General features: G+C 30.6%; 48 protein-coding genes. 11 read left to right on the top strand and 37 right to left on the bottom strand.

Annotated elements, in window-relative coordinates:
• On the top strand, positions 1 to 184 hold a 184-nt coding region (locus NZD88_RS20840), incomplete at its 5' end, for a hypothetical protein (RefSeq protein ID WP_259831712.1).
• A 178-nt stretch (positions 185 to 362) separates the two neighbouring features.
• Here NZD88_RS20840 and NZD88_RS20835 read toward each other — a convergent pair.
• The 27 genes from NZD88_RS20835 to NZD88_RS20705 form a co-directional block, all read right to left on the bottom strand.
• Positions 363 to 584, bottom strand: coding sequence for a hypothetical protein (locus tag NZD88_RS20835; RefSeq protein WP_259831711.1), 222 nt, complete (start codon positions 582 to 584; stop codon positions 363 to 365).
• 189 nt (positions 585 to 773) lie between these two features.
• Positions 774 to 1,442: a conjugal transfer protein TraX gene (locus NZD88_RS20830; RefSeq protein WP_259831710.1), complete on the bottom strand. Its 669-nt coding sequence runs from the start codon at positions 1,440 to 1,442 to the stop codon at positions 774 to 776.
• Positions 1,443 to 1,461: 19 nt separating this feature from the next.
• The gene (locus NZD88_RS20825) at positions 1,462 to 1,911 is read right to left on the bottom strand and encodes a hypothetical protein (RefSeq protein WP_259831709.1); all 450 of its coding nucleotides are present in this window, start codon (positions 1,909 to 1,911) and stop codon (positions 1,462 to 1,464) included.
• On the bottom strand, positions 1,884 to 2,363 hold the full coding sequence (locus tag NZD88_RS20820) for a hypothetical protein (RefSeq protein WP_259831708.1): 480 nt from the start codon (positions 2,361 to 2,363) through the stop codon (positions 1,884 to 1,886). The genes NZD88_RS20825 and NZD88_RS20820 overlap by 28 nt, the downstream gene beginning before the upstream one ends.
• 440 nt (positions 2,364 to 2,803) lie before the next feature.
• Positions 2,804 to 3,340: a hypothetical protein gene (locus NZD88_RS20815; protein WP_259831706.1), complete on the bottom strand. Its 537-nt coding sequence runs from the start codon at positions 3,338 to 3,340 to the stop codon at positions 2,804 to 2,806.
• A 6-nt stretch (positions 3,341 to 3,346) separates the two neighbouring features.
• The gene (locus NZD88_RS20810; RefSeq protein ID WP_259831704.1) at positions 3,347 to 4,048 is read right to left on the bottom strand and encodes a hypothetical protein; all 702 of its coding nucleotides are present in this window, start codon (positions 4,046 to 4,048) and stop codon (positions 3,347 to 3,349) included.
• Positions 4,045 to 5,421, bottom strand: a complete 1,377-nt coding sequence (locus NZD88_RS20805) for a hypothetical protein (protein WP_259831702.1) — start codon at positions 5,419 to 5,421, stop codon at positions 4,045 to 4,047. The genes NZD88_RS20810 and NZD88_RS20805 overlap by 4 nt, the downstream gene beginning before the upstream one ends.
• Before the next feature lie 18 nt (positions 5,422 to 5,439).
• A complete protein-coding gene (locus NZD88_RS20800; RefSeq protein ID WP_259831700.1) occupies positions 5,440 to 6,045 on the bottom strand; it encodes a hypothetical protein in 606 nt (201 codons plus the stop codon).
• An 83-nt stretch (positions 6,046 to 6,128) separates the two neighbouring features.
• Positions 6,129 to 7,475 carry a hypothetical protein gene (locus NZD88_RS20795; RefSeq protein WP_259831698.1) on the bottom strand — a complete coding sequence of 449 codons (1,347 nt, stop codon included), beginning with the start codon at positions 7,473 to 7,475 and terminating at the stop codon, positions 6,129 to 6,131.
• Positions 7,444 to 8,325, bottom strand: a complete 882-nt coding sequence (locus NZD88_RS20790; protein WP_259831696.1) for a M23 family metallopeptidase — start codon at positions 8,323 to 8,325, stop codon at positions 7,444 to 7,446. The genes NZD88_RS20795 and NZD88_RS20790 overlap by 32 nt, the downstream gene beginning before the upstream one ends.
• Positions 8,318 to 10,330, bottom strand: coding sequence for a TraM recognition domain-containing protein (locus tag NZD88_RS20785; RefSeq protein ID WP_259831694.1), 2,013 nt, complete (start codon positions 10,328 to 10,330; stop codon positions 8,318 to 8,320). The genes NZD88_RS20790 and NZD88_RS20785 overlap by 8 nt, the downstream gene beginning before the upstream one ends.
• 80 nt (positions 10,331 to 10,410) lie before the next feature.
• Positions 10,411 to 11,343 carry a conjugative transposon protein TraN gene (locus NZD88_RS20780; RefSeq protein ID WP_259831692.1) on the bottom strand — a complete coding sequence of 311 codons (933 nt, stop codon included), beginning with the start codon at positions 11,341 to 11,343 and terminating at the stop codon, positions 10,411 to 10,413.
• Positions 11,344 to 11,350: 7 nt separating this feature from the next.
• Positions 11,351 to 12,634, bottom strand: coding sequence for a conjugative transposon protein TraM (gene traM / locus NZD88_RS20775; RefSeq protein ID WP_259831690.1), 1,284 nt, complete (start codon positions 12,632 to 12,634; stop codon positions 11,351 to 11,353).
• A complete protein-coding gene (locus NZD88_RS20770; protein WP_259831689.1) occupies positions 12,634 to 13,038 on the bottom strand; it encodes a hypothetical protein in 405 nt (134 codons plus the stop codon). The genes traM and NZD88_RS20770 overlap by 1 nt, the downstream gene beginning before the upstream one ends.
• Positions 13,039 to 13,040: 2 nt before the next feature.
• Positions 13,041 to 13,649 carry a conjugative transposon protein TraK gene (gene traK, locus NZD88_RS20765; RefSeq protein ID WP_259831688.1) on the bottom strand — a complete coding sequence of 203 codons (609 nt, stop codon included), beginning with the start codon at positions 13,647 to 13,649 and terminating at the stop codon, positions 13,041 to 13,043.
• Positions 13,650 to 13,659: 10 nt separating this feature from the next.
• Positions 13,660 to 14,865, bottom strand: coding sequence for a TraJ family protein (locus NZD88_RS20760; protein ID WP_259831687.1), 1,206 nt, complete (start codon positions 14,863 to 14,865; stop codon positions 13,660 to 13,662).
• Positions 14,866 to 14,868: 3 nt separating this feature from the next.
• A complete protein-coding gene (locus NZD88_RS20755; protein ID WP_259831686.1) occupies positions 14,869 to 15,675 on the bottom strand; it encodes a hypothetical protein in 807 nt (268 codons plus the stop codon).
• Complete coding sequence (locus tag NZD88_RS20750; protein ID WP_259831685.1) at positions 15,672 to 16,337, bottom strand: hypothetical protein; 666 nt, start codon at positions 16,335 to 16,337, stop codon at positions 15,672 to 15,674. Before NZD88_RS20750 ends, NZD88_RS20755 begins: the two co-directional genes overlap by 4 nt.
• A 2-nt stretch (positions 16,338 to 16,339) precedes the next feature.
• Entirely contained in the window at positions 16,340 to 16,906 is a 567-nt protein-coding gene (locus NZD88_RS20745) for a hypothetical protein (RefSeq protein WP_259831684.1), read from the bottom strand.
• Between the two features lie 101 nt (positions 16,907 to 17,007).
• On the bottom strand, positions 17,008 to 17,661 hold the full coding sequence (locus tag NZD88_RS20740) for a hypothetical protein (RefSeq protein WP_259831683.1): 654 nt from the start codon (positions 17,659 to 17,661) through the stop codon (positions 17,008 to 17,010).
• Between the two features lie 10 nt (positions 17,662 to 17,671).
• Complete coding sequence (locus NZD88_RS20735; RefSeq protein WP_259831682.1) at positions 17,672 to 20,725, bottom strand: TraG/VirB4 family ATPase; 3,054 nt, start codon at positions 20,723 to 20,725, stop codon at positions 17,672 to 17,674.
• Entirely contained in the window at positions 20,722 to 21,033 is a 312-nt protein-coding gene (locus NZD88_RS20730) for a DUF4133 domain-containing protein (protein ID WP_259831681.1), read from the bottom strand. Before NZD88_RS20730 ends, NZD88_RS20735 begins: the two co-directional genes overlap by 4 nt.
• 6 nt (positions 21,034 to 21,039) lie before the next feature.
• The gene (locus NZD88_RS20725) at positions 21,040 to 21,369 is read right to left on the bottom strand and encodes a DUF4134 domain-containing protein (RefSeq protein ID WP_259831680.1); all 330 of its coding nucleotides are present in this window, start codon (positions 21,367 to 21,369) and stop codon (positions 21,040 to 21,042) included.
• Between the two features lie 210 nt (positions 21,370 to 21,579).
• Positions 21,580 to 22,092: a hypothetical protein gene (locus NZD88_RS20720; protein ID WP_259831679.1), complete on the bottom strand. Its 513-nt coding sequence runs from the start codon at positions 22,090 to 22,092 to the stop codon at positions 21,580 to 21,582.
• A 13-nt stretch (positions 22,093 to 22,105) separates the two neighbouring features.
• On the bottom strand, positions 22,106 to 22,723 hold the full coding sequence (locus tag NZD88_RS20715; protein WP_259831678.1) for a hypothetical protein: 618 nt from the start codon (positions 22,721 to 22,723) through the stop codon (positions 22,106 to 22,108).
• Positions 22,720 to 24,189, bottom strand: coding sequence for a relaxase/mobilization nuclease domain-containing protein (locus tag NZD88_RS20710; protein WP_259831676.1), 1,470 nt, complete (start codon positions 24,187 to 24,189; stop codon positions 22,720 to 22,722). Before NZD88_RS20710 ends, NZD88_RS20715 begins: the two co-directional genes overlap by 4 nt.
• Entirely contained in the window at positions 24,186 to 24,536 is a 351-nt protein-coding gene (locus NZD88_RS20705) for a DUF1778 domain-containing protein (RefSeq protein WP_259831673.1), read from the bottom strand. The genes NZD88_RS20710 and NZD88_RS20705 overlap by 4 nt, the downstream gene beginning before the upstream one ends.
• Before the next feature lie 219 nt (positions 24,537 to 24,755).
• On the opposite strand from NZD88_RS20705, the gene NZD88_RS20700 reads away from it, so the two are divergent.
• The gene (locus tag NZD88_RS20700; RefSeq protein ID WP_259831672.1) at positions 24,756 to 25,061 is read left to right on the top strand and encodes a hypothetical protein; all 306 of its coding nucleotides are present in this window, start codon (positions 24,756 to 24,758) and stop codon (positions 25,059 to 25,061) included.
• A 57-nt stretch (positions 25,062 to 25,118) separates the two neighbouring features.
• On the opposite strand, the gene NZD88_RS20695 is transcribed toward NZD88_RS20700, so the two are convergent.
• From NZD88_RS20695 to NZD88_RS20685, 3 genes are all read right to left on the bottom strand, one after another.
• Positions 25,119 to 25,496, bottom strand: a complete 378-nt coding sequence (locus NZD88_RS20695) for a DUF6876 family protein (RefSeq protein ID WP_259831671.1) — start codon at positions 25,494 to 25,496, stop codon at positions 25,119 to 25,121.
• 20 nt (positions 25,497 to 25,516) lie between these two features.
• Positions 25,517 to 27,079 (bottom strand): DUF4942 domain-containing protein, encoded by a 1,563-nt coding sequence (locus NZD88_RS20690; protein ID WP_259831670.1) that lies wholly within the window; start codon positions 27,077 to 27,079, stop codon positions 25,517 to 25,519.
• A gap of 69 nt (positions 27,080 to 27,148) precedes the next feature.
• Entirely contained in the window at positions 27,149 to 27,505 is a 357-nt protein-coding gene (locus NZD88_RS20685; RefSeq protein ID WP_259831669.1) for a hypothetical protein, read from the bottom strand.
• Positions 27,506 to 28,031: 526 nt separating this feature from the next.
• Here NZD88_RS20685 and NZD88_RS20680 point away from each other — a divergent pair.
• Positions 28,032 to 28,214: a hypothetical protein gene (locus tag NZD88_RS20680; protein ID WP_259831667.1), complete on the top strand. Its 183-nt coding sequence runs from the start codon at positions 28,032 to 28,034 to the stop codon at positions 28,212 to 28,214.
• A 164-nt stretch (positions 28,215 to 28,378) separates the two neighbouring features.
• Here NZD88_RS20680 and NZD88_RS20675 read toward each other — a convergent pair whose 3' ends face one another.
• The 4 genes from NZD88_RS20675 to NZD88_RS20660 form a co-directional block, all read right to left on the bottom strand.
• Positions 28,379 to 28,825 carry a DUF6876 family protein gene (locus NZD88_RS20675; RefSeq protein ID WP_259831665.1) on the bottom strand — a complete coding sequence of 149 codons (447 nt, stop codon included), beginning with the start codon at positions 28,823 to 28,825 and terminating at the stop codon, positions 28,379 to 28,381.
• Positions 28,826 to 28,961: 136 nt separating this feature from the next.
• Positions 28,962 to 29,720, bottom strand: a complete 759-nt coding sequence (locus NZD88_RS20670) for a helix-turn-helix transcriptional regulator (protein ID WP_259831663.1) — start codon at positions 29,718 to 29,720, stop codon at positions 28,962 to 28,964.
• Positions 29,721 to 29,853: 133 nt separating this feature from the next.
• Entirely contained in the window at positions 29,854 to 30,363 is a 510-nt protein-coding gene (locus NZD88_RS20665; protein WP_259831662.1) for a GNAT family N-acetyltransferase, read from the bottom strand.
• Positions 30,364 to 30,468: 105 nt separating this feature from the next.
• Entirely contained in the window at positions 30,469 to 30,843 is a 375-nt protein-coding gene (locus NZD88_RS20660; RefSeq protein ID WP_259831661.1) for a DUF6876 family protein, read from the bottom strand.
• Between the two features lie 126 nt (positions 30,844 to 30,969).
• Here NZD88_RS20660 and NZD88_RS20655 point away from each other — a divergent pair, with 126 nt between their 5' ends.
• Complete coding sequence (locus NZD88_RS20655; RefSeq protein ID WP_259831660.1) at positions 30,970 to 31,431, top strand: hypothetical protein; 462 nt, start codon at positions 30,970 to 30,972, stop codon at positions 31,429 to 31,431.
• A gap of 2 nt (positions 31,432 to 31,433) precedes the next feature.
• On the opposite strand, the gene NZD88_RS20650 is transcribed toward NZD88_RS20655, so the two are convergent.
• From NZD88_RS20650 to NZD88_RS20640, 3 genes are read right to left on the bottom strand one after another with little or no spacing between them, the layout of a single operon-like run.
• Positions 31,434 to 31,691, bottom strand: a complete 258-nt coding sequence (locus NZD88_RS20650; protein ID WP_259831659.1) for a hypothetical protein — start codon at positions 31,689 to 31,691, stop codon at positions 31,434 to 31,436.
• Positions 31,684 to 32,214: a hypothetical protein gene (locus NZD88_RS20645; RefSeq protein ID WP_259831658.1), complete on the bottom strand. Its 531-nt coding sequence runs from the start codon at positions 32,212 to 32,214 to the stop codon at positions 31,684 to 31,686. The genes NZD88_RS20650 and NZD88_RS20645 overlap by 8 nt, the downstream gene beginning before the upstream one ends.
• On the bottom strand, positions 32,156 to 32,413 hold the full coding sequence (locus NZD88_RS20640) for a hypothetical protein (protein ID WP_259831657.1): 258 nt from the start codon (positions 32,411 to 32,413) through the stop codon (positions 32,156 to 32,158). The genes NZD88_RS20645 and NZD88_RS20640 overlap by 59 nt, the downstream gene beginning before the upstream one ends.
• Before the next feature lie 771 nt (positions 32,414 to 33,184).
• Here NZD88_RS20640 and NZD88_RS20635 point away from each other — a divergent pair.
• From NZD88_RS20635 to NZD88_RS20605, 7 genes are all read left to right on the top strand, one after another.
• Positions 33,185 to 33,643, top strand: coding sequence for a T9SS type A sorting domain-containing protein (locus tag NZD88_RS20635; RefSeq protein WP_259831655.1), 459 nt, complete (start codon positions 33,185 to 33,187; stop codon positions 33,641 to 33,643).
• A gap of 4 nt (positions 33,644 to 33,647) precedes the next feature.
• Positions 33,648 to 40,184, top strand: coding sequence for an RHS repeat-associated core domain-containing protein (locus NZD88_RS20630; RefSeq protein WP_259831654.1), 6,537 nt, complete (start codon positions 33,648 to 33,650; stop codon positions 40,182 to 40,184).
• A gap of 7 nt (positions 40,185 to 40,191) precedes the next feature.
• The gene (locus NZD88_RS20625) at positions 40,192 to 40,905 is read left to right on the top strand and encodes a hypothetical protein (protein WP_259831652.1); all 714 of its coding nucleotides are present in this window, start codon (positions 40,192 to 40,194) and stop codon (positions 40,903 to 40,905) included.
• Between the two features lie 127 nt (positions 40,906 to 41,032).
• On the top strand, positions 41,033 to 41,683 hold the full coding sequence (locus NZD88_RS20620; protein ID WP_259831650.1) for a hypothetical protein: 651 nt from the start codon (positions 41,033 to 41,035) through the stop codon (positions 41,681 to 41,683).
• 110 nt (positions 41,684 to 41,793) lie between these two features.
• On the top strand, positions 41,794 to 42,393 hold the full coding sequence (locus NZD88_RS20615) for a porin family protein (protein WP_259831648.1): 600 nt from the start codon (positions 41,794 to 41,796) through the stop codon (positions 42,391 to 42,393).
• A 1,138-nt stretch (positions 42,394 to 43,531) separates the two neighbouring features.
• Positions 43,532 to 44,794, top strand: coding sequence for a Y-family DNA polymerase (locus NZD88_RS20610; protein WP_259831647.1), 1,263 nt, complete (start codon positions 43,532 to 43,534; stop codon positions 44,792 to 44,794).
• Positions 44,791 to 44,979, top strand: a complete 189-nt coding sequence (locus NZD88_RS20605) for a hypothetical protein (RefSeq protein ID WP_259831646.1) — start codon at positions 44,791 to 44,793, stop codon at positions 44,977 to 44,979. The genes NZD88_RS20610 and NZD88_RS20605 overlap by 4 nt, the downstream gene beginning before the upstream one ends.
• Positions 44,980 to 45,035: the final 56 nt, after the last annotated feature.

The raw sequence follows: 45,035 nt of genomic DNA, 5'->3' as shown, positions 1-45,035 counted from the left end.
GGGATCAGGAAGGACTATGCCGGGGCATCTGATTCCCGGACAGCTGACCCCAAAAAAATACTTCGTTAAAATGATTCCGGCAGCGCAGGATATCGCCAGGAACCGGAATGATTTAACGAACTATAAACTATTCCGATTTTTAACGAATTATTACAGCTCCAGATCTTTCTCCAGATTTAAATAATAATTCGTTAAAAATTGATCTGAAGAAGATCTGGCCATCGGTTTTGGCGAATTAAAAAAAGCCATCTTTCAGATGGCTGCCGATGGAAAACTTAGGCCCTGAAGCTGTTGGCTCCATCGGCCCGGTAAATCTCCCAGGGATTATTAATAGTCGGAAAAAACATCTTTATTATTCTATGCTACTTCATTGTATTTAAATCTTTATCCAATGATTTTTTAGATTCTTTAAGATCAGTATCCATATTAATGACATCCTGTTCCTGTTTTTTTCTTATTGAATCTTGAATTTCTTTGTTCGATTTCTGATTTACACTTTGAGTAGGTTGTATACTTCTACTTGCTTCTTTTTTACAAGAGAAAAATAAAGAAATAATTGATAATAATAAGAGTGGTTTTTTCATAATAAAAATTTATGCAAATATATCTAATAGTAGTGTTTATACAGATAAAATCCTACATAGCTCAAAGAATAAATAATAACAACGATTGTAAAAATTAAGTAGTATTTATTTTTAAAAACAATTCTTCTGAAAATAAGATTATATATATTTATAACTGCGGCTAATAAGTAAATAAAAAAAATTATCTCATCAAACATTCGTAACATATTTAATTAATGCAAATATGAGCAAATGAATCGCATAAAACGAATAATAAATCTTCCCAATTTTTTTTCCCTGTTTTCCATTATACAAAAAGATTGGAATAAAACCAAGAAATGCAAAAAACTGAACTCCTAATACATTAAAAGTCGCTATAGTACTAATAGTTTCTATAAAAATAAATTTAAAAAAATTAAGCTTCCGGAAAAGATAAAAAGCAAATATCAAACTTGTACCATACCAGGAATAATCAAATTTAAAAAAATAAGAAACAACCAAACAAACCAAGCCAACTATAAAGGACAAAAAAAACGATTTTGACTTTTGAAAGAATTGCAGTCCTAAAATTGAAATTAATAATGTGAAAAATATATTTTGATGTTCAAAATAGAAAGGCTTGCCATAAAAAGCAAGGTCAAATGGAATTTCTGAAATAAGAGCCCAAATAAAAATTTTTTGAATATAGTTTTTAATATTTCTGGTGTTATTTACACCTTCTACAAGCATAAAAGCATATAATATAAATGCAACTCTGCCTATTATTCTTAGAGGTAAAAAATCGGGGAAAAACATAGCACCAACATGATCTAAAATCATTGTAGTTAATGCTAAAATTTTAAGGTGATAAGAATTCAGTATTTGAAATTGAGAAAGCATTGAATTGGATAGATTTTAATTAATTTTCTGACTCACTAAGGTCAATCATCTGCAATGTATTTTCTGTTAAATACTTAACAATCTCTTCAAAAAAAATAGAGGAAGAATAATTTGAATAGTTCTTACTATTGTTGATATAAAAAGTATGCATTAAGCTATAAAACAAATCATAATATTCAGTCTCTAAATTAAAATTAATATTCTCTTTAGATTCTTTTATATATTCCTTATGAATATTAGTGCCTTTTTTCTTGTAAAATAAAATATATTCTTCCGATGGCAGCAATATAGTTTTATACTTCTTTTTATATTCGGTTTCTAGATTTAATAAAGTTACAATCAAGAAATTTTTGAATGAAAATAAATGAATTTTATTATTATCTTGGTAAAATTCAAAACCAATTCTTTTAAATTTGTCTATTAATTCTTTGGTGTTTTTTATTAGCAAATTCTTTTTTGATCTTCCCATTGTCTGATGATTTTTAATATGATACCATTCTGGTTCATTTTCCGCTGAAATAAAAGAGCTTTCTCAAGTCTAAATACAAAATAAGACCTATCCAATTCAGGTGTAAAAATAGGAACAAATTCTTGTTCTTTTACATTATATCTCTGGAAATACTGATTTTCACTTTGAAAGATATAAATTTTTTTCTTAGTGGATGTTTTATACCAATGGTTAAAATTAAATCTGGAATCATCTAAAAGATCGACAAAACTAATATAGAATTTCTTAATGTTATTATTAAAGCCAAAAACAACTCCTGAGTTATCCCTTGAAAAAGAACAATATAAAGCCTCTCCAGTTGAAGAATCTACTATGAGAGGATTGTCTTTTTCTCCCATAAAAACAATGCTAACATTGTGCTGAGTAAAATAAGCTTTTAGAACTGATTTGAAATTATTAATATCTTCTTTCATAATGGTAATTTATAAAATCAAATATATACAAAACAATCAAGACAACAAAAACAACAATTTATTTAATTTTATTTTGTTAGGATTATTTCTTTTTATAATATTGTATTAGAATACAATGTTATGATAGCTTTATTAAAAGGAATTATAAAATTTATTATTTACGGTTTATTGATCTTCAATTTATTTTTGGCGAGTGTTGCCAATGTATTTACCGATAATATACAAGAGAGTAATTCCAGGTTTGGTTTTGCTCTGCTAATACTAATTCTGTTTGCTTCAAGAAAAATAATTATGAGAATCCCTAAAATGCTGTTTAAATCTATTTTAAGACATTAAGAATATACAATTAGACTTAAAACAAAAAAAGCACTTATCTTTTGATAAGTGCTTTTCATTTAAAATTATTATGATGTTGTTTTTTACTAAGCGTAAAAAATTCATTATAAATTAATTTCATTAAGAGCTATTGCATTCTGAAGAAATATTTTATACTTCTTACTTTCAATTTTACCAACTAGGAAGAAAGTATTTTCATCCTGATCAAAATCCCAATCAACAACAACAAAATCCTTTCCTACAATCTTTTTAGCTTTTGAACTTGCATTAAGCTGGCCAATTTGCTCAGCTGTCCAAATGATATTGTTAACATTATGAGCATGATTAACAACCTTTGCCCCGGTAACAATAATTTCTGTACTTTTTGTAATGCCTCCAATACTAGTTCCTAAAGCTCCTCCAACTGAAGCAACATTAGCAATTTGCATTACTTTCTTCAAACTAAACCCTTGTTGCTGTTGGATAGCAATAAAATCATATTGATAAGGCTTATTAATCTTTATTATACCGCCTCTTATTATCTTGGTACTGTCGTTTATTAATAAATATTCACCCTTATTTTGAATATTGATTTGTGCTTTGGAAATAAAAGAAATTAGGAGGAATAATCCTCCTAAAATGATCTTAATTGTACTGTTCATAGATTGTTATTTAGATTTCTGTTTTTCCAGCTTATTAAGCATCTTATTTAATTTTTCATTGAATGAAAACAATTCTCTCCCATCTTCAGATATTTTTTTCCTTGGAATTAGTACAAGGGTTGTGAAAATATCTTTCTCTTTATCATAGCTATCTATTCTTTCCAGCCTCCCCTTATAGTCTTGGTCTGCAATTTTATTTAGTGAATAGGGTAGAATAGTATCGGTTTTTTTGATATAAAAAATAGTAAGAACCTTTCCCTGAACGGTTTTAAACCTGCTAAATTCTTTATTCCCATAAAGTATAGTATCACTCATTTTAACACGTTTATCATATCCGAAAATTGGAAAGTTCACCCATTTGGAGCCAAATTGTTTTTTATAAACGTTTTGAGGCTTGCTTGCCGTCATTTTCATAAATGCAGTAGTTTTCCCTTCAATATAATCTACTGGTTTATAAAAAGAATCTTTCTTAATAAAGGTGATTCTATCCATCATAGAAGGAAATAAAACATTTGGAACAAATTCTAATATTGTATCATTCTTATAATCCATTTTTGATATATAAAACTGACGGTAATTTGTAAGTCCTTTGGATGCATCATAGTAAATGTTTGTAAATAGATCGATTGAACCTTCAGTACTTTTAATCTCTTTTTTGCATCCAACAAGAAATAAAAGTGGAATTAATAAAATTAGCAACCTTTTCATATTTTTCTTTGTGTTGATTGTTGAACATTATTTTCGATATCCTTTTTTTCTGAGGCTATAGTACTGCCCATTGATTGAGAAGTATTTAACCGTTGCATTTTAAAGTCATACAGATTGAGTGTTTTATACTGCGGATTTAATACAGCGTTTAATTTTTCAGTACCTTGACTATTCTTAATTAACACTGGAACTACATTCCCTTTTTCTAAAGATCTAATAAGCTTATTGTGAATTTCATCATTTGCAATGAGAACATTTGATTTTTTAAGGATCTCAGCTGTATTTACACCATAATTTTGAAAAAACTTATTCAAATTAAATTCTCCATTTTCATTAGGATTTTGAAAGTCGATTTTTACAAAAATATCCTCTTTTTGCCCGTTTTTAAGATTTATCTCCGTTCTTACGCTTCGGCCCTCAATTAAATTCACTGCCTCTTTTGCTGAAAAAGGCACTTTCTTCAGATCTACATTGTACGATACATTTTGATCTTTTTCTTTGTTTTCTAAACTGACAAGATAAGAATTCAAAAAAACATTTTCTGTTTCTTTGGATTTATTAAAGCTGAGTAAAAAGGTAATTTCATTGGATTTGAAATGGTTCATTTCAGTCCCTTGCTTAATCACAAAATTATTCTCACCCAGGTTAATTTTGTTTGCTAATTCCAAATGAAGTTTCTCTTCTACACCAAAACCTAAAAATTTCATCTGATCCTTTAAATAATTAAAATTTTTCGTTTGATCCTCGTTGAATGTAGAAATAATAGTTTTCAAAGAATCCTTAGGCTCTGTATCTTTGGTTATTTCATTTTTTACTTTAGGAAAAATTTCTTCTTTTTTGAAAGTTTCCTCTTCTCCATTGTACCAAGTGGCATTTATATTCCCATCTTTATTTATCGATAAGCTTACTTTTAATTCATCTTCGGCTTCTTCTTTTGGAATATTTATTGAGCCATTTTTCAATAATATTTCTTTTTGTTTTTCAGAAATTATTAATTGATTTGCCTGCCTTATTTCATCATGTGAAAGTGAGATCGAATCATTAAACTTCACATCCTTATTCTTAACAATACTGGGTATTTCTATTAAGTCCTCAGACAAAGTAGACCTTACAATATTATCATCCTTATTAATGTGATATTTAACTCCCAAGGAAACTAATTCCAGCCCTTCTGTAGCTAACATAAATTTATCTACTTTATTAAGCAAATTGTTATCAATTACATCAGGAATCTTAGCCATTTGTGTAGCTGTTAAACTTGCATTGTCGCTATTTAAACCATATTCAAAGTAATCAGTAAAGGCTTTTATTTGCGTTTCAGTTATTTTAAGTTCAACCTTCAGGTTATTATTCGGGTTTATAGATGTTTCCATTATTATTATTTGTTTTTATTACCAACTAAGTAAATAATCATAATTACGATAGTTAAGTAGATTATTTTGTACATGAAATTTTATAAAAGGAATCAACAAAACATCTATAGATTGTAAATCTATAGGCATCTGTAATACTGTATCATTGGAAAAAAACAATTTCTTGTTACTGTACTGGTAAGTAATTTTATTAGAAGTAAAGAAATTATTGATATTCATAATATTGATAATCCCAGAATAAGAATTATTGCGGTGATAAATATCAATATTTAAAGAGTCTTTGTTAAAAACTAAAATATAATCGTAGAGATACTGAAGTAAATCATCTACAGTATTTTCATTTGAACAAACGATTATCTCTTCATCAAATCTCTGTTTATTAAGATCATTTATCCATTCGTCGAAAAAAAATATTGCTTCCTGTATATTAGAAAATATTGATATTTTCTTAGGGATTGAAACTCTGTTAGGATTAATAATTTTAAAATAATCACCGTAATCATTCCACACATTTAAATCAGAATTATATTCTATCTTACTGTCGTTATCTCCACTAAAGCATATAATAGACTCATTAATAAAAGATCCTTTGAACTGCTCAATTAATTTCTGATCAATTTCCATTGAATATATTTAAATTCATTGTATGTTTTTTCCGACTAACAATAAAAGCAAAGAACATATCACTAAATATGTTCTTTGTCATTTTATCTGGTAAAGCCAGATCCTCTTTCTCTTGTTTTATTTTCCTCTTCTGAGTTTGATTGCTTCCTGTAATTTATTACACTTTGTATTTCTTTAATATCTTTGTTAAGACGGCTCATTTGGGAATTATTATCTGCCTGGAGAGCCTTAGAATACTCCGCATCTTTTTCCTTTACAATCTTAACCAGGTCATCTGTTGATTGTCCCTGATATTTTTTTTCCGAAAGCCTTTGAATTTCCTGAGAATCTTCAAAAGGTCGTAAATCAATCTTCACTTCAGTATATTCAGCTTTTTTATTTAGAGAAGGATCAATTGAATTGACAGACTGGATCTCCTTATCCACAATATTGACACTGTTAATTATGCTTTTATCTTCAGGGAACTTTTGAGCTTGTTGTTGTAGTTGCCCTTTAAGTTTTTGAAGCTCATTTAAATACTTATTTTCAATCTGCTTCTGCTGGTGTTCAGTAATCATTGTTTTGATTAATTGAATAGTTTTTATGAGGGTAAATGAAATGCCACCATCAATGAGTAAAGATCCGATGAGCAGGTTCCTTGAATTGGCAATAAGATTAAATCTATTTTTTTCTTTAGGGGACAACATAATTTCTAACCCATCATCCAAGCTAATTGATTTTCCTTTTTTCAATCTATCCAGTTCCTTATCGGATAAATAATGACCATTTACACTTTTAATTGAAAGTGAAGTAGTATCAATTTCATTAACAATATTTGAACCTTTATTAAGCTCAAATAATGAATTTTTAACCTGTTTGTTCTTTGGGTTATAATCTCCAACTGTAAAGAGATTATCGTATTTAATACTGCTCTCTTTCTTATTATTTAATTCAAACTCAATATTTTTCTTTTCAATACCGATATTATTGATCTGAACTCTATCACCAATTTTATAATTGGCTAATTTTTTTTCAAGATCATTTCCGCTAAACATGGTCTGGCCACGCTCATTTTCAAGCACAACAAAAAAAGTTTTTTCATTCTTTATATCACCAAATAAATGATCTTTGCCGAAATTGACAATATGCCCATAATCAGCTAGTGCTTTATACATATTGGCGTTTTTGAAAAGATGATAAATCTCGGCAGATGAAACATTTTTATGCTTAATCATATCATTATTAAGGAGTTCAATCTTTAATTTAGAATCATCTAATGAAAGGAGAACGGCTTTCTGATCTCTTTCAATTAATAGTTCGCCTCCGGATATAAGATTTTGAAAATCCTGATTGTCAATTTTGGGATTAAGTTTTTCGTCTTTATCCAGAATCCCATACTTTAATAAGTCACTCTTTAACTTATCGTTGAGTAAATTTTCTTTTTGTTCCATAATTTTCTGCAATTGTATTATTAGCTATGATTAAATCGTTTAAAAATTCAATAGGGTTGATGAACTTATCATTTTCTTTAACGGCAAAATGTAAGTGAGGCGCTGTTGATGTCCCGGTATTTCCACTGATAGCGATAACGGCTCCTGGTTTTACTATATCATTTTTTTCTACAAGAATTTTAGATAAATGCAAATAGTAAGTTTTGAAATATTTGTGATTGATTACCACATAATTTCCATTTCGTGATGAATAACCTGTTTCAGTAACCAATCCATTCATGACTGAAAAAACTCTATCATAGTTTGCTCTCAAATCAACTCCGGCGTGTAATTTCTTAGTCCCATATACTGGATGAACTCTGTAGCCGTATTTTGAAGTTACATGAAGGTTATTAACAGGCATATGTATCTTTTGCTTTATAGGCGTTTTCCTCTCTATGTGATCCTCTTCATAAATAAGAGGGAATTGCTTATAAGCAATATCTTGATCTACTTCTTCGAAGTCGGTATCATCACTCTGTGGAATAGGAATTTCTTTCTTAACAATTTTTTTAGAAGGTAAAATAGTGTCCTCCTTTTTTGAATTGTAAAATTCTAGTGAATCCTTAAAAGAAAACACACTTTCATTTTCTTTCTTTTTTCGCTTACGCTTTTCTTTTATTTTAGATTCTTTCTCAATAGGTTTACTTTCCGGAAGATCCAGGAAAACATTTCCTGTCTTTCTTTCAGGGTTAACCTGATAAGCTACTTTAGCCGGACTTTTATGGTAAATTGTATTGAACTGAGAATAGTAAAAATTCATAAAGAAGACCATAAGTAAAAATTGAAACTTGAATACCTTTTTATTCATAAGGAACTGTTTTTAATTTTTTAATTAAAGTATCTATATCGTTATTTATCTTTAAGAAATTAGAGAATAAAAACTCATTCTTAATGTTTTTATCCCCTTCCTGAAACTTATAAAATATTGGCATATCCGGATAATTATTCTCTTCTCTCTTAATTGCGTTCATATCAAGATTTATCTTTCCGTTGAAAACGGATGTTGAATATTCTTTTAATCCTGTATTAGATGAATCATTTCTTTCATTTTTCGCTAAGATTCCAACCATTTCCCCTGTTTTTAAAGAAGCGATCTTAGAAGCCGGTATAAGGTTATCCATCCGCTCCTGAATACTATAGCTTGTATTATTCTGATTTACAGAAAGTGATTTTGACTGTTGCTTTACTTTTCCAAAGAGTTTTTCAAGCCAATCCAGTGTACCTTTATCTCTTGCTGATCCACTGAATATATTCCCGATAATGGCAACAATCGTATCAGCTACTTCTTTTTTATAATACTGGCGCAATTGAGGCAGCTCCTGCAATCCCAATAGAACAGCAACTTTATTACTTCTTGCGGTAGCTATCAAATTATCAACCTTATGTATGTATATTGTTGGAAACTCGTCCGCAATTACAGCTGAAGGTAAATTCTTTTTGGTGTTGATCTGCTGTATAATTTTATTAAGAATTGCTGAATAGATAGCAGAGTTCTGATCTTGTGTTCTTGGATCAGAAGCTAATACTAAGATTGTGGGATTTTCATTATTTGAAATATTTAAACTTATATCATCACCTGAAAGGACCCATGCAGATTCTTTAGTATGAAGTCTTGACATGAATATTTTCAGAGTTCCGATTTGTCCCTCCAATTGGTCGAAAGCTTTATTATCATATGCGCTTTTAAAAGTTGAAAGCAGCGAGGTAAGCTCTATATTTTGAAATAAAATATCGAAGATATCCTCATAACTTCTATTTAAGAAGGCCAGTATATGTGGAAGATCAGAATACTTACCATCTTCATATTTTGCAAAAAAATATACCGTTGCTGACAAGAAGTTTATTGCTGACTGAGTAAAGAATGCTTCAGACCCCCCACCGCCTGAACCGCCACCCCTTTGCAAGGCATAAACCATTGATTCAGACATTTCCTGAGCGTCGGACTGTGTTTGAATAAATTCTGCCTTGAAAGGATTTACACGAACGGACTTTTCTACATCATTTACATTAACTACAGCAAATTTATGTTTGTAATTTGGATCACTTTTCTTTTTTTGTAGAAAAGAATAGTAGGCAATTTGTGCTAGATCCGGAAATTTAAAATCATAAAGACATATAGTAAATCCTTTTTTTATCATTTGTCTAATACTGGGATTTATAACTCCAAATGATTTACCACTTCCTGGGGTTCCTATAACGATAGTTCCCCTGAATGGATCGTAATTTAGCCACCCAACATGCATTTTTCTGTTGAAATAGAATAGGTAGGGAATGTTTATTATAGTATCATGTTCGACTAGTTCCTTATTCTGATCAAAACTTTCTTGTTCAACATTCCATCTGTCTTTTCCAAGTTTAAATTGAAATAATTTACTGATATTATCAGTGCCTACCATTAAAATAAGCACTCCTAACAATGATAGAAATAAATATCCTACATGATAAAAATTAAAATGGTTTAAAAACATTTTAGGCTCTTTCGGACTAAATGCATATGAGATCAAATACATTGAAGAAAAGATCAATAGTAGCCCGCCTAATATTGGAAGTGTTATTTTATTCGTGATATTAATGTCAGTCTCTTTTTTAGCTTTGGTCCCAATTGACACTAAAATCACCATCAATATCTGAAACAGTTTTATATGTAAAGTTGGAAATAAGAAATTCATTTTAGAGAAATTAAGTGCTAACTGACTTAAAATTTCATTAGGATAATTCCTACAAAACAGCACAAAGAAATCAACACCAACTAAAACATATACTGCTTTCTGAAAAAAATTATAAATTTTAATCTGTTCTTGCCTTTCTTGCATAATTTCATTTGATTTAAGGTTAGAAGAAATGAAGACCATCTAATTAAAGATGGTCTTCATATTAATAAGACAAGTAAAAATTAGAAGGTATCAGCTTCAAGAAGATCATTATACTTTATAGCTGTTGTCAAAGTTCTTCCTGAAATTCCATTTTCATAAATACGAATGTTTAAAATCTTATTATTTGGAAATGTAAATTTCTTCAGAACATAAATATTTCTAAACTGTTTTTTAAACCGGGTATGTTCGAAAAGCTGGTAAATTGGCTTTATGGTTATGCTCTGATTATTAGTTGCTTTATAAATTTTCTTATCATCTATTGAAAATTCAACATTCGCGATTTCATAGGGTAAATTTGTTGTGTTTGTAAAAGTGATATCTAAGAAAATATAATCATCATAGGCATATAAATTATTAACAATAGCTCCCATTTTAAAATCACTACTCTTTCTAACGGCATATTTATCTCCATACTTAATGATCTTCTGAGCGTATTTTTTCATTTCAAAATCTGAAAGAGAATTAGAAGGATATTCTAGTGGCTGCATATCCTGTTCAGTTATTTGAACATTCGTTATTACTTTATTCTCAACAGAACTTCCGTAAGCAAGACTATTTGATGTGTAGACTAATTTGTATTGAGCTATAAAGGATTGTCCTACTACCGAGATAACACCAATATTTTCACCTTCAAAATAATGAATCTCTTCTTTATTAAATATCTGAAGAGAGTCTGTAATATTCTCCGGAGATTTGAATTTTGAAATTTTTAATCTAACTAAATTTTCTGCCGGAAGATCACCAATTAGTTTATCAGAACTTAAATCTACAAACTGTATTTTCTCTGGAGATCTGAATAAGATATTTACGTCTTTGGTAATAAATATTACCGATAGTCGATTTTCAAAAATCTTATTTTGTTGAATAACTCCTAAATTGGGTTCCGTGCCGGACTGTGCAAAAATCGTTGAAATTGTTCCTAGTAAAAGGAAGAATGATAATATATATTTCATGACTTGTTTATTGATTGTTTTTATAGATTTCTTGTCTTCTTTTGTCCATTTCTGAATTATCAATTAAATAGATATGAGTATTATACTTTACTTTTACCTTATTTTCTCTTAGTACCTTAGAAATGGTTTGCGATGATGATTGATAAAGTGAAGTTAACATATTGCCAAAAAAGTCAGAATTACCATTATTTAATTGCTGACCTTGCACAAGGTTAGTCCCCATTTCACGAGTCATTTCTCTAAATTGAGAAGCAGGAACGTACAAACCTTCCATACCATCAATATCATAAATATTTAAGTTAATAGGAAGGATCTGATTCTTATAAAGAACTGAAACAACTGAAAGCTTTACCCGTTGAGAATCAAACCCCGTAATAAGTGCAAAAAGAGGGGTTCCTTTATCTATTTTCAGGTTTCCTATATAGATATCATCTAATAATCTTAATTTTAAACGACTCCCCATATAACCTTTAAGATTTTCATCTACAATTGCCTTAATAAAAGATTCATTATTCTCTCTATAAAAGCTGTTAAAATGGTTTGTCTTGTTATCCTTAGTAACTTTCAAAGATGAATTAAGGTAAAATCTTTTCTTTTTATTGTTTGCAGCATTCATCTTCTGAAGCAGTTGCTGTTTAATAAATTCCGGATCTTTTGATTTCTCCAGGGAATCAGCAAACATCATTTGCTCCCTCATTAATCTTAGTTGTTCTTTTCTCCATTTATCAGGAGATTCGTTATAATCATCAGCTTTGGTTCTTGAAGGTTTTCTTTTTTCTGTATTATCAGAATTAATGGCCTCCAATAGTTTCATATTTCTGTTATAATCCTGATCCTCCCGTGCTTTTGTATCGCCTGCAAAACTTCTACCTGTGCGATTATTTGGATTATAATAATCAGTTTTAATGGCATTTGCAGCGATTCTAGAATTTTCCAGTTCACGTTGCATTTTCTTCATGGCCTTTATTGAATCCATCTGCCTTCTCTGAGCAGGTGTCATATTATCCTTGTAAAATGCCAGGCTATCTGATTCTTCATCAATAGTAGCTAAGGCAGTACCCTGATCTTTCTGCATCTGATAAGCATTATCATAAGCTTTTCCTTTATCAAATATATCTTCAACTTCTTCAGCATTACCTAAATTGGTTGATAACTCTTCTACTTTAACAGCCTCCTCTTTCCCCCCAAATTGATTAAGATTATAACTAATAAATAATGCGAAAGGCATTGTAATTAGTGGAATAATATACTTGGGCTGTTTGAAATTTAATTTATTTATTGCGAAAGCCATTATCTTAAATTATATTTTTTGGTTATCCTCCGAATTTCTAAAGTATCTTGCTTAGTAAGATTTTTCCTATTTTGAAATTCTTTGAGTTTGTCTAGGTCTTTTTTCATTTCTAAATAATCTCCTGCCTGTTGAACAATAGAAACATTCTGCTTCTTTTCAATATTGCGATCTTCAGTATTAAAGAGCTTATCTGACATTTGCTTATACGATACCTTTGCATTTTTTACGGTATAGTTATAGTAAAGTATATTGCTGAAAATCGAAAAAATGGTCAAAGCAACCATTGTATACAAAACATTTTTAGGATGTTCTTTTATATACTTCACCGCCTTTTCCTTTCCAGCTTTTATTTTTTCAACTACGGCATTTTTCTCCGGTTTTGGCTGAACTGTATCTTTTTCCATAGTTATTTTTTAAGGGTTTTAATATCTGTATTATCTACTATTCGCCAATCTTCTAACAAAACACCATGAGTATTATTATCCGTTCTTGGGATATCTCTAAACTTCCCATGTGTTATAAGATTGCGCTCAATCAACTGGGTTTTTCTATTTATATATTCTCTACCGTAAAAAGTAAAAGCTTTATTGGCATAATCCATTTTTATACTGTCTTTAATGACTGTAACAATAGAATTTGAGGAAATAATCTGATTATAAAACCCGGACTCTTTTAGAGCCATATACTCCTTATTACCTGATTCATCAATCAGATATAGAGCTTTTTTCATTTGGGCCTTTATATAATCATCATCAGGTGCTATGGTAAAAAATATTGAGTGAAATAAATCTACCTGAGATTTATATTCAAGCTCCCGGTTCATTGTATAATCTGTCTGTTTAACTAGCACCGGAACTCCATTATCCAATACATAAATTGTTTTTCTTGAATCACTTATTAAGAGATAAGAAAATATAAAACCAGCAATTACAATTACCACAGAAAGAACTAAACACATTATTCCAACTGTCTTACTAAGTTTCATTTTCTTTTCTAAATCTGCTACAATTCCCATTATTATTATTTTATTTTTTTAGTAAACTTGCTCCTTTAGTTGCAACTGCTGCAACTGCTTTTGTCACCATCCCTCCAGCTCTTTTACTTCCACTCATTCCGGAACTAATACCATTAGCAGATATAATGTAATTACATAATGTTGGGGTCATAAATACTCCAACGGCCGTCACTAACATTGTAACTGCAACCAATCCTAGATTAAACTGATTTGATTGCATTACCTGCATGAACATTCCGGTATTGGAAATAGAGCCATCGTCTGCGAGAATCTTGGAATATCTTTCAATTTCTGCGGTGTAACCAAATTTGATTAATATCATTCCAAGCCTAAGTGTTGTAAACGCAACAAAACCATAAAGATTAATATTTATGAATCTGGCCACCCATGTAGAAAAAGAGGTAGCAAATATTGGTATTACTGAAATTCCAATTGAAATTGGTCCTGTAATAATTAAGAAAGTTGCAAATAAAAGTGAAACAAAAATTATTGCATATACAGCGACTCGGAGAACCCATAAACATATGGTTTCTAATAAAGCAGATAAAGCTAAAGATACCTGAACCTGTAACCGAGCTGTTAACTCATATACAGGAGCTAATAGACTGTCTCCAGCTGAAAGTACAGTATCTGCAATATCTTCCAACATGCTTTGATTGGCCTGTTCTTGCTGTTCTTTTTTCGCTAGAGCATCACCCTGTTGTTCATATATCCTGTCTATCATCATATTGACATACTTAAAACGCTTCCATCTTAAAGCACTCACTTGGTCTTGCTCAGATTGAAATGCAGCAACCGCTCCGTCCCGTAGCATATCACATGGCTTTTTAATAATATTTGTAAATGCCAGCCAATTCATTAACACGAATGCCGTGGCAAATGGCTTTAAAATTGGCATAATTTCCCATTGTTTATCTCCTGCCAGCATTTGCCAACCTATGTATGACAGGTATAGTAAAGTACCCGCTCCGGCTATAGCCTGTCCCAAAATAATCATGCTTCCATATTCACTTACCATGAATGTGTTAAAAAGAGGCATAAATGATTGCGAGAACCAGTCCTCAATTACTCCTTTTCCTTGTAAGAAATCAACTGCCTTCTGATAAAATTCATCACTCTTAGGAGGGGTCTGAACTGCAGATGTAGCCCATAAAAGTGTGGGACTAAAAAAAAGCATTATAAAAATGCTTTTTAAATAAAATTCTTTATTTTTCATGATTTAATAGATATTTGCTTGATTTAAAGCTTCCTGAAATATTTCAGCGTCCGACCTGGTATAATTTGGAATTTGTGATTGTTTCCATTTCATAAGATCTGCCTTAGAAATATCCTGTAAATAAAAAGTGCTTTCGAGGTCTTTCAACCTTTGTTTCATCCGTCTCCATTCCAGAAAGACGTCATGATACATTAACAATCTTTTCCCTCTACTGACATCAACTTTTTTGGCGATACTATATTTATCTTTAAGTTCTAAAATCATTTCACGATAATGTGCAATCATACCATATTGTTGTGCTTCCTTAAATGGTTTTTCCTTAGAAAACCCCCAATCAACGTAAAAGGGACTGTTTATATTAAAACCTTCTAGTGAATTCAAATTAGGTTTATAATAAACTAAATAGAGAGGATCACTGATTGTAGTAAGATTTGTATAGTTTAGAAACTCATTATTTTCCTGCTCTTTCCAAGAATTAGTATGATTTAGAAGCTTATTAGTTCTGTCATCCATCATATCCATTTGAACCTGTCTCTGAGCTTGTTTTCCTATCGGAGTTAAAGGCCTGATATCTGGACCATTCTTATAATCTCGATTTCTGGATGGTGCCCACATACCCCATATTTGACCATATGCAAAATTAGTCTGAACTCCTAAAAAGTAAGTTGGTTTAGGCCTCCAGTCATTCCACTCATAAAATACTTGTCTTTTTTCCTGGCCAACTATACTTAAATCTTTCAATCGTTTTACTGACTGGGAGTAAGGAAAGAAAGAGAGAAGAAAAACTGATAAAAAAAATATTTTTTTCATAGCCAACTTGCTTGTTGTAAAATTTGTTTAATTAATTCCTTATCCATTGTATAATACAAATCCATATTAGGGATATGCCTCCAGTATGGAATTGACTTTGCATTTTTAATATAAAGTACAACTGAATAAACCAATAGATTCAAATCTCTTATTTCACCTTGAACTTTAGCCAAAAATAAAGTCCGATTGTGCATGTCAATTAAATATTTAGGATCTTCTTTTAATATAATTGAAGTTATGTATTGTTGGCACTCAATAGCCTTAATATAAGCTTTATTAAAAGTTGGAGTACAGAAAACAACATATTCAGGATATTGACCTGCCAGCTGTGACATTTCACCTAAATGATTAAATAATTGTTGTAGATCAGTATATATTCTTTTAAGTTGCTGGCCATTTGCAATGAGGCTGTGAACATTGGTAAGATAAGAATGAAGCTGTTGTCGAATGACTAAAATTTGTGCAGCCTTCTGATTTATTTCTTCGTATTTATCCTTAATGGATTCATATCTATTTCTCAAAAGGTTTTCACTTGCTATTCTCATCCCATGATTAGATGTAACCTGCGCATGAAACTCAGGATTGTAGTACATGGTAACATAGTTCTGTGAAAATACATTGACAAAAAATAAAAAAAATGATCCTGATATTATTTTTTTCATAATTATAAATTTTGGAGTATTTCTTTGAACATTTGTTTATCCTCTTCTATTCCCGCAAAGAACATTGCTTTTTTCCAGGCAAAAGTTGACTTAGCTGTTCTTATTTTGGAATAAATTCCAATGGCTTGATAATAGAGTGATTGGAATTCATTTTCAGCGAATTTTAATAAGATCCTTCGCTCTTTACTTTCCATCTGATTAATAACACCATATGATGCAATAATCCCATAAAGAAACAGGGTATTTTGCTGTAATTGTTGAGCAAAAGAAACCTGATCAGGTAGTGCAACTAAAATAAAAGCTGGAGCATCCTGAAGTTCTTGAAAAATTTTACTCTGATATTCATAGGTACCCTGTGTATATTTTGTAATATTCCACGCAAATGGAATCCCCTGGATTAGAAGGGAAACACTGCTGAGTCTCGACCTAATCTTTTGGGTTGTCTCATCCATTTTTTTAAACTCTCCTTTATTAACTTCCTCCAAAGCAAAATTTTGTACTGCTCCATTTCTCATGTCATACTGTCTAGGGTCTTCATCTACAGCCTCTTTAATTTCTGTATTCATCATATAAAAACATACATGATCTTGGGAAGAAATTTGAGACGAGGCTTTGTAAAATGCTAGTATTAGAAGTATAGTATAAAGTATTTTACAATTTCTCATGATTTTTAATAAATGGATGCCTGGTTAATAATCTGATCAAAAATAGCCTTATCCGTGTCCATATAATCCTGAAATGGATTAATAGCTCTCCACCAACCTTTAGCCTTAGCTCGCATAATTGAATACTTAATATTTATCAAATAAAAATTTAGCATTCTCGTTTTTTGCTCTAAGCTTTCTAATAGTAACATTCTATCTCCTGATGTCATTAAATTAAATTCACCACTTGATAAAAGCTCTGAAACTTCAGCATAGTATTCTATTGATTTATTGTATACCAACTGTCCTGCCTTTACACCAAAAACCGAATATTCAGGCTGACTAGAAACTTCTTCGTAAACCCCCTGTAGATTTTGTGGCATTTTAGAAAGTTCATCGTAAATTCTTTTAAGCTGTAATCCATTAGATACAACACTATTTACCTGAGAAAGCCCTTTGTAAACTTTATTCTGTACATCATTTACTAAAACCATTTGTGACGTTAGCCATGCTTGTTTTTGTTTTATTGCTGACATTTCATCTATGGTCTTTTCCTGTGAACTTTTTAGGTTCCCTGCATATACCAACATGGCTGGTGCTGTCAATATATCAACATAGGTTGTTTGTGCTTTGAAAAAACTGAAAACACAAAAAAATAAGGTTATCGTAATTTTTTTCATATATAAAATATTAAGTGATTAACTCTTCAATTGTGCAGTCTTGCTCTTCCATCTGCTCATTGATATATTTGCTCAAATCAACCTTTTTCGATTTATTAATTAGCTTTTTATAATATTCTAAGGCTTTTTTGTCCATCGGTTTTTTATAGATATTTATCATAGTAACTAGATCTTTCATGTTTCCCTTAAATAAAGAAATATCCGAAATAAACTCTTCCAGGGCATCCTGATAGTTTCCAAACTTTTTTACATATACTTCAATAGCTTTTTTTTCAGGTTTTTCAGTCGTATAGGTTAAATATTGAGCAATAGAAACTTCATTTCCATATACCTCTCCAGTTGAACCACGCTTTAGATAAAATTCTTTCATTGGGGCTCGGTTTAATTTATTGTTTAGATTATTTACGGTGAAAATTTTAGATTGCTCTACTTCATTAAGAGAAAGTAATGCAGCTATCTCAGTAAAATTGTCTTTAAACTTGGTCTGATCTAAAAGTATGAAGGTATCAGAGTTACTTATTATACTATCCTTTACAACAGCATTACCAATAATATCATTTAGTTCCTGCGTAACTACTATGGCTTCTCCCCAGAACTTACGAACTGTTTTGTATAAATACAAAATGTAGCCACCCATCAGTTTGGATGCAATTGCTTTCCATGCTTCTTCTATGATTAGAGCTTTCCTTCTATTTTCACGTAAACGCATTTTTTGAATAAACGTATCCATAATAATTAATGTGACAATAGGGAAAAGTTTGGGATTATCTTTTACATTATCAATTTCAAAAACAATAAAAGGTTCATAAAATAAGGATTTATCAGCTTCTTTGTTTAGAGTGGTTTCGTATCTTCCTCCCTTATAGAAATCTTTTAATACATGTAAAAATGTTCTGATATTAAACTCCGCTTCATTAATTGCATGTTTTTTATGATTCAGGTACACCGGAAGAAAAATTTCACAATACTCATAAAAGCTATTGAATGACAATTCTTTTACTTTGAATTTTCTATCAATATCCTCAATTTTTGCAATCACGTATTTCCTAAATTCCTCTTTCCATTCATCCGAGTTAATACGTGGTTTCTTCAGTACTTCTGTAGATTGTGTAACAACCAACTGTGTTTCATCATATTCTTTCCTTTTTTCATCATCATTTAGCACTTCATAAGCTTTATATACTTTTTGTAATTCTGTATGATAATGATCCTCATTGAAGTTCTCATTATTTACATTTGAATCAGGATGGTACATAATTGATTTTCTACGGAAAGCTTTTTTAATATCATCCTTTGTTGCATTCATAGGAATTTCAAGTACCGAATAATAACTATCAGCTTTACTTTCAAATGAACTATTAAATTCCGTTACAATTTCTTCTTCGTAATAATTGAAACGTCCTAAAAACAGGATAAGCTCATCTGTAGTTTTTGATTTATACCAATCTCTTCCGGAATTAAAAAACTGACTATAATATGAGAGTAGAGTGTTATCAAGAATACTTTTTTGGGTAGTACTCATACTTTCGTCAGCTCCTTGCCAAATAAGGAAAATGAGATTGACTAAGAATTCTGTTTTTTCAATATTAAATTCCGCTTCAGCAACATTAAAGGGATTCATACTGATTGGATCATCTTCTTTATATTGTATATACTTACCATTATAGTATTTACAAGTTCCTGAATAACTATCTCCAGTATCAACTATAACAACATCATAATTATAAGTCAGATACTGTTCAATTATATTGTTCATTAAAAACGACTTCCCAGAGCCACTCGGACCCAACACAAATTTATTTCTGTTGTTAATTCTTCCGGTTTCTCTGGGTAGGTCGCATAGATCCACTTTCAATGGTACTCCTTGCCTGTCGGTAAATCTTAAGTAGATATTTGATTTTTCGTCAACAGGATAGGACTCCTTAAAAAAAAAACAAAGAGAAGCTTCGCTTGTCGATGTAAAATAATTGTAGCTTTTCAGCTCATTAATGTTTCCTGGAATAGATGCCCTGAATAATTCAAATTGATTATAGCTTTGTTTAGAAGTAATAATTCCTTTTTGAAATAATTTTGATTCAATCATTGATGACGTTTTATCAAGCTGCTCTTTATCTGAACAGGATAATATTATTCCAAAATAGGCATCAGTAATTAATTGATTATCCTTAGCAATGCTTGTCAGTAGCTCTTCAATTTCGTCAGCTAATATAATATTTGCAGGATCAGATTTAAATCCCTCATGGCGATTCTTCTTTAATTGAAGTTCTTTATTTCTGTCGTTCTGGATGGGTATCGCTATAACTTGGTTATAAATGAAGCAATTATATTCCTGAAGATCACTTAAAAAACTAAAATTATCAACTGCCGTATTTTTTGAAGCTGAGGAACTTCCCCCTAAAAAGGAATATGGAGCTACTGTATTGGGCACTTGTATATCTTCCACGTCTATAAAATCTATAACTCTTACTGCCTGATTATTGACTTCTAAATGTGAATCAAGAGACTGCATATTATTTAAATATTTATAGTATGAAGAGAAATCCATATTTAAATAAGAGTAATAATAATTTTCCCAATCTTCTTTCATCATAAATACCGGATCAAAATCATTGTCTTTCAAAACCAGAAATATTTTTTCTGCTCTTTCCCTAAAATCCGCATATTTCTTTTCTGAATGTTTGTAGTCACTTTTCTTCTTTGAGTTATCTATATAATGCGAAAAAATAAGAAGTGTTTCGATAACCTTAAAAAGTCTTCCGTCAAAGTGTTCTGAATACTTTTTTTGCAGATATTCTTTATTATCTTCTGCTTTATAAATTCTTTTATCAAAAATATCTAGCTTCTGAAAAATGTGTCCTTCACCTAAAATATTTACCAACTGATTAAAAACAGAATGGTATTTTTGGTAAAGTTCCGCATCAGCAGAGTATTGAGTTACAACATTTTTAATTTTAATTCCTATTATTGGATTCCCATAACATCCAATTAAAGTATCATAGTCCGTGTTATAGACACTTGAAAGATCAAAGCCGATAAATGATTTTTTAAATACTTTCTGTTTCATTTGTTAATAATTTTTTTTATTCGGTTTTGATGAACCCAAAGAGTTTTACTGTCCTTTGACTTATTAAATAAGCCTCTTGTCTTTTGAAAATGCCCCACAAAATAAATTGTTGCTGCAACACCCAAGATCATCATACCAAGTCCCAGAATGATATTAAAACTTGTTCCTATCGCACCGATAACAAGAGATAAAATCAATCCTCCAGCTGCATAGTATATAAACTTTCCTTTATAGCCTTTAAAAACAAAGGGCTTTTTAAGCCCTTTGTAAACTGGATAATGAGATACATTATTCTTGTTATTTTCCATCTTTAATTAGTTAAAGAATGCACTAACAAATGTTGGTGCAAGAATTAGAAATAAACAAGATCCACCCCAACCTAGTAACTCTTTATTGATATCCTGGTCCCCATTACTCCACTTATTGTAGATACGAATACCTCCAATTACACCTACCACACCACCAATGGCTTTACTTAAAGTGGTAATTGCTGGCCAGTAACCTTTAATAGAGTTAGCTGCTGTTGTTACGGCTGTACTCCCAGTACCTCCTGCAAACATTAAAGAAGTTGTGCCAAATAAGGCAATCAAACACATCACACCTAGAACATTTTTTCTGTTCTTAAAAAAATTTGCTTTTTTCATCTGTAAAAAAGTTTTAAATAATTAGTTAATAAATAAATTTTAAACAACAAAGACAATCAAGACAACTATTTTATTCAAAAAAAAAATCCTTGAATTATTCCTTTTTAAACTACTATAGCTGAATCAAATTTCTATGGCTATTAATTGGTTATATAATAAATTGCAAAAGTAAAAAAAATAAAACACCAAAAACAACCAAGACAACTATTTTTAAAATAATTGAACTTCTGCGTAATTGAATGATGATATCTTTGTTGCATTTTCAATGAAGTCAAGAACATCAATATTATTCTCTATAACTTCATTTGAATAAGTTTGTAAATTCTCTCCCTGAAGAAGTTCCCGAAATTTCATTATGAAAGAATTTGAATTACTTTCAGGAATTTCAATAACTGAATTATCTTCACTTACGTATTCGCTTTCAATGTATGTTTCTTCTTCCATTTTTTTCCTGGCATCAAGTAATATCTGTTCATCAGACCTTTCCTCAATTTCTTCTGCAAAAATCTGATCATTACTATCTAAATTTTCAACAGCATCAAAATTGATTACTTTAGTTTCTTCTGGTTCCGGAACAATGGCATCGTGGTCCTCCAATATGATTGCTTGATCTTCCGATTGATCTCTATTAGCTGATTTTGGTTTTGCTATAAAAGCATCATAAATAATCTGCCCTAAGAAATAAATTCCATAGGCAGATAAAACGATAAATAAAATTTTCATTGTGGTAAATATTTTAATCAAATAAAGAAAAACTGAGTTCTTCAAAAGCTTTACGAAAAACAAGCTCGTCGTTATATACACTCAAAAAAGAACGTTTCAAATTATTTGTAAAAAAAATAGGTGATTCAATAATACTTCCGAAAGAAGACAAAGTATATATTAAATTTTGATCACAAGAAATATTCTTGTCAAAGAAATTGTTAAGAAAGTATACATTCCCATCATAAAAATTTTCTAAAAACTTTCCGAATTCTATTGTCGAACTTAATATATTATCATAGTAGGCAAAAGGCGAAATAATAGCATTTGAATGCTTAATCAAATTTACCATGTCACCTTTAAAGTCAGCTCTCAGATCAACAAGATATAAAGTCTTTTGTTCTTTAAGTTTTGAAAGGATCATAATATTATTTAAAATATTTATCTTCTCATCTGAGACAGAATCCATTAAAATATTAAGATTGATTTTTTCTTTTTCAGAATGAAATAAATTTTCTAAAAGCAAATCACTACCATTGTCTATAATATAAACTTCATCAAAATTTCTATGCTTTAAAAAATACTTAGATAAATAAATAACGAGTGTAGACTTTCCAATATTCTGACAGAAATTGGTCACAGTTAAAATCATCTTTTAAACTTTCTTCTTCTTTTTCTATAATTTGACGCTGAATTCTGATCTTCACCAGATGGCTGTATTCTATTTGCAGCTCTTATTAGCTCAGTGAGTATATCTTTATCAGATTTGTTAATGTTATTCTCTTTGAGATTTTCATTATTATTATTTTCGAATTCTGAGTTTCCAGGTTTAGAAATATTACTTGTATTACTAATCCTATTTTCAAATTGTTTAGCTGTCTTTTCATTAACTAAATCATTAATATTGAAAATATATTTATCTCTTTCATTAAAAACAAAATAATTCTCTCCTACCTTAACAGTTGAAAAATGTGTGTTGAAATCAATAGTTTCTTTTACACTAACCTTACAGAACCCATTAACAATATTTCTGTTAATAATGAAATCAGTATAAGGTACTTTTTTTCCAAAGTCAAGTAAAAAATCAGGTATGCTAAAATTGTTCTTTCTTTCAAAATAGAATTTAGCAGCTAATTTTGTTTCGTCATTTTTAAAAATTGAATTTTCCAGAAAGTCAAAGATCGTTTTGTCTACTTTTATGTCCGTAAAGGTAAAAATATTTTTCATATCTGCAATATCCGATCCTTTAAAAACACATTTATTTTTATTATCAATAAGTGTATAACCGAAAGGAGTTTTATCTTCAGAATAAGAAAACAAAATATCAAAACCAAATTTCGTTTTTAAATCTTTTTGTAATTGACTTTTCCAATCAACTACTTTATTATCATTTACAATACCAAAAACTTTATTGTTAGAAATCTCTTTATATTTATTTAAAATAGCTGTAACTTGTTTTGCCGACTTTCGGTCAGCTCCATTAGTGAGTTTAATATTTTTAATTTCAATATCTCTTAGTTTTGTATCATGATATAAGATTGAAAGCGAATCATCTTCTATATATGAATCGAATCCATTGTGTTTAAGTAATTTTTGAATTTGAGAAATATTATTACAGGAATATGATAAAAGATTTTCTAATTTTAAATTATAATCAATACCTAAAATATTTTTCTCTGCTTTAGCTAGAGCTTCCTGACATTTTAATTTAGTATAACTATGTACCATCTGCTTTCCATTTTCAACATTGACATTAGTTGAAACCAAATGGACATGATTATTTTTTGTGTCACTATGAAATACTGCAATATAAGGTTGATTATCATAACCAAGATTTTTCATGAAATCATCTCCAATATTTTTCAAAGTTTCTTTAGAATACTCACGACCTTTACAAGAAATAGAAACATGAAAATGTACATTTTCAAATTTCTTATTCCTGGGTTCAATAGACTTTAAATATTGTTTAACCTGATCTTTATTTCGGACATCAATAAATGAAGGAAAATTTTTTGCAGAAACTAACTCTCCCTTACCTTTATCAATTTTATCTTCGTTATATCTAACGCTACCAAAATCTTTATCCTTTATACTTTTTTCATGTAATACAACAATCATTTACTTAATAAATTATAGATCTTAAAAATAATATCTGATTTCTCTTTTGATAAGGAATAAAGTTTACTCATTAACTCATTATGTTGTTGTAAAAGATTATTAGAGATTTGCTTTTCAGCATTAACAATTTTAGCAATCTGATTAATATTATTGTCCACTTTGCTATAGAAATAATCATCCTTTCTAATAAAATCAAAGATGCTTTTTTTTGTACTGTAATCAACTTCATCTTTTATTTTTGAAATGACGAATTCAGTATAGTTACACCCTAATTCAGAACATTTTTTGGTTAAAATATCCTTTTCTTCTTTCGATAATCTAATGTCTATTCGTGCAATTTGTTCCATTCTAATTCAAAAAAAATGCGAGTTCCGAGCGATTTTTACTCCTTTTTGAAAAAAAGGCAAGATGTTTTTGGGAGGTTCATCCGTACAAAAGCACATCTTGCATACTAAGCGCCCTTTAACAAAATTTTAAAAGTCAAAATTACAAAATCGAAACAACCTAAACAACTATAACTATCAAAACAACATTATTTTTTTTTATATATTTGAAAAAAAAATCTCATGGAGAATATTGACAATAAAAATCAGGACCAACAAAAAGAAAATACTCCAGTATTTTCAAAAAATGAACAAAAAGAAAAGGCTGTTTTAGAATTTGCTTATATTAAGGATCAAATCGAAAACTCATTTGGAAATGCCACCGAAAAGCAGAAAAAAAATATTTTTAAGCTTTTAAAATCTTTTGAAAAAGATTTAGAAGATCTCTTAGAAATTAAAATAAGTGTTAGAGATAAATCAACATATCTACAATTAAAAAATTCAAATTTTGATTCCAACGCTTTAAAACTTTCAAAATATATACAATAAAAAAAGCCTGCTTTTTGCAGGCTTTAGTTTTATCGTTTTTAGTAGTCAAAAAAAACATCAGGAATTGAAATAAAAATCAAATTCTATCGGAAGGCAAACAGTATTATTTTTAATAACTATATGGAGGGAATCAAAATAAAAATCTATTATAATATTATTCATAATTAGAGTAACTTCTTTAAGAGAATCTTTACATATAATATTAAATAATTCATTGTCCTCTCTCTCAATATACCAATCCTGAACATCACAAAAAATGAAATCTTGTTGATTCAAAATTAACTGAATAATGTCCATACAATTTTCATTTTCAATAATTTCATTAATACCTTCTGTAATAAAAAAAATTTCTTTAATAAGAATCAATTTTTCTTTTTGGTAACAAATATTATAAAGCTCATTAGCATTATTTTTTATTCTTTTTTTATTTTTCATGATAAGTTAATTTAGATTGATTAATTAAATTCGAGTTGCAGAATCTCGCTGTTTTTTTCAGTTCTATCAGATTTTTTCGGAGTGTCTTTTCTTTTTTCATCATCAGGAATCCAATTCTTTCCAAGACAAGCTTGGTAATTAAATTCATCCCAAAGTTCTTTGTCTTTAAATTCTAGATGAATTGTTCCTTTTTTATGAAATTTAATTCTAAAGAATGTAGAATGGCACTCTTTTTCAAAAGTGTCCCCTGTTCTTACTTTACCAATTAAATTAAATTTATCCTCTAATGCCATACTAATTGAAGTAATTTCGTTTAGGCTCTTTCCTGAAATAACACATAAAACTTTATCCAAATCTGAGAGATTAGATCTTCCCCAATCTGAGTAGCCTAATTTAAAAGCATCCCCATATTTTCTAAGATGATCCGCATTACAATAGTCTCCATATTTTACATATGCAGGTGCTATAATCTTTTTATTGATCTTATAAGCTGAGTTAGTCTTCCATTTTGGTACAGGTAAAATATTTGCATGAGCATAAGAAGTAAGATTATCAAAAACATCTATTATCATTTCTTTAATAATATTGTCCTGATTGCCCATAACCATACTGAAAAAAGAAAAAATATTTTCTTTATTAAAAGACATCATAGATTGTTGAGAAATAAATGCATCATAATTTTTGATCATTGATGAAGACATATATCTTTTTACATCCAGATATTTAATAACATAATTCCACATAAATACTTTTGATTTTATAGAAAAATGTGAAAAAATATTTTCTGGGGTTTCATTTTTTAAAATCCAGTCTTCTTCGTTTTGATAACCTTCATCTGCAAATTGTTCCCAATAGTATTTAAATTTTGCATCAGCTTTAATTTTCTCAATTAAAGCTATTTTAGTTTTTTCGCAGCGTATTTTTAAATTATTAATTATATCATTCTTTTGTACTTCAAATTGTGAAAAATTAAAGTCAAATTCATTTGAAATCTCTTCATCCTTTACATAATTGAATTCAAAAAAACTATCATTCTTTTTGATTTCAAACCAGATTAATGCAACTTCTACATTTGTTTTTCTTTCGGCATCTATAAAAGCATTTTCAATAAAATCAATTTTAGCCTCATACTTTTTTAGAAAAAAAGCTAATCTTTTTCTATTTTCTGAATAAGGGTTTTTGATTGTTTCTGCATTTAAAATACATGCAATTTTTGTATTAGAAGAAAGCTCTATTGCTTTTAATAGATGAAGATCTCCGTTATCAAAAGGAGGGTTCATAATAATGAAATCAAAGTACATATCTTTCTCATAACTTAGAAAGTCACTATGAATTACTGGAAAACCATCAGCACGCAAAATTTGTTGAAGCTCAGGTTCTAGTTCGATACAAAATACTTTAGATTTTGTTTTATCCTGAATGAATTTTGCAATATCTCCTTTCCCCGCACTTGGTTCTAAAATATTTCCATTAATTCTAAACATATCTTGCCAATCATATTTTCCTGTAACTCTATAAGGTTCTAAAAGTTTTCTGATTAAATCTTCTGGGGTTGGATAAAAGTTTGAATTAAATATTGCCATTGGTTTTAATTGTAATTGTATTTGTGAGAATTATTAAAGACCTTTTAAAGACTTGCCCAGGTCTTCGACTTACTTCGAGTTAAGTCCTAATTCTTTTAATAAATTTCTTTGCTTGCTACTCATGCAGGTTGTCAATTGCTTATAACCTAAGCCGTGTCTCTTGAAAATTTCAGATCGAATTTTTTTGGTAAAGGATCTGGGTCCCTTCTCCTTGTCATTTATTTTTGCGAGTGCAATTAATTTATCGTAACCCAGATTTATCAATTCCTCCTTAACTTTCGTTGGTTCTTCAGCTAATAATCTTCCATAAATACTTTCATCTAAGTCAGCAAAAGCTTTATCAATTATTGGTTTAATTAGCCTAATTTCGTCCATTGTTAAGACTATTTCCCCTGTAGTAAGGGTCATTGTAATTGTTTTTTTCATAATATTATATTTATTAGTTAGTAGTTATATTGTTTAAAGGTTTAAGATTTTAAAATGTTTGTATGCTTTGGTATTCGAGGACACTTGACTTTTTCTGAAGTGGCAGATGCCGTAGGTAAAAAGCATAAAATAAGTTTCGTTTCTGATAAGTTGCTTTTCCGTTGATTTCAAAGAACACCTGTTCGTTTGCTTCGTACATTCTGAGGTATTCGACTTTTCTATGCAATGTCTCGTGAAAGATTTTAGGGTTAAAAATGGGGCGGAGTATTCCGCTGGGTGCCGGGGTAGCTTTTTTGTGGTGGGTTTATTTTTTGCAAAAAAAATGGATTCCCAAAAAAGTTACAGGAAAGAAGTTTTAAGAAAAAAATATTTCAAATTCGCATTAGAAAATCGGATATAACCTCAGACGGAGCAAATAGCAGGATTGTTCTTTTCAACGGGGAAGTGTCTGGCCAGAATCAACCTCCTTTAGCTTTTTACCAAGGCATGCCACACATATATATGAAATTCCACTCAGCGGACGGGAATGGGATCAGGAAGGACTATGCCGGGGCATCTGATTCCCGGACAGCTGACCCAAAAAAAATACTTCGTTAAAATGATTCCGGCAGCGCAGGATATCGCCAGGAACCGGAATGATTTAACGAACTATAAACTATTCCGATTTTTAACGAAGTATTACAGATCCGGATCTTTCTCCAGACTATAAAAATAATTCGTTAAAAATCGATCTGTAGAAGATCCTGCCATTGTTTTTGGCGAATTAAAAAAGCCATCTGAAAGATGGCTGCCGATGGAAAACCTAGGCCCTGAAGCTGTTGGCTCCATCGGTCCGGTAAATCTCCCAGGGATTATTAATAGTCGGAAAAAACATTAACCTATTCTTTTCGACATCTCAGTATTCATAAGTTGAAATCTTAAATAATATGGATTAGCAGTAATTTTTAGTTGGGATCTAGTTGCAGATAAATATTCACTCGGAAGCATAATTAAGTTGTCTTTCATACACACAACAAGATCATCAAAGAAAAAGTTGCATTGCAGTTTATCTTGTTCAAAAATTAGATTCCCATCACAATCTGTTGCTTCTATTCTAAATTTCTTATAAGCAATTCTCTTTAAAGTCCAAGTCTGTGAATCATAGCAATTCAGATGATCTTGGGCATCAGTCATTATTTTTAAGAACCAAAAACATTCTTCTTCCCCTGCAACTTCAAAGATTCCATCTGTCAATAAAAACCCTTGCTGAAAATTGTGAAAAACTTCTGAAATAACGTAATGACTGTAATATTTATTGGCTGACTCAAGGTGATTTTTCATAACTATCTGCATTAAAATTTCTCTTTAATATTATTAAGAATCAAACTTATTATTTCATTACCTAAATATCTAGAAAAATACCCTGAAATACCCCCTGAAATGTTCTAAGGGTAACCCTTATTGTTGATTTTCAATACTATTGAGAAATAAGTCTAATAAGTATTTTATTATGTTCTTCAATTTTGCTTTTACTCTTCAAACCCGTTTTTTTATAAATAGAACTTAAATGAGTAGACAAAGTCTTTTCAGAAATATTTAGAGCATCACTTAAATCAGGATACTTCATTTCTGGGTTATTCAAAATTAACAGAAGGACCTCTTTTTCTCTTTTTGATAAAGAATCTACAGAAAATAAATTTTGAAGCTCTTTGTTTCTTCTGGAATAAAGAAAATAATCTATAGATGTTATAAAAATAGCGGCAGAATACACTGTATGCTCAATTAGCTGATTATCCCCATATATCAATATAACTATTGGAAAGCCACAAAAAAAAGAAAAAGATAAAATCCCATTAATTGCATGAATTTTAAGAAAAAATTGCTGCTCATTAAGAATTGTATTAATCTTTTTGTTTACAATGAAGAATAGAAATAAAAATAAAAAAACGACAAATAATGATAAAAATAATAATCTACTTACGAATAATTCCTTTGTAAAAACATATGGCAGAATAAAAAATGTAATGAAAAGAAATAAAGCCATCATCCCGATTCTTTCATTCATTAAGTTTTTAAAAATATAATTAAGTTGGTATTCATTTTTAACGAAAATAAAAAAATGGTAAGCCACAATAAGACCAATCATCCATGCGAAAATATTTTGTGAGATAATATCAACCTTAAAGTTTTTGTCAGGTAAAAGTCCTTCAATAGTGTTGTATATAATACCATTCATCCATATTAATACATATTTTAATACATATTGTTTATCAGTTGATTTCCATACAAATAAAAGTTTAATAAAACCAAAGACAAACAATAATGTGAAGATGAGTAGGTATATAAATGTAGTAGGTATAATTTGAGTTTTAATCATATCTCATGAAGTAAAGTGGATAATTTAGAACATGATTTTCTTCAAAAATTTGGAATCCGGATTTTTGATAAAAGTTTAAATTATCAAGAGCTGTTGTTTCTAAAATAACTGTTCTCCCAGTATAATGCTCTAAAGCTTGTTTCAATAATATAGTCCCCTGTCCTCTTCCTTGAAATGAAGGTTTAGTACCCATTAACCACAGATGAACATAATCTGAATTACTGTGGTTCATTTTTAATACTCTTTCTCTTTTCAAAACCTTGTAAATATTCTTTATTCCAATAACCCTTAGAACCAACTGAACTTCTAAAAGAAGTCTTTTGAAATTAAAATTTTTCGAATGAATGAAGAGAATTACTGAATTGAAATCTTCATTAATAAATACTTTTCCAAACATTAAGGCCATTCTAAACTGGAAGCGAAAAAGTTCTCTTAGTTTTTTTTCCCGATTTTTTCCAAATCCTACTATAAAATTGATTGAATTATCAATTAAAATATTCACGAAACTTTCTGTTAAAATCTCGACAATTCTTTTTTCATGTGATCTACTAGCACTAATCATAAATTACGTTGCATTGCATAGCTATGACAAACGTCCAAAGCTATATTAATAAATATCTTTCTCTATTGGCAAACATAATAATTTTCCTATTTTGAAAATCTGTAAGTAATCAAAATAAAAATCAATTCGTAAGTTATTTTTCTCATATAGGATTTCATTCCTAACATTAGAACATGTAAGATTAAAAGCATTCTCTTCTCTTCTTATCAATTCCCAAATTTGAATTTCTAATTTGGGTCCACATTGCTGTTCTAATATTAAATCTATTAAACTAAAGCAGTCTTCATAAACTGCAATATCATAAATTCCTTCAGTTAGTTTAAATCCATTTTTATACTCATGCAACTTTTCTCGACTTGTGTATATATTATAAAGATCATTTGCAGAGTTTCTAATCTTACTATTATGTTTATTCATCATGTATATTTGGTTTTTTTCTTTTGGTGTATTTGTTTTTAAATTTTCTATTCTATCTTTGGCATTATTATATTAACTATGTTATATCTTTGACAAATATAGTCTAAATTCAGACCTAATAAAAAATTTATGGATAAAATTCAGACCATAAAAGAGCGAATTTTTATATTCCTCGATAAAGAAGATATTAAAAGGACAACTTTTTATAAAGAGACAGGTATGTCCTCCTCGAATTTTAAAGGAGTAGCACTTAAAAGTGATTTAGGTGTTGAAAAATTAGCTAAGATTTTAACCGTTTATCCGGAACTTAAAGAGCATGGCAATTTAAACTGGCTTATAACTGGAAATGGAAATCTAGATTTGAGCCAAAAAAAAGACCAACAAACAGTTGATCTACAGGACGAAAATAATAGTGAAAAACTAGGTGATCTGCTTGCAAATATGTATGCACAGTATGATACAGTAGATAAAGGTTTATCATTTATTCAAAAGAAAATAGCTGAATTGGAGAAAAAATATGATAAAGCAATTGCCAAACAAAACAAAGATTTAGAAGAAATTCTTACTCAAACCAAAGGAGTTGTCAAGTAAACTTAATTTTTATTAATTATTATCTTTTCAGATCCGCCAATAAAAGTTTTTGTAGGGCTACTTAAAATCAAGTAGCCTAAATCCTTAGCGAATACCTCCAGATCCTGCATAGTATCTAAAAAACCATTATTAATTTCTTTTTTTACCTTATAAAATTTCATCAGATAATCATCCTCCGATATAATATCTTCAGAATAGTCTTCCCATAGCTTATCTGAAAGAGCAATAAGTACTTTTAATCTTTCTCTATGGCTATTCATTTTCTTTAATATTATTGCGTTTAAAAAGTATTGAAGAAAAACGGTCTAATGTGTTATTGTTAAATTTATCTAGTACACGTAATTTCCCATAATAACTATCTAATTTAAAAACTAAAAACACAATTAATATCAAGAGAATAATAATTGCTATATCGGCTATAGCTGATACTTTATTCTGATTAAAAAATATGAATTTAATATATGTAATTAAGTGAAAATATCCAGATACTAAGGCTGCATAAAAAGTGAATCTATTGGCTCTGAACAATCCGCCTAATGCAAGTAAAATAAAACATGAAGAGATAGATAAAAAATATATTGAAGAATCCAGATCCAATCTTCTTTCTCCTGCGTTATTTTCTAATTGTACATTTACATCTATAAAATAACCTGCTACATTGTTGAGAAACGGTAATATAGCAGATATGATAACAAATGCAGAAGCGATTATTTCAATAGTTAATCTATTTAGGCCGATCCGGTTTTGTTGGATCGATTGTTTCTGTTGGTTCGATTGATTCATTTTCTTTGTTGTTCTCAATTAAATTTTCCGGTATACCCAGGCTATCAATCACAACTTTCGCAGATTCTATTTTTTTTATATTAGAATCACTGCTCTTTTGACTTAGATCAACGGGTTTAGAGACATCCTCATTTCTATCTGCACACCCTGCCAAGATAGTTGATAATAAAATTCCTGATAAAAATAGCTTTAAGTTCATAGTATTATATTTTTAATAACATAAAGATAAGTCTTACTACTTAAATTTTGGTTACAAAAAAAGGTGATTATTTCTTATATGAAATAATCCACAAAAATACGAAATTTATATCACTATTATTTGAATTCAAATGTAATAAAAAATATGCCTTTAATAGCAATACATGATAACTATTTTGTAAAAAAATTGAGAGATTTGAATAATATTATTAGATAGGAAACTTTATAAGCTATTACAAATTTAAATAGATTCTATCCTATCAGTAGGAGGTTCCCAGCATTTCCAAAGCATACTTATACGTTATACTTCTTAAGCTTTTTCACTAAAAGCATTAAAAATATTCCCAGTTCTAAAGAATCAAATTCTTTACATATTTAATGAATTATTATTCACTTTTTTGTGAATTACTATCAAATACCGTGATTATACGGATTGTTAGAAAAGACAGCATCACATAAGTTAGCTTATAAATAACAAACTGATTTACAGTGAAATTAAAAAATAAAAAAGCTTATGAAAATACGATCACCAACTAGAAAACAATTCACACAAATAAGATAAAACCAAAAAAACAATATGAATAGTTTTTAATACGACAAGCCTTGTCGCCATTCCGCACTACTTTGCTTATAAGTAAAGAAATAGAAAAATTAAAGCCACAAAATGAAAAAATATAACTACACCCTGACTTTATTCCCGTAAAACCGGATATAATATACTCTACTATAGGAATTAAGAATTAATTTTTATATCACGCAAAATTACAAGACAATGAAAAAAAATTACTTAAGTGCAATTTTTTTATGCACTTCCCTAGGGTTATCGTATGCCCAGGTAACCGAGGTCTATTTTAAATACGACGAAGCGGGCAACCAAAGGTATCGGGGCCCTGATTCAGCTGCCAAACAGGCTTCTGACCAATCCAAGACTGCTTCATTATCCAGATCACAGGTGATGGATGAAAAAACATTCTGGAAACAGATCAGGCTTTATCCTGTCCCGGTTAATGATGTACTTACCATTGACTGGACCGAGGAAGTGGATGGATTGATAGAATCTGTCTCATTATACCAGCACAGTACTGTCCACTGGAAATTCCAGCAGCAGAATCTGCCTAATCTTAATAAACAAATCAAAATCAATATGACTGGATATGATTGGGGCGTATATGTACTGCGTTTTACCCTAACAGACGGACGGATTTTCAGTAAAAACATTACCAAAAGATAGAGCTATGAAATTTTATAACAACAAAAAGAGATTTTTTTCCTCCCTTGTGCTGCTCCTGGTTTCTATGGTAAGTTTTGCACAAATAGCCCCGGTACAGAAAATTCATGTTACCAAAGGAAATATTGACGTCAATGGAGCCGGACAGCTTGAGTTTACATTACCAATTGCTCTACCGCCGGGTATAAAAAGCGTAGCACCAAAGGTAAATCTTGTCTATTCAAACGGTGCATCCAATGGGATTGCAGGCTATGGCTGGAATATTTCCGGTACTAGTTCAATTTCAAGAGTAGGAAAGAATATTGAAAAAGATGGAGAAATAAAAGGTGTACAGTTAGATTATTCTGATTTTTATAATTTCAATGGGCAAAGATTAATTTTAAAGTCCGGTGAATATGGGAAAGATGGGGCAGAATACGTCACAGAAAAATTTTCCAATACAAAAATTAAATCTATCGGTGCTATTACTGGACAAACATGGCAAGGACCAGAATTTTGGGAAGCCACCTTTGCGGATGGGTCACAGGCTTGGTACGGAGCAACAAGCGCAGGGGCCAGTACTGCCAGAACTCCTTTGGAATATAATATTGTGAAATGGAAAGATCCGCAGGGAAACTATATCACGTATAATTACTCGCAAGATACAGAAACTAATGTTGCCATAATTTCTTCCATTAAATGGGGAGGAAATGAATCTTTAGGGAAAACACACTTTAATGAAATTGAATTTAATTATAATGTATCATCTACACGAGGACTTATAGAACAATCTTATATGAATGGTATATCATTTATTCAAGATAAGTTATTAAACACAATTGTGGTAAAAGCTAATAACTCTCAGTATAGAAAATATGACATCATATACAAGTCTGACGATACAAAATACCAGTTTGTAGAAAAAATACAGGAATATAATTCAGAAAATCAGCTGGCCCATCCAATTGAATTTTCTAGAATTGAAAATCAGACAAATAACAGCCATTTTAGTCAATCTTCAAATTTTTATAATCTTTCTTTGACTGGTGATTTTCGTGGAACCCATTCTTTGGATTTTATTTTATATAGAAATGCATCTGGGGGTGATCCTGCAGGATATTATCTGCATTATGAAGATGACTTACCCAAATATTATTTAGGTACAGAGAATGTTTATGCCAATGCAGTTGCACTAAGTATTAAAGACGGTAATAATGTGGTTGGGAGCAAACAGGGGTTTGTTTCGTACACGATCAACCCTACAACCAAAGATATAACCCTTAAATACTATACTATTGATTTAGCAAAACCTGTTAATATTACAACTCAAGGTTATCCTAATGCATTGACATTAGTAGAAACTAAAATAATTGCAGCAAGTCAATGGAATGAAACCCAGCATACATCAACAAGCAATCCGCTAACCTACTATGACAAAACATCATCGATCAAAAAACTGCTTCCATATGATATCGATGGGGATGGCGTTTCTGAAGTATTGATTGAAAAATCTATTCATATCATTAATACATCGTGCCCCAGCAGTCCAGATGGCGGATTAGATCCACAGGCACGTCCGGGTAATTGCCAAAGCTCCAGTATAGATGAAACAAAATATATTGTTACAAAGCAACAGGACAGCGCGTTTCCATATTCTGAATTTTACCTGGCTAAAAGCGATAATATCGTTATAGGAGACTTTAATGGCGACGGCCTGGATGATATTGCCCAATCAAGTCCTTATTGGGGCTCTACTGTAAATGGGGAATTTGTGCCTGCTAACCTTTTGCAGGCCTATAATCTGAAAAAAGACGGACAGGGCAATATGGGCTTGTCTGAAGTTTTTTCTGCGGACTATTCCGGCGTTTCTTCCCAGGTACAAATCGGTGATTTTAACGGAGATGGTATTTCTGATTTATTTGTGCGTACAAATGTTGATAATCACTATATTATAAATCTTAACACTGGAAAAAGCTTTCTTAAAACACCATATTTTAATGATTTTAGTGGGACTTATAGTTTAACTACTTCTCAATATGGTAATTATTCTACAGCCAGAGTTTTAGACATTAATGCAGATGGAAAGTCTGATATTATTAATTTTAGTACCGATTATAATATTGTCTCTCCTACTTCTGCAAATTCCTCATATATTTTAAAAGTCAGTGAAAATCAGGGGTATTTAAATGGGAAAATTCAATTTGGGTCCAACCAAACCATTAATCGTAGTAGTGCTGGCCCATTTATTTACAGAGAGATTTTAGGATTAAAGCAGAACAAACTATTTATTTACAGTCCTACTTCAAACCAATCTATTGGCATGGTCTCCGAGTTTCAACACTATTCTGATCTTCCAAGATCATCAATTAACAAAATTATACAGGGAGGGGTAGCAACTGGAATTACTTATAATGGCTCATATTCAAACGGGGGATACTATAAGCCTATAAAAAATGAGCAGTATCCATTAATGGAACTTCAAGAAGTAAATTCACAATTAGTATCACAAATTTATGAAGGTAATAATAATCAGACTAGTAGGTATAAACAGTTCCGCTATCGTGGCCTTATTATAAACCTGCACAATAAGAAGACTATTGGTTTCCGACAAATGGCCAGCTCTTCATGGTTTGATTCGGGTTTTGAGAACACAAAAATATGGTCCGGCACTGAAACAGATCCTTTGAAAGAAGGAGCCCCGGTTAAAGAATGGTCTATCAGAACTAATGATAACTCTAAAATTTTTCCGGAAGATATTTCTGAAAACAATACCCAGCTGCTGAGTTTTAAATCTACAACTTATCAAACGGATAAGCTCTTAAACGGACAGGTAGTAACAACCGTGTCTGATGCAGACAAGGCTAAGGTGGTTACGGTGATTCTTCCTAAAATAACCAAAGGAAAAGATTTCTTAACAGGTGCCACGGCTGAAAGTACAGTTACTTATGGTCAGTACTATTTGCCGTCACAAACTATCTCGAAGATCAATACTTCATATGCTGTGACAACTTCTAATTATCTATATGATAACAATCCTTCAGGAATTGGGGAAAACTATTATATAGGTCGCCTGGCGTCCAACACAGAAGTTGTCCAGACATACAATGACAGCAAAAGCAGTAAAGAAGAATTCACCTACGAAAATAACCTTGTAAAAACCATAAAAACCTGGAACAGGGATAATACGGGTTATACCCTGGGTACTTTTACTTATGATGGTTTTGGAAATATTACACAGAAAGTATCAGGTAATAGCATAGATTCCGGAACCATAACATCAGGTTACCAGTACGATCCTAAAGGCAGATTTGTCGTAATGCAAACCGATAATCTAGGATTGCAAACCGGAACTGATTACAACGATTGGGGGCAGATAACCACTCAAACAGATCACTTTAATAATACCGTTACTAATACGTATGACAGCTGGGGTAAATTATTAACTTCTACAACCAATTTAGGGGGAACTACTTCGTTCCAATATGAAAGAGATAATCAATCTAATCTCATAGTTATCCAAAATGATCCGGACGGTAATCTATCGAAAAAATTCACTAATGTATGGGGACAGGAGTTCAAAACTTCAACTAAGGCTTTTGGCCAGGGACAGTTGGTATCAAAAGAAACACAATTTGATGCTTTAGGCAGGAAAGTAAAGGAATCCGAATCTTATTTTGATGAGCAGAGTGCCAGCCAGTGGAATACCATTACCTATGATGATTCTATATATCCGGCTAAAGTAACAGCTACTGCATTTAACGGCAAAAAGACAGAAACAATAGTTTCAGGATTCATAACAACCGTAAAAGAAATTAACGGAAATGGAAGAACCAATTCCAAAACTGCCGATGCCTTAGGAAATGTCATCTCTACCACGGATAAAGGAGGAACTATACAATTCTCCTACAATGCTGCCGGAGAACAAACCGAAGCCAAGTATGCTGAAAATACCGTTATCACAAAGTATGATAACTGGGGTAGAAAATCAGAATTCAACGACCCTTCAAATGGAGTATATAAGTATGAATATGATGGTTTTGGCAGAGCTAAAAAAACGATTAGCCCAAAAGGCACAAAAGAATACACCTATAATAATTTCGGGCAGCTTATTTCCCAGAAAGAGCTTTCCACCACTGATGGCGGACAGGCCACAAATAAAAACATTTCTTTTACCTATAGTAATAAGGGCATTCTTACGGAAAGATCAGCCACTATTAAAGGTCAGTTATTTAGAACTAAATTTACCTATGACCCTAATGGAAGGTTATTATCTTCTATAGAGAACAGCAACGGAAAAACCTACTCACAGAAAGGTATTACCTATGATGATAAAGGAAGAATAAGTTCTTATGAAAAAGAATTGGTTTCTTCAGGGATAGTAACTAAAGTTACAGTAGAAAATATTTACAGTACCTGGAACGGGAAGCTTTATCAGATCAAAGATAAAAATTCCGGTAAGATCTTATGGGAGTTGAAAGATGTTAACGCAAAAGGGCTGGTATTAAAAACAAAATTAGGTACTACTGAAATTATCAATTCTTACGATGCGAATGGTTTCTTAACAAATATTAATCACTCGTCTGCTGTTAAGCCTTCTATTCTGAAAATATCTTATTCTTTTGATGCGCTTAAAAATGAGTTGCAGTTTAGAAAAACAGAAGGAGATTTTAATTTTGAAGAAAAATTTTTCTATGATGATAATAATCGTTTGATAAAATGGACTAATCCTGTTAACGGCGAATATTTACAAAATACATACGACGTAAAAGGTAGAATCATGGAAAATGATCAGGTAGGTACGATAAAGTTTGATAATTCTGCCAAGATATACCAGCCTACAGCAATGACCCTTAATGCTGCTGGAACGCAGAATTATAACGGGGATTTAATCCAAAGCATTTCTTATAATGAGAATAATGATCCCGTACAGATTAATGGAGAGAAAAACAGGATCAGCTTTGAATATGGACTGGGAAACATGAGACAGCGTGTAGATATTCTTAAGCTGATACAGACGGGAGGAGGAGTCTCTGATTCAAGAATAGCAATGGACAGCAACTGGGATCCAAATATCCCTGTATGGCAGAATGTTTTAGCTAAATTTTATAATGAAGGCGGAAGCTTTGAAGTGATCAGGGATCAGGCTACAGACCAGGAAAAGCATATTTTATACATCGGAAGCAGCCCTTATGAATCTGATATCGTATATTTGAAAGACTTTGGCCAGAGCAGCGGTTCTTATAAATTCCTTCATAAAGATTATCTGGGAAGTATCCTTGCCATTAGTGATGAAGCAGGAAATAAAATAGAGCAAAGGCATTTTGATGCCTGGGGAAATTTCACGCATCTCAAAATAGGGAATACAGCCACTATAACAGATAAAAACCTTATTGCAGAAGCCTCAATGCTTATAGACAGGGGATATACCGGCCATGAACATTTTATGGAGGTAGGAATCATTCATATGAATGGAAGACTGTATGATCCGTTACTCCGAAGATTCCTAAACGCTGATGAAAATATTCAAGATCCTACCAATACCCAGAATTATAATAAGTATGGGTACGTAATGAATAACCCGATGATGTATAATGATCCAAGTGGAGAGTTTTGGGCGTGGTTTATTGGGGCTATAGTAGGAAGTTATTTTAGTGGAGTTCAGTCAAATCATGGAAATTGGAATCCTGTAAAATGGGATTGGAAAAACACCTGGACTTCTGTAGTGGGAGGTGCATTTGCCGGAGCTGCCATTGGCCAGGGGGTAAGCAATATTAGTGTATATGGAACTAAGTTTATTGCAAATTCCGTAGTTGGCTCTGTTGGAGGTATATTTAACGGGATCGCATCCGGACAAAACATTTTTAAAAGTGCTTTAATAGGATTCACAGGAATAAACTATTCATTTAATTTATCTTCTACTGCTGGAATTAATGCCGGATATAAGTATATTGTTTCACCTGAAGCAGAATATTCAGGAGATGATTGGGAAGGTTTAACAAAAAGTATATTACTAGGCTATGTTAAGACTAATTTTTGCGAAACCTGTTCTTATGGAGCATTACAGCAAAAAGCAGGTGTTAAGTTTGAAGAAGCTTTTCATAGTATAATGAGAACTAAGTTATCTATGCTTAATTATACTAGTAATAGTAATAAATTCCAGGGAATGTATAAAGATAGACCTAGAAATACCGTTCCTGATGGTGTATTTGATTTAGTAGACATTCAATTCGATGGCGGTTTTAAATTTAAGACATATCATGGAGCTTCATTTGCAGAAGTCAAAGCAATGAATGGTACTTTGTATAGCAGTTCAAACCAAGGCCAGATTTCCTCAATGCTAAATTATATGGGATTTAGTAATGCTGTAACAAGAGCAGGTAGGGGAAATTTTATGTTAGGAACAACGTCAGATACTTATATTGCCCCTAGTCTGTATGATTATGCCAATAAAATGAATATCGATATGGTTCATTACAGAGCCTATTATAGAATGGTTTCCGGAGCCATGCACATTCGGTTTAATTATAAATGGACGGACACAACAGATTCAACCATACTCAAATAAGTACCATATGAGAACATTATTTTTTTTAATTTTAATAACTACATTTAACATCATGTGTGCACAAAAAAATATAAGCAAAGATTATCAGGTTATTACTTTTGAAGAGTCGAAAAAATATGATATAAGGAATATGAAAGATCATGAATATTCTGATTATAATGGCAGTACTTCGCTTTATATTGATGAGAACACATTGTTTGTATTTCCAAATATAGACAGAGGAAGTTGTTTGATTATATCAAAAGACAAGTATGATGAAATGTTTGCTAATAATTCTTTTCCTGTTTTACCTGAAAATAATACATCATATTTTTTGTATAAGAAGCTGATGAATAAAGAAAGTTTCACAAAAGAAAATATGATCATAATTTTAAAGGATATTGGGCTGAAATATAATGAAGATACTTTTTATACTGACGCGGAAAAACTATCAAAAACTTTATCAGATGAAGATAAGAAGAAGCTTATAGTACCTGCATTATATTTTATTGGTGAAGATTTGCAAAAGCTTTGTCCTAATGCCGAATGGAGTTTTAATAAAAGGTGGTATTTTAATCCGTTTAATGAGCCTATTTTAGTTTATGAAGATCGTTCATATTCATTTTATGACTTAAATATTCTATTAGAAGAGAAACTTCTTAAGGAAAAAAATATAACCTTTAAAAAGATTTATAAAAGAGTTGAAGGGTACTATTTAAAGCATTTTAATCTTAAAAGTTGAGTGACTCTGTCAAAGAAAAAATAGTCAATTAAATAAACAAAAGTAGGAGTATTCCTGCTTTTGTTTTTCTTATTAGGGGACAGCTCAAATTTGGCGAAACGAAATAATAGAAATAAAATATCAAAGTATGAGTTGGAAAATATATGTAACTTTTATAAAAGATGCTGGAAATATTGAAATAAATGATGACCTAATAAAATCTTTGGGATTTAAAAATTTTGAATTTGTAGAGAAAACAAATTTCAATGAAAGACCAGAGATTGGTGAACTGTATGTTTCTAAATATAAAAATCATCTTTTAATTGCTAATGCAGATTTAATCTGGCAATTTTCAAAACCTGAAACAACTAAGACTGAAAGAGCGTTCATTGAGGAATTTCCAACCTCAGAAATTTTCTCATTAAGTTTAGGATATGGAACCTATTATTGTTTAATTGAAAATGGAAAAAAAATTCGTTTAAGAGAAATTGGAGACGAAATTTATCAAGATTTTGGTGAATTAATTCCCGAAGAAGTTAATTTAAAGCCTGAAGATTTGTTTGACAATGAGGAATTAAGATTTATGAAAGAAGAGCTAACTCCTGAGGAATTTGAACAACAATATCAATCTAATTTAGCTTTTGAAACAGCTTTTGAGCTGACAAAACGATTTTTCGGAATCAGATATGATGAATTCGAAATAAAGGATTATGAGTTTGAAAGCGTAAAATACAGAAACTTTCAAATAGATAATGTTCAAGACTGCGGAATAAAAGCAGAAATGCAATTTGAACAGTAAGGGGGTCGGTTTAGGAAAAGTAAAAAGGGGTTAAGTACAAGCTATTTTTACAGGCTTCAAACCAAAAATCAAACCATGAAATTAAGATACACTTTTTTTAAACAAATAATATGAAAAAACAATTACTAAGCTTATGCATAGTTATAGGAACTATGACATTTGCTCAATCTACAGACGAACCAAGATTTGGCATTAAAGCCGGAGGTAACCTTTCAAGTATAACAGATGGTGATTCTAAATCTAAACTCGGTTTTTATGGCGGAGTATTTATAAATATTCCAATTTCTGAAGCATTTAGCATTCAACCGGAGGCAATATATAGCCTACAGGGGGCAAAGTTAAAAGATGACTATGACTTTGTTGGCTATACAATAACAAACATGAAACAAACCCTTGGATACATCAATGTTCCTGTAATGGTGCAATACAATGCTACTCCAGAATTTTATCTGGAAGCTGGCCCTGAATTTGGGCTCCTTATAAATGCACAAGCTAAGGGAGATATTAATGGTAACTCTTATAAGACAAGTAATAAAGATGCATTAAAAACCTTTAATTTTGGTTTAGGTCTTGGTTTAGGATATAAATTTACCCCGAACATAGGCATTAATGCCCGTTATATTGCAGGTTTAAGCAATATTGTTAAAAACAGTGGAGAAGAGATTTCAAAAAACACAAATTTCCAGTTAGGTCTAAATTACTATTTCTAGAAGATTTTGTTAGTCCTAATTTCAGTAAAATACATGTATAAATTAATAGAACCAGAAGTAGCCAAACTATTCGATGTTCATCCGGCTACTATTTACCGATTAATTAAATCAGTTTAATCTATTAAAACAAAACCTTTTAATAGATTTTATCCTTAACGTACAAAATTTTACTTTTCGTCGACTGACCCCCTATAGACGATACAGAAATATAAGATTTGTAAATTGATAATAAATAGAGCGTCTAAATTGAACGCTCTATTTTCATATAAATCTATAAATTTACTTCACCGAAACCTTCTATTCAAAAGGGTTTACAAGGTTCTTTAATCTGTACATCAATCCTTTTGTATATGTTATCTTTAACATTTAATTTTGCAGTATTCAATTTCGAAGAAACAATAGATCTTTTTTTTAAAAAAAGGGCCTTTTACAAGATATTTAGTATTATAGAGAAAATTGATAGATGTCAAACTTAATAGAAAATTTTACCTTTTTGCTTTTCAGGATTAAGAGCCTTAAATTTGCATTAAGAAAAAATTATAAAAAATGACCGGAGAGAATAATTAGTATATTTGTATAAATAAAAAACTACCATTGGAAGGTCGAAGTTCTCAGGTAGTTTTAACTTTTAAATTTAAGAAGCTATGAAATAAAACCATAGGTTCCATTATTTTTTTGTCTTTTTTAAACATCGTGTACGGAACCGCACTTTAATGATGTTTAAAAATGTAACTCGATTGTAAGTACACATTCGTAATAAACTTATGTGTCCAAACCATTAAAATCAACACAATGAAAAAACCAGATTGGAAAGGCATTGCAACTTTAGTGAGAGCTATTGCCGAAATCATCAAGCTATTTATGTAGTATCAATTTTAATTATAACTCAGCGAGTTGCATTCGCTGGGTAATTTATAAATTACACTATTGCGTAATTATAATTACATTGCAAATGTATTAAAATTTTGATAGATTAAAAATTTTTTTTAAGAAAATCTAAAACAAAGTTTTAAAAACACTAACAGAATAATAAATAAAATGCGACAAGTTCTGTCGTTATAGACATTTTTATTTGTGCATATAAACTTTAACAACATGTGGTATTCACATTATCTTAAAATGTACTTAATTTTGTTTTATGTATGCTTTAGTTGATTGTAATAATTTCTACGCTTCTTGTGAAAGAGCATTTAATCCTTTATTAAATGGAAAACCGGTAGTTGTCCTTTCTAATAATGATGGATGTGCAATAGCCCGTAGCAACGAAGCTAAAGAGCTGGGAATTCCTATGGGGGCTCCTGCTTTTGAATATGCAAAATTATTCAAAGACAATGATGTAAAAGTATTTTCTACCAACTTTGCATTATATGGAGATCTTAGTAATAGAGTAATGAAAATTCTTTCGGAGTTTACTCCGGAGGTTGAAGTTTATTCAATTGATGAGATTTTTTTAAAATTAGTAGGTTTTCAAAACTATAATCTGCATGAGTACGGGTTGCAGATGAAAGAAAAAGTAGCCCAATACACTAGAATACCTGTTTCAATTGGATATGCACCAACAAAAGCACTTGCAAAAGTTGCCAATAGAATAGCAAAAAAATTTCCTAAAGAATTCAACGGTGTTTATATTATTGATACTGAAGAGAAAAGAATAAAAGCATTAAAATGGCTGAAAATTGATGATGTTTGGGGTATTGGTCGCCAATATGCAAACAAATTAAAGAGCATTGGCATTAAGAATGCCTATCAATTTACTCAGCAATCTGATTACTTTGTCCAAAAAGAAATGAGTATTGTTGGCCTCAGGCTAAAAAGAGAACTGGAAGGCAAAGAATATATAGAATTGGAACAAAAGAAGAGGAAAAAAGGTATAGCTACAACTAGAAGTTTTGATAAAAATTTTAATGATTATGATGAGCTCCAGGAACGAGTATCAACATTCGCTACAAGATGCGCGGAAAAATTGAGAAAGGAAGGTTCTTACTGTTCTGTTCTTACTGTATTTATTCATACAAATTTCTTTAGAGAAGATCTACCACAATATAGTAGATCCATAAAAGTGAAACTTCCACAACCAAGTAATTCAAATATTACACTGAGCCAATATGCAAAAAAAGCATTGAGTATAATATACAAAACTGGATTTGCTTATAAAAAAGCAGGTGTAATAGTAGAAGGAATTTCACCTGAACCTTTCAGGCAGTATTCTCTATTTGATAATTTAAATGAGAATGAAAAACATACTAAATTAATGAAAACAATAGATTTTCTAAATAAATCACTTCCCAACCCAGTAGTAAAGCTGGCATCGCAGGATTTTGGAAGGAGAGAAAAAATGAAGCAAGAAAAGCTTTCTCCAAGGTTTACGACAAAATGGACAGAATTATTAGAAATAGAATGAAATTAATCCAATTACATAATATTCAATTTGAAGATCTAGAAATTCTTAATCTGAACTTGGAAAGTCGTCGAATGTTTGGCAGACTTTACAGCAGCATTGAAAATGGATTTCCTTCTCCAGCTGAAGATTTTGAAGGAGAATATTTAAGCCTGGATGAAAGGTATTTGGGTTCAAACCAAAAATAGGACAAAATGTTTGTTTTAAGTCGTAATTAATTGATTTTAAAATATTTATATATAAT

Source organism: Chryseobacterium pyrolae, assembly GCF_025153485.1.
GTDB lineage: Bacteria > Bacteroidota > Bacteroidia > Flavobacteriales > Weeksellaceae > Chryseobacterium > Chryseobacterium antibioticum.
The sequence above is the reverse complement of the archived record's forward strand: the minus strand, read 5'-3'. Positions and strand labels throughout refer to the sequence as shown.

Coding starts and splice junctions, on each gene's coding strand:
- NZD88_RS20780 (WP_259831692.1), bottom strand. CDS start 11,343: ATGAAATATATATTATCATTCTTCCTTTTACTAGGAACAATTTCAACG.
- NZD88_RS20630 (WP_259831654.1), top strand. CDS start 33,648: ATGAAATTTTATAACAACAAAAAGAGATTTTTTTCCTCCCTTGTGCTG.
- NZD88_RS20710 (WP_259831676.1), bottom strand. CDS start 24,189: ATGATTGTTGTATTACATGAAAAAAGTATAAAGGATAAAGATTTTGGT.
- NZD88_RS20750 (WP_259831685.1), bottom strand. CDS start 16,337: ATGAAAAAAATAATATCAGGATCATTTTTTTTATTTTTTGTCAATGTA.
- NZD88_RS20715 (WP_259831678.1), bottom strand. CDS start 22,723: ATGATTTTAACTGTGACCAATTTCTGTCAGAATATTGGAAAGTCTACA.
- NZD88_RS20655 (WP_259831660.1), top strand. CDS start 30,970: ATGGATAAAATTCAGACCATAAAAGAGCGAATTTTTATATTCCTCGAT.
- NZD88_RS20815 (WP_259831706.1), bottom strand. CDS start 3,340: ATGAACAGTACAATTAAGATCATTTTAGGAGGATTATTCCTCCTAATT.
- NZD88_RS20640 (WP_259831657.1), bottom strand. CDS start 32,413: ATGAACTTAAAGCTATTTTTATCAGGAATTTTATTATCAACTATCTTG.
- NZD88_RS20670 (WP_259831663.1), bottom strand. CDS start 29,720: ATGAATGGTATTATATACAACACTATTGAAGGACTTTTACCTGACAAA.
- NZD88_RS20605 (WP_259831646.1), top strand. CDS start 44,791: ATGAAATTAATCCAATTACATAATATTCAATTTGAAGATCTAGAAATT.
- NZD88_RS20805 (WP_259831702.1), bottom strand. CDS start 5,421: ATGGAAACATCTATAAACCCGAATAATAACCTGAAGGTTGAACTTAAA.
- NZD88_RS20785 (WP_259831694.1), bottom strand. CDS start 10,330: ATGCAAGAAAGGCAAGAACAGATTAAAATTTATAATTTTTTTCAGAAA.
- NZD88_RS20705 (WP_259831673.1), bottom strand. CDS start 24,536: ATGGAACAAATTGCACGAATAGACATTAGATTATCGAAAGAAGAAAAG.
- traK (WP_259831688.1), bottom strand. CDS start 13,649: ATGGGAATTGTAGCAGATTTAGAAAAGAAAATGAAACTTAGTAAGACA.
- NZD88_RS20615 (WP_259831648.1), top strand. CDS start 41,794: ATGAAAAAACAATTACTAAGCTTATGCATAGTTATAGGAACTATGACA.
- NZD88_RS20675 (WP_259831665.1), bottom strand. CDS start 28,825: ATGAAAAATCACCTTGAGTCAGCCAATAAATATTACAGTCATTACGTT.
- NZD88_RS20620 (WP_259831650.1), top strand. CDS start 41,033: ATGAGTTGGAAAATATATGTAACTTTTATAAAAGATGCTGGAAATATT.
- NZD88_RS20645 (WP_259831658.1), bottom strand. CDS start 32,214: ATGAATCAATCGAACCAACAGAAACAATCGATCCAACAAAACCGGATC.
- NZD88_RS20695 (WP_259831671.1), bottom strand. CDS start 25,496: ATGAAAAATAAAAAAAGAATAAAAAATAATGCTAATGAGCTTTATAAT.
- NZD88_RS20770 (WP_259831689.1), bottom strand. CDS start 13,038: ATGGAAAAAGATACAGTTCAGCCAAAACCGGAGAAAAATGCCGTAGTT.
- NZD88_RS20800 (WP_259831700.1), bottom strand. CDS start 6,045: ATGGAAATTGATCAGAAATTAATTGAGCAGTTCAAAGGATCTTTTATT.
- NZD88_RS20835 (WP_259831711.1), bottom strand. CDS start 584: ATGAAAAAACCACTCTTATTATTATCAATTATTTCTTTATTTTTCTCT.
- NZD88_RS20635 (WP_259831655.1), top strand. CDS start 33,185: ATGAAAAAAAATTACTTAAGTGCAATTTTTTTATGCACTTCCCTAGGG.
- NZD88_RS20755 (WP_259831686.1), bottom strand. CDS start 15,675: ATGAAAAAAATATTTTTTTTATCAGTTTTTCTTCTCTCTTTCTTTCCT.
- NZD88_RS20610 (WP_259831647.1), top strand. CDS start 43,532: ATGTATGCTTTAGTTGATTGTAATAATTTCTACGCTTCTTGTGAAAGA.
- NZD88_RS20690 (WP_259831670.1), bottom strand. CDS start 27,079: ATGGCAATATTTAATTCAAACTTTTATCCAACCCCAGAAGATTTAATC.
- NZD88_RS20725 (WP_259831680.1), bottom strand. CDS start 21,369: ATGAAAAAAGCAAATTTTTTTAAGAACAGAAAAAATGTTCTAGGTGTG.
- NZD88_RS20720 (WP_259831679.1), bottom strand. CDS start 22,092: ATGAAAATTTTATTTATCGTTTTATCTGCCTATGGAATTTATTTCTTA.
- NZD88_RS20680 (WP_259831667.1), top strand. CDS start 28,032: ATGGGATCAGGAAGGACTATGCCGGGGCATCTGATTCCCGGACAGCTG.
- NZD88_RS20730 (WP_259831681.1), bottom strand. CDS start 21,033: ATGGAAAATAACAAGAATAATGTATCTCATTATCCAGTTTACAAAGGG.
- NZD88_RS20830 (WP_259831710.1), bottom strand. CDS start 1,442: ATGCTTTCTCAATTTCAAATACTGAATTCTTATCACCTTAAAATTTTA.
- NZD88_RS20660 (WP_259831661.1), bottom strand. CDS start 30,843: ATGATGAATAAACATAATAGTAAGATTAGAAACTCTGCAAATGATCTT.
- NZD88_RS20740 (WP_259831683.1), bottom strand. CDS start 17,661: ATGAAAAAAATTACGATAACCTTATTTTTTTGTGTTTTCAGTTTTTTC.
- NZD88_RS20745 (WP_259831684.1), bottom strand. CDS start 16,906: ATGATGAATACAGAAATTAAAGAGGCTGTAGATGAAGACCCTAGACAG.
- NZD88_RS20825 (WP_259831709.1), bottom strand. CDS start 1,911: ATGGGAAGATCAAAAAAGAATTTGCTAATAAAAAACACCAAAGAATTA.
- NZD88_RS20810 (WP_259831704.1), bottom strand. CDS start 4,048: ATGAAAAGGTTGCTAATTTTATTAATTCCACTTTTATTTCTTGTTGGA.
- NZD88_RS20700 (WP_259831672.1), top strand. CDS start 24,756: ATGGAGAATATTGACAATAAAAATCAGGACCAACAAAAAGAAAATACT.
- NZD88_RS20650 (WP_259831659.1), bottom strand. CDS start 31,691: ATGAATAGCCATAGAGAAAGATTAAAAGTACTTATTGCTCTTTCAGAT.
- NZD88_RS20760 (WP_259831687.1), bottom strand. CDS start 14,865: ATGAAAAATAAAGAATTTTATTTAAAAAGCATTTTTATAATGCTTTTT.
- NZD88_RS20685 (WP_259831669.1), bottom strand. CDS start 27,505: ATGAAAAAAACAATTACAATGACCCTTACTACAGGGGAAATAGTCTTA.
- NZD88_RS20820 (WP_259831708.1), bottom strand. CDS start 2,363: ATGAAAGAAGATATTAATAATTTCAAATCAGTTCTAAAAGCTTATTTT.
- NZD88_RS20625 (WP_259831652.1), top strand. CDS start 40,192: ATGAGAACATTATTTTTTTTAATTTTAATAACTACATTTAACATCATG.
- NZD88_RS20735 (WP_259831682.1), bottom strand. CDS start 20,725: ATGAAACAGAAAGTATTTAAAAAATCATTTATCGGCTTTGATCTTTCA.
- NZD88_RS20795 (WP_259831698.1), bottom strand. CDS start 7,475: ATGGAACAAAAAGAAAATTTACTCAACGATAAGTTAAAGAGTGACTTA.
- traM (WP_259831690.1), bottom strand. CDS start 12,634: ATGGCTTTCGCAATAAATAAATTAAATTTCAAACAGCCCAAGTATATT.
- NZD88_RS20790 (WP_259831696.1), bottom strand. CDS start 8,325: ATGAATAAAAAGGTATTCAAGTTTCAATTTTTACTTATGGTCTTCTTT.